At 54.1% G+C, this 57,671-nt stretch carries 49 protein-coding genes (2 of these 49 running past the window's edge); 20 read left to right on the top strand and 29 right to left on the bottom strand.

Annotation, left to right across the window (positions count from 1 at the left end; all coding sequences use genetic code 11):
* From ACSHSR_RS00770 to ACSHSR_RS00735, 8 genes are all read right to left on the bottom strand, one after another.
* A protein-coding gene (locus ACSHSR_RS00770) for a formate dehydrogenase subunit gamma (protein WP_044733398.1) crosses the window boundary here: on the bottom strand, positions 1–709 show its 5' portion. 296 nt of this gene lie to the left of the window's left edge; only the first 709 of its 1,005 coding nucleotides appear in the window; its start codon is at positions 707–709; its stop codon lies off the left edge, out of view.
* Between the two features lie 45 nt (positions 710–754).
* The gene (fdh3B, locus tag ACSHSR_RS00765; protein ID WP_025010613.1) at positions 755–1,351 is read right to left on the bottom strand and encodes a formate dehydrogenase FDH3 subunit beta; all 597 of its coding nucleotides are present in this window, start codon (positions 1,349–1,351) and stop codon (positions 755–757) included.
* 27 nt (positions 1,352–1,378) lie between these two features.
* A complete protein-coding gene (locus tag ACSHSR_RS00760; protein WP_479631500.1) occupies positions 1,379–4,228 on the bottom strand; it encodes a molybdopterin-dependent oxidoreductase in 2,850 nt (949 codons plus the stop codon).
* A gap of 18 nt (positions 4,229–4,246) precedes the next feature.
* Positions 4,247–4,444 carry a twin-arginine translocation signal domain-containing protein gene (locus ACSHSR_RS00755; RefSeq protein ID WP_025010612.1) on the bottom strand — a complete coding sequence of 66 codons (198 nt, stop codon included), beginning with the start codon at positions 4,442–4,444 and terminating at the stop codon, positions 4,247–4,249.
* 75 nt (positions 4,445–4,519) lie between these two features.
* Complete coding sequence (locus tag ACSHSR_RS00750) at positions 4,520–5,176, bottom strand: TorD/DmsD family molecular chaperone (RefSeq protein ID WP_025889566.1); 657 nt, start codon at positions 5,174–5,176, stop codon at positions 4,520–4,522.
* A gap of 10 nt (positions 5,177–5,186) precedes the next feature.
* Positions 5,187–6,851, bottom strand: a complete 1,665-nt coding sequence (locus tag ACSHSR_RS00745; protein ID WP_093981851.1) for a 4Fe-4S binding protein — start codon at positions 6,849–6,851, stop codon at positions 5,187–5,189.
* A gap of 150 nt (positions 6,852–7,001) precedes the next feature.
* Positions 7,002–7,616, bottom strand: a complete 615-nt coding sequence (locus ACSHSR_RS00740) for a DUF3306 domain-containing protein (protein ID WP_025010610.1) — start codon at positions 7,614–7,616, stop codon at positions 7,002–7,004.
* Positions 7,616–8,074: a DUF3305 domain-containing protein gene (locus tag ACSHSR_RS00735; protein WP_025010609.1), complete on the bottom strand. Its 459-nt coding sequence runs from the start codon at positions 8,072–8,074 to the stop codon at positions 7,616–7,618. Before ACSHSR_RS00735 ends, ACSHSR_RS00740 begins: the two co-directional genes overlap by 1 nt.
* A gap of 278 nt (positions 8,075–8,352) precedes the next feature.
* Here ACSHSR_RS00735 and ACSHSR_RS00730 point away from each other — a divergent pair, with 278 nt between their 5' ends.
* Both ACSHSR_RS00730 and ACSHSR_RS00725 read left to right on the top strand, forming a co-directional pair.
* Positions 8,353–9,183: a formate dehydrogenase accessory sulfurtransferase FdhD gene (locus tag ACSHSR_RS00730; protein WP_037474977.1), complete on the top strand. Its 831-nt coding sequence runs from the start codon at positions 8,353–8,355 to the stop codon at positions 9,181–9,183.
* A 24-nt stretch (positions 9,184–9,207) separates the two neighbouring features.
* Positions 9,208–10,113 (top strand): helix-turn-helix transcriptional regulator, encoded by a 906-nt coding sequence (locus tag ACSHSR_RS00725; protein ID WP_025010607.1) that lies wholly within the window; start codon positions 9,208–9,210, stop codon positions 10,111–10,113.
* A gap of 42 nt (positions 10,114–10,155) precedes the next feature.
* On the opposite strand, the gene rlmF is transcribed toward ACSHSR_RS00725, so the two are convergent.
* Together rlmF and ACSHSR_RS00715 are read right to left on the bottom strand one after the other, a co-directional pair.
* Entirely contained in the window at positions 10,156–11,235 is a 1,080-nt protein-coding gene (rlmF, locus tag ACSHSR_RS00720) for a 23S rRNA (adenine(1618)-N(6))-methyltransferase RlmF (RefSeq protein WP_418069972.1), read from the bottom strand.
* Positions 11,228–11,635, bottom strand: a complete 408-nt coding sequence (locus tag ACSHSR_RS00715) for a flagellar basal body-associated protein FliL (RefSeq protein ID WP_025010605.1) — start codon at positions 11,633–11,635, stop codon at positions 11,228–11,230. Before ACSHSR_RS00715 ends, rlmF begins: the two co-directional genes overlap by 8 nt.
* Positions 11,636–11,740: 105 nt before the next feature.
* On the opposite strand from ACSHSR_RS00715, the gene ACSHSR_RS00710 reads away from it, so the two are divergent.
* Positions 11,741–12,319, top strand: coding sequence for a chorismate--pyruvate lyase family protein (locus ACSHSR_RS00710; protein WP_144165301.1), 579 nt, complete (start codon positions 11,741–11,743; stop codon positions 12,317–12,319).
* Positions 12,320–12,381: 62 nt separating this feature from the next.
* Here ACSHSR_RS00710 and ACSHSR_RS00705 read toward each other — a convergent pair whose 3' ends face one another.
* From ACSHSR_RS00705 to ACSHSR_RS00690, 4 genes are all read right to left on the bottom strand, one after another.
* Positions 12,382–15,201: an immune inhibitor A domain-containing protein gene (locus tag ACSHSR_RS00705; RefSeq protein WP_479631177.1), complete on the bottom strand. Its 2,820-nt coding sequence runs from the start codon at positions 15,199–15,201 to the stop codon at positions 12,382–12,384.
* Positions 15,198–15,485 (bottom strand): hypothetical protein, encoded by a 288-nt coding sequence (locus ACSHSR_RS00700; protein WP_096142432.1) that lies wholly within the window; start codon positions 15,483–15,485, stop codon positions 15,198–15,200. The genes ACSHSR_RS00705 and ACSHSR_RS00700 overlap by 4 nt, the downstream gene beginning before the upstream one ends.
* Positions 15,486–15,584: 99 nt before the next feature.
* Positions 15,585–17,714, bottom strand: coding sequence for an MGH1-like glycoside hydrolase domain-containing protein (locus tag ACSHSR_RS00695; protein ID WP_479631176.1), 2,130 nt, complete (start codon positions 17,712–17,714; stop codon positions 15,585–15,587).
* 32 nt (positions 17,715–17,746) lie between these two features.
* Positions 17,747–18,334, bottom strand: coding sequence for a YhgN family NAAT transporter (locus tag ACSHSR_RS00690; protein ID WP_028780556.1), 588 nt, complete (start codon positions 18,332–18,334; stop codon positions 17,747–17,749).
* Positions 18,335–18,520: 186 nt separating this feature from the next.
* On the opposite strand from ACSHSR_RS00690, the gene ACSHSR_RS00685 reads away from it, so the two are divergent.
* Complete coding sequence (locus ACSHSR_RS00685) at positions 18,521–20,155, top strand: ZIP family metal transporter (RefSeq protein WP_208124045.1); 1,635 nt, start codon at positions 18,521–18,523, stop codon at positions 20,153–20,155.
* Positions 20,156–20,233: 78 nt separating this feature from the next.
* Entirely contained in the window at positions 20,234–21,013 is a 780-nt protein-coding gene (locus tag ACSHSR_RS00680; RefSeq protein WP_107353014.1) for an NRDE family protein, read from the top strand.
* Here the strand turns inward: ACSHSR_RS00680 and ACSHSR_RS00675 are convergent.
* The gene (locus tag ACSHSR_RS00675) at positions 20,976–21,545 is read right to left on the bottom strand and encodes a Tll0287-like domain-containing protein (protein WP_479631175.1); all 570 of its coding nucleotides are present in this window, start codon (positions 21,543–21,545) and stop codon (positions 20,976–20,978) included. The genes ACSHSR_RS00680 and ACSHSR_RS00675 overlap by 38 nt on opposite strands.
* Before the next feature lie 62 nt (positions 21,546–21,607).
* Positions 21,608–22,021, bottom strand: a complete 414-nt coding sequence (locus ACSHSR_RS00670; protein WP_479631174.1) for a YybH family protein — start codon at positions 22,019–22,021, stop codon at positions 21,608–21,610.
* 443 nt (positions 22,022–22,464) lie between these two features.
* On the opposite strand from ACSHSR_RS00670, the gene ACSHSR_RS00665 reads away from it, so the two are divergent.
* On the top strand, positions 22,465–23,022 hold the full coding sequence (locus tag ACSHSR_RS00665) for a lysophospholipid acyltransferase family protein (protein ID WP_479631173.1): 558 nt from the start codon (positions 22,465–22,467) through the stop codon (positions 23,020–23,022).
* A gap of 64 nt (positions 23,023–23,086) precedes the next feature.
* Positions 23,087–23,707 carry a LysE family translocator gene (locus ACSHSR_RS00660; RefSeq protein WP_109248578.1) on the top strand — a complete coding sequence of 207 codons (621 nt, stop codon included), beginning with the start codon at positions 23,087–23,089 and terminating at the stop codon, positions 23,705–23,707.
* A gap of 30 nt (positions 23,708–23,737) precedes the next feature.
* Here the strand turns inward: ACSHSR_RS00660 and ACSHSR_RS00655 are convergent, their stop codons facing one another.
* Both ACSHSR_RS00655 and ACSHSR_RS00650 read right to left on the bottom strand, forming a co-directional pair.
* Entirely contained in the window at positions 23,738–25,018 is a 1,281-nt protein-coding gene (locus ACSHSR_RS00655) for a mechanosensitive ion channel family protein (RefSeq protein ID WP_025889546.1), read from the bottom strand.
* A 129-nt stretch (positions 25,019–25,147) separates the two neighbouring features.
* Entirely contained in the window at positions 25,148–25,582 is a 435-nt protein-coding gene (locus tag ACSHSR_RS00650; protein WP_054745069.1) for a hypothetical protein, read from the bottom strand.
* 511 nt (positions 25,583–26,093) lie between these two features.
* Here ACSHSR_RS00650 and ACSHSR_RS00645 point away from each other — a divergent pair.
* The gene (locus ACSHSR_RS00645) at positions 26,094–26,777 is read left to right on the top strand and encodes a DUF3157 family protein (RefSeq protein WP_208189672.1); all 684 of its coding nucleotides are present in this window, start codon (positions 26,094–26,096) and stop codon (positions 26,775–26,777) included.
* 124 nt (positions 26,778–26,901) lie between these two features.
* On the opposite strand, the gene hutH is transcribed toward ACSHSR_RS00645, so the two are convergent.
* The 3 genes from hutH to hutC are packed head-to-tail and all read right to left on the bottom strand — an operon-like array spanning position 26,902 to position 30,883.
* Positions 26,902–28,443 carry a histidine ammonia-lyase gene (gene hutH / locus ACSHSR_RS00640; RefSeq protein WP_208189669.1) on the bottom strand — a complete coding sequence of 514 codons (1,542 nt, stop codon included), beginning with the start codon at positions 28,441–28,443 and terminating at the stop codon, positions 26,902–26,904.
* The gene (gene hutU, locus ACSHSR_RS00635) at positions 28,443–30,113 is read right to left on the bottom strand and encodes a urocanate hydratase (protein WP_190534135.1); all 1,671 of its coding nucleotides are present in this window, start codon (positions 30,111–30,113) and stop codon (positions 28,443–28,445) included. The genes hutH and hutU overlap by 1 nt, the downstream gene beginning before the upstream one ends.
* A gap of 47 nt (positions 30,114–30,160) precedes the next feature.
* Complete coding sequence (gene hutC / locus ACSHSR_RS00630; protein ID WP_025889536.1) at positions 30,161–30,883, bottom strand: histidine utilization repressor; 723 nt, start codon at positions 30,881–30,883, stop codon at positions 30,161–30,163.
* 146 nt (positions 30,884–31,029) lie between these two features.
* Between hutC and hutI the strand changes: the two genes are divergently transcribed.
* A complete protein-coding gene (gene hutI / locus ACSHSR_RS00625) occupies positions 31,030–32,256 on the top strand; it encodes an imidazolonepropionase (protein WP_167716682.1) in 1,227 nt (408 codons plus the stop codon).
* A gap of 382 nt (positions 32,257–32,638) precedes the next feature.
* Complete coding sequence (locus ACSHSR_RS00620; protein ID WP_208144231.1) at positions 32,639–36,244, top strand: YobI family P-loop NTPase; 3,606 nt, start codon at positions 32,639–32,641, stop codon at positions 36,242–36,244.
* Between the two features lie 1,147 nt (positions 36,245–37,391).
* On the opposite strand, the gene ACSHSR_RS00615 is transcribed toward ACSHSR_RS00620, so the two are convergent.
* Positions 37,392–38,405 carry an IS110 family RNA-guided transposase gene (locus ACSHSR_RS00615; RefSeq protein WP_107006003.1) on the bottom strand — a complete coding sequence of 338 codons (1,014 nt, stop codon included), beginning with the start codon at positions 38,403–38,405 and terminating at the stop codon, positions 37,392–37,394.
* Positions 38,406–39,158: 753 nt separating this feature from the next.
* A complete protein-coding gene (locus ACSHSR_RS00610) occupies positions 39,159–41,345 on the bottom strand; it encodes an OsmC domain/YcaO domain-containing protein (RefSeq protein WP_479631172.1) in 2,187 nt (728 codons plus the stop codon).
* Positions 41,346–41,734: 389 nt separating this feature from the next.
* Here ACSHSR_RS00610 and hmpA point away from each other — a divergent pair, with 389 nt between their 5' ends.
* The gene (gene hmpA / locus ACSHSR_RS00605) at positions 41,735–42,925 is read left to right on the top strand and encodes an NO-inducible flavohemoprotein (RefSeq protein ID WP_479631171.1); all 1,191 of its coding nucleotides are present in this window, start codon (positions 41,735–41,737) and stop codon (positions 42,923–42,925) included.
* Positions 42,926–42,946: 21 nt separating this feature from the next.
* Here hmpA and ACSHSR_RS00600 read toward each other — a convergent pair whose 3' ends face one another.
* From ACSHSR_RS00600 to ACSHSR_RS00590, 3 genes are all read right to left on the bottom strand, one after another.
* Positions 42,947–43,858: a cation diffusion facilitator family transporter gene (locus ACSHSR_RS00600; RefSeq protein ID WP_025010789.1), complete on the bottom strand. Its 912-nt coding sequence runs from the start codon at positions 43,856–43,858 to the stop codon at positions 42,947–42,949.
* Positions 43,859–43,899: 41 nt separating this feature from the next.
* On the bottom strand, positions 43,900–44,304 hold the full coding sequence (locus ACSHSR_RS00595; RefSeq protein WP_139190658.1) for a hypothetical protein: 405 nt from the start codon (positions 44,302–44,304) through the stop codon (positions 43,900–43,902).
* A 140-nt stretch (positions 44,305–44,444) separates the two neighbouring features.
* Positions 44,445–45,308, bottom strand: a complete 864-nt coding sequence (locus ACSHSR_RS00590) for a DJ-1/PfpI family protein (RefSeq protein ID WP_479631170.1) — start codon at positions 45,306–45,308, stop codon at positions 44,445–44,447.
* Between the two features lie 222 nt (positions 45,309–45,530).
* Between ACSHSR_RS00590 and ACSHSR_RS00585 the strand changes: the two genes are divergently transcribed.
* On the top strand, positions 45,531–46,502 hold the full coding sequence (locus ACSHSR_RS00585; protein WP_071237278.1) for a GlxA family transcriptional regulator: 972 nt from the start codon (positions 45,531–45,533) through the stop codon (positions 46,500–46,502).
* Between the two features lie 108 nt (positions 46,503–46,610).
* Here ACSHSR_RS00585 and ACSHSR_RS00580 read toward each other — a convergent pair whose 3' ends face one another.
* The gene (locus ACSHSR_RS00580) at positions 46,611–48,209 is read right to left on the bottom strand and encodes an AbgT family transporter (RefSeq protein ID WP_479631169.1); all 1,599 of its coding nucleotides are present in this window, start codon (positions 48,207–48,209) and stop codon (positions 46,611–46,613) included.
* Positions 48,210–48,838: 629 nt separating this feature from the next.
* Between ACSHSR_RS00580 and ACSHSR_RS00575 the strand changes: the two genes are divergently transcribed.
* From ACSHSR_RS00575 to ACSHSR_RS00560, 4 genes are read left to right on the top strand one after another with little or no spacing between them, the layout of a single operon-like run.
* A complete protein-coding gene (locus tag ACSHSR_RS00575) occupies positions 48,839–49,408 on the top strand; it encodes a LemA family protein (RefSeq protein ID WP_096142416.1) in 570 nt (189 codons plus the stop codon).
* Between the two features lie 21 nt (positions 49,409–49,429).
* The gene (locus ACSHSR_RS00570; RefSeq protein ID WP_208193841.1) at positions 49,430–50,464 is read left to right on the top strand and encodes a DUF3137 domain-containing protein; all 1,035 of its coding nucleotides are present in this window, start codon (positions 49,430–49,432) and stop codon (positions 50,462–50,464) included.
* Positions 50,461–51,309 (top strand): lytic transglycosylase domain-containing protein, encoded by an 849-nt coding sequence (locus ACSHSR_RS00565; RefSeq protein ID WP_479631168.1) that lies wholly within the window; start codon positions 50,461–50,463, stop codon positions 51,307–51,309. Before ACSHSR_RS00570 ends, ACSHSR_RS00565 begins: the two co-directional genes overlap by 4 nt.
* Before the next feature lie 25 nt (positions 51,310–51,334).
* Positions 51,335–51,766 (top strand): hypothetical protein, encoded by a 432-nt coding sequence (locus tag ACSHSR_RS00560; protein ID WP_479631167.1) that lies wholly within the window; start codon positions 51,335–51,337, stop codon positions 51,764–51,766.
* Positions 51,767–51,941: 175 nt separating this feature from the next.
* Here the strand turns inward: ACSHSR_RS00560 and ACSHSR_RS00555 are convergent, their stop codons facing one another.
* Positions 51,942–52,799, bottom strand: a complete 858-nt coding sequence (locus tag ACSHSR_RS00555) for a 23S rRNA (adenine(2030)-N(6))-methyltransferase RlmJ (RefSeq protein WP_100143232.1) — start codon at positions 52,797–52,799, stop codon at positions 51,942–51,944.
* Between the two features lie 131 nt (positions 52,800–52,930).
* On the opposite strand from ACSHSR_RS00555, the gene ACSHSR_RS00550 reads away from it, so the two are divergent.
* From ACSHSR_RS00550 to ACSHSR_RS00535, 4 genes are all read left to right on the top strand, one after another.
* Complete coding sequence (locus tag ACSHSR_RS00550; RefSeq protein ID WP_093981630.1) at positions 52,931–53,689, top strand: class I SAM-dependent methyltransferase; 759 nt, start codon at positions 52,931–52,933, stop codon at positions 53,687–53,689.
* 147 nt (positions 53,690–53,836) lie between these two features.
* Complete coding sequence (locus ACSHSR_RS00545; protein WP_479631166.1) at positions 53,837–55,609, top strand: ankyrin repeat domain-containing protein; 1,773 nt, start codon at positions 53,837–53,839, stop codon at positions 55,607–55,609.
* Between the two features lie 211 nt (positions 55,610–55,820).
* Complete coding sequence (locus tag ACSHSR_RS00540; protein ID WP_240905009.1) at positions 55,821–56,348, top strand: DUF2937 family protein; 528 nt, start codon at positions 55,821–55,823, stop codon at positions 56,346–56,348.
* 81 nt (positions 56,349–56,429) lie between these two features.
* A complete protein-coding gene (locus tag ACSHSR_RS00535; RefSeq protein ID WP_479631165.1) occupies positions 56,430–56,903 on the top strand; it encodes a redoxin family protein in 474 nt (157 codons plus the stop codon).
* Positions 56,904–56,910: 7 nt separating this feature from the next.
* On the opposite strand, the gene ACSHSR_RS00530 is transcribed toward ACSHSR_RS00535, so the two are convergent.
* Positions 56,911–57,671 carry the final stretch of a methyl-accepting chemotaxis protein gene (locus ACSHSR_RS00530; protein WP_479631164.1) on the bottom strand. The gene runs 1,165 nt beyond the window's last position, so the window shows 761 of its 1,926 coding nt (coding positions 1,166–1,926); the start codon falls outside the window, past its right edge; its stop codon occupies positions 56,911–56,913.

Below are 57,671 nucleotides of genomic sequence, written 5' to 3'. Positions count from 1 at the left end.
ACCACATCTTCTCACCGGCGTTGGCAAAACCCGAATCCGGGTGCTTACCCTTGAAGGGGCCGAAGTTGATGTAGCCACCCACCAGCATGAACCACTTGAGGTCATAGCTCTTGAACAGCTGATCCGGCATCCATTTCACCACCAGTACCGCCCAGGAGGCGATGAACAGTGGCCCGACCCAATCGTGGATCGTCTTGGAGCCATAGATCAGTGCCGCCCAAATATCGCCACTGACATAGGGTTGCAGCACATGCTTGCCCAACATGATATTGAGCCCGGTGAAGATCAGGATAAGACAGCTGATTGCCACTACCCAGTGGATGATCAGGTCCGCCTTACTCCAACGGAACACCAACTTGCCGGAAAAACCGTGGTGCAGCTTGGATGGTCCATTCACCAGGTAAAAGAGCACGAACGCCCCAAACACGCCGACTACGGCAATCGCCATAATGGGTGTTAGGTACTGATTGCGCAGCTCCTTGCCCTGATTACCGGCCACGTTGATCAGCACGCCGGTTTCAACCCCCTTGGCAGTGGTATAGCCGGATTCACCGGATTTTACCGCGCGCCAAAGATCGGCCTCACTGGTTTGCGCCTGCGCCTGTTGCTGGCTCGACTGTTCATCGGCGGCCATGGCTGTGGAAGCAAACCCCAGCCCGGCAACCAATACCAGCAGAGCGAACAGACTGCGCAGTGATTTGATTAACATAGTCACTCCTCGTCAGGGTGGGCCTTAGCCCACCCCCGCTCTGTCTCAGTTGATCTCACCGGTCTTGGGATTGTAGCCCCAAATCACATTGGGGTTACCCCTGGCGGCCATCCGCTCACGATAGATGTTGGATACCACTTCCGCGTCACCGGCCAGCAGTGCCTTGGTGGAGCAAAGCTCGGCACACATAGGCAACTTACCTTCGGCGATACGGTTGGCACCGTACTTCTTACGCTCGGCTTCAGAGAAGTTTTCCTCTGGACCACCGGCACAGAAAGTACACTTATCCATCTTGCCGCGACTACCGAAGGCGGTCTTTTTCGGGAATTGAGGCGCCCCGAAAGGACAGGCATAGAAGCAGTAGCCACAACCGATACAGGTATCTTTGTTGTGCAGCACTATGCCATCGTCAGTGCGGTAGAAGCAGTCTGCAGGACAAACGGCCATACAAGGCGCGTCGGTACAATGCATACAGGCAACTGAAATGGACGCTTCACCGGGCTGACCATCATTGATGGTCACCACGCGGCGACGCTGGATACCCCACTCGAGCGCGGAGTCGTTTTCGTTTTTACAGGCTGTGACGCAACCGTTACACTCGATGCAGCGCTTGGTGTCACATAAGAATTTCATGACTGCCATAATGGCTTATCTCCTCATCAAGTACGGTTAGGCTTTGGTGATCTGGCACAGGCTGGATTTGGTTTCCTGCATCTGTGTCACCACATCATAGCCGTAAGTCAGAACCGTGTTGGCCGATTCACCCTGAACGTAAGGTACAGTACCTTCCGGATAGTTCTTCACCAGGCTCTCGCCTTCGAAGATACCGGCGAAGTGGTACGGCATGAAACATTCACCGTTGATCACCCTTGGCGTTACCATGGCCTTGACCTTGATCTTGGCGCCTTCTGGGCTGTGTACCCAAACATCGTCGCCATCGCGTAGACCGCGGTCGGCTGCATCGCCTGGGCTGATCTCAATAAACATCTCCTGCTGCAACTCGGCCAGCCAGGGGTTGGAACGGGTTTCTTCACCGCCGCCTTCATATTCCACCAGACGACCAGAGGTCAGTGCCAGCGGGAAGTCTTTGGCGAAGTCTTTGTCCTGAATTGACTTGTACAGGGTCGGCAGACGCGCCACCATACGGTCTTCGTAGGTGGGGTACTTGGCGACCAGGTCACGACGAGGCGTGTACAGAGGTTCACGGTGCAACGGAATGTCGTCCGGGAAGTTCCATACGATACAACGAGCCTTGGCGTTACCATAAGGGATACAGCCGTGAGCTATGGCCACACGCTGAATACCACCGGAAATATCGGTTTTCCAGTTTTTGCCTTCGGCGTGTTTCTTCTCTTCTTCGGTCAGGTCATCCCACCAACCCAGCTGCTTAAGCATCTTGTCGGTAAACTCAGGGTAACCATCCTGAATCTCACTGCCTTTGGAGAAGGAACCTTCGGCAAGTATGTTGTTGCCATTGTGCTCAACACCGTAACGGGCACGGAAGTTACCACCGCCGTAGCGGACTTCACGGTCGGTACGATAGAGGATTTGGGTACCTGGATGTTTCATCTCAGGCGTGCCCCAACATGGCCATGGCAGACCATAAGTTTCACCCTTGGCTGGGCCGCCGGGTGCTTCGAGGGTATCGAAGTCGAAGGTACCCCAGTTTTCCTGGTGCATCTTCAGACGCTCAGGGCTCTGACCTGTGTAACCTATGGTCCACATACCGCGGTTAAACTCGCGGGTGACATCTTCAACCAGCGGCTCTTCACCGTTGACCTTGATGTGCTTACAGAACTCTTTCTCAACGCCCCATTTCTTGGCCAGCTTGTACATGATCACATGGTCAGGCAACGATTCGAACAGAGGGTCGATGACCTGAGAACGCCACTGCAGTGAACGGTTGGAAGCTGACACAGAACCATAGGTTTCGAACTGAGTCGCTGCCGGCAGCAGGTAAACGCCATCTTTACGCTGGTGCATAACACCGGCCATGGTTGGGAATGGGTCAACGACTACCACAGTGTCCATCTTGTTCAGTGCTTCACGCACTTCGCGGCCACGGGTTTCTGTGTTGACAGACTGACCCCAGAAGAAGGCCAGACGGATATTGTCTTTCTGGGCAATCTTATTCTTGTCTTCCAGCACACCGTCGTGCCAGCGGGAACAAGGGATACCGGCTGAAGTCTGTGGCTTCTGGCCCAGATACTCGCCCTGGTCGAAACGGCTGCTGACCCAGGCAGGATCCAGATCCCACACATTGCTCCAGTGCGCCCAGGCGCCGGAAGTCAGACCATAGTAACCAGGCAGGTTATCGAACAGCAGGCCAAAGTCAGTGGCACCCTGTACGTTGTCGTGACCACGGAAGATGTTGGTACCACCACCGGAAACACCCATGTTGCCCAGAGCCAACTGCAGGATACAGTAAGCACGGGTATTGGCGTTACCCACGTGGTGCTGAGTACCCCCCATACACCAAACGATAGTACCGGGCTTGTGCTCGGCCATCATCTTGGCGACGCGACGCATCTGAGCCTCACCAACACCGGCGACATGCTCAACCTCGGCAGGGTTGTACTTCTTCACCTCTTCGCGGATACGTTCCATACCGTACACACGCTTATCGATAAAGCTCTGATCTTCCCAGCCATTTTCGAAGATATGCCACAGCAAACCATAGATGAAAGGAATGTCGGTACCGGGACGGATATGCACGTACTCGTCAGACTTGGCTGCAGTACGGGTGAAACGTGGATCAACCACTATGACTTTGGCACCGCGCTCTTTACCTACCAGAATGTGTTGCATCGCCACAGGGTGAGCTTCACTGGGGTTGGAGCCGATAAACAGCATGCACTTGGCATTGTGCATATCGTTGAAGGAGTTGGTTTGCGCACCATAGCCCCAGGTGTTGGCCACACCGGCTACAGTGGTAGAGTGACAAATACGCGCCGAGTGGTCGACGTTGTTGGTGCCCCACATGGCTGCGAGTTTGCGGTACAGGTAAGACTGCTCGTTGGAGAACTTGGCACTACCCATGAAGTACACAGAGTCAGGGCCAGATTCTTCGCGGATCTTCAGCATCTTGTCGCCGACTTCATTGATAGCCTGCTCCCAGCTGAGACGCTTCCACTTACCGCCTTCGAGTTTCATTGGATACTTGAGACGTTTCTCACCATGGCCGTGCTCACGCAGTGACGCGCCCTTGGCACAGTGACCACCACGGTTGAATGGATGGTCCACGGCAGGCTCCTGCCCGGTCCAAACACCGTTTTGCACTTCGGCGTAGATACCACAACCTACTGAGCAGTGAGAGCAGATAGTACGCTTCACTTCAGTGGGTGCATCGTGAGGAACATCTTTGGCTTCGGCTTTACGCATCATTCCTGCGCCCAGCATAGATGCTGCGGCAATCCCACCGGTAGCCAAACCGGCAGACTTAAGGAACTGACGACGATTCAGACCCAGAGCGGGCTTTTCAGCCACCGCGACCTGGTCTGTTTTGCGGGTTAATCGCATCACACACTCTCCTTATCGTTATTTGTTACGCAGTGAGGCGTAATAATTGCGCACATGGTCAGTCTCACGGTAGCCCTCACCCTTTGGCACTTCTGGTGCTTCAGGCTTGGCCGCCAAGGCTTGACCACTGACAGTCGCAACCGCGCCTGCCGCACTGCCGATCGCCAATGCCTTGAGCAGTTGACGACGACCCATGTCGGAAGCTTGCTTCTTCATAGTGTCTCCTCGTGTTGAAGGTAGACGGGGGAAACTCCCCCGCATGCTTTAGCCCGTGTTGCCACGGGCAAATTCTCAGGCCAACTCGCTGGCCTTGGGCTGGATCTGTACCGCCGGGGTTTCCACCACGGGCGTGCTCAGCACCAGCTGTTCAAACTCATTGATTTCGGTTTCAAAGAAGGCCCGGCCGAGTTGTGCCACCACGGCGTAAAACGCGGCGGAGGGACAACGGGACAAGGTATCGAAGAAACGTATGATCCAGCTGCCGATATGGCGGCGGTAGAAGGCCAGTTGCTGATGGGCCGGAGCTTCCAGCAGCAATACGCTCATCACCTCGCACAGGGCGGCAACATGATCTTCCGGCTCCTTGACGTTTTCTTCGCGCTCGAAGCCCAGCTGCATCAGGTCCTGACGCAGCAAAGCCAAGGGCTTGTCCATCAGCGAACCTGTCATAAACCAGCTGCCATAGGGCAGGATTTCCCCCGAGCCCACGCCGAGGAAGATGTTGAAATACTCATCTTCCAACTGGTTACTGTCGAACTGGACGGCAGCCAACTTGAGCGCCAACCAGGCCTTGGTCATATCACTGTCGTCATTGGCGTCGACTTCGAGGTCGCCAAGAAAACTCAGCAATTCCGGGCTGGGGTGGCGCCTCAGCAGCGCCGCCAGCAGCTGATAGATATCTGCTCTAAGCTGATCGTTTTCTGATACTTCTCTTACTGTTTCGGTCATAGCGGATCTCTTATCTCAGTTGCTTTTCCGGATCCTGGAGTATGTCTTCAAACATATCCTTAACCCGGCAATCACCACACATCTTCAAACGCTCAATGTTGGCGCTGAAGGCGCTGTGGCTTCCGACCATATCCAGCATCCGGTGCACCATAGACTGGGTCGCGAACGGCGCTCCACAACGAATACATTCGAACGGAGCTTCTTCTTTCAGGATCCGGCGCTGCTGCCGTGCAGCCTTATCCAGATTGACCTGAGGAGTCAGGCTGATCACCTTCTCCGGACAGGCGGCCTCACACAGACCACACTGCACACAATCCTGCTCGACAAAATACAGTGCCGGAGTGTCGCCCCCGTCGGTCAGCGCCTGGGTAGGACAGGTCGCGACACAAGACATACACAAGGTGCACTTGTCGGCATTGATATTCACCAAGCCATAAGGAACATTGCCCATGGCCAGTTGGGTATCAACATTGGCTGCCTGCTCATTGAGGTGATCGATAGCAGCATACAGCTGGGTGCGCTTGTTACCCTCAGTGAGCGCCGCAGGCACTATCACAGGCCAGTCCAGACTTACATCCAGTATAGGCCAGAGATTGGCAAGCTCGGCTTCGTCGATAACCCGAATCCTTTGTGGCTGCCCCATCTCATCCAAAATGGCATTGGCCAATCCCAGTTCACCCTTGAGCATCTGAGTCAGAGTCGGTGCTGTGGCACTGGTGTTGAGGATCAACACCTGGCGCGCACCCCAGGCCAAAGAAGCCATCCAGTGATCCATGCTGGCAACCGTGACTTCTTCCAGCGCGACCGGCAGAACCTCGCCCGGCAACTCGTCGCTGATCAGGGCGCCGCCCTGTCCCATGTCATGGAACAGCACCACAGGCGCGGTTTGGGCTTGCTCGCGGAAGCGGGAAATCAACTTGTTCAGGTATGAATGCAGTGCCTGAGGGGTTGGCTGGTCATAGGCAATGGCCCCGGTTGGACAGGCATTGGTACAGCTGCCGGCGCCGTGGCACAGATAGGGGTCTATCTCAATCTGCTTGGCCACGCTCTTGATAGCATCGGCCGGACAGAAGTTGAGGCAGCGGTTACAACCATTATTGCCGTTGCGATTATGGGCACAGAGATCGGCGTTGACCTTGACATAGCGCGGCTTGTCAAACTGGCCGATCATCTGGGGCAACTCTTGCAAGGCTTCGGCCAGTTTTTGCGGGTCCTGACCCACATAAAAATAGCCGGGTGGCAGCATTTCCAGCTGAATTTGCGGCTCGCGGCTCAGGTCAAGGATCAGATCAAAATGCGGCTTGCGTAGCGCAACCACACTGAGCTCGGCGGCGCCATTGTCATGTTCGACACTCACCTGGAATTGACCGAGGAAGCCTTTGATACCAATCAGCTTGTTGTAGTAGCTCTCGACATCTTCGGCGGCAGCCATTACGGCTTCGAGATGGGCCTCTTCCTGGCTGGTGATCGGCTCGTTGGCCAAGATCACTCTACCGGCCATGGCAGACAGTTTGTCTGCCGCCAGCCGAGCCAGATCCTCGGGGCCTATTACCAGGACATTCCCCTCTGTGGTGTAACTTACGGTCGGCGGGATCAGGTTTTGCAGAATCTGAGTCTGCTGGCTGACCTCACGACGCACCTGCCGCAGCGCTTGCTGGGCGGGATTATTGCTCACACTATTGTTCACTTTGCGTTCCTGAACAGTTTATGGCGGTGGCCGTATTCTTTATCTTGCTGCTTTTATTATTGATTTACAGCTTGCTATAGCCTGAACACAGCAATTCACATACCAAAATTATGGGCATTAAAGGCTGTTAAACTGACGTCAAACAACCGGCTTATGAGTTTCGGCCACTGCATCTGTGGCATTTTGGGCCTCTGCAGTCACATCCCCGTCCAAATTGTCCGTTGGCGACTGTGGCGCAGATTGTTCGGCCAACTGTGGCGTGTCGGCCTCGGCATCCCCTAGGGAAGCATCGGTTTCGGCCAGGGCTTCCTCAGCCTCTTCCGGCTCCTCTTTTTCCAGTACGTGACGGAAAACTTTCTTGGCCAATTCAGCCGAAGCTTCAGCGGTTAGCTTGGGTTGATTGCTGTAATCGAGTGCGTACTCGAGTAAGCCGTCGATTTCATTGAAGTGAGGTTGTTTCCAAAGGGTACGCAGTGCGGCGGTCTTGACTGCCGGGTCGACATTCTTGGCCATAAAGCTGGCGAAACTACCGCCAACCTCGATACCGCTGGGGTCGGGCAAGTCTTCGGCAGTCAACAGTTTTTCTTCCTGCAACTCAGTCTCTGGCTGAGTTTCGAGCACAGCCTGAGTTTCCGGCTCTGCCTCTGCAACAACTTCCGCTTCTTGCAGCGGTTCATCGATAGGGGTTTCACCGTCCAGAACTTGCTGCTTACGCAGTGCCCAGCGGCTGAGGAATCCACTCTTTTCGGCCATCAATGCCTCCGAATGTTGTCTTCGGCCAATTCCTTGCGGCGGTTAACATGTTTACGTCTGTGGGCGGTGATTTCCACTTCACCGTGGCGGGTAATGAAGGCTTCAATCCAGCAGGCAATCGCCTCCGGCATCGGCATGTTCAGTACCGGGGTATCCCCTTCGAGACAACCAGCTGCGACATTTTGGTCGGCGGAGATGGCGGCTGGGATCCAGTTGCCCTCGACATCTTCGTCGCAAACTATGTAAAGCATGGGATTGTCCATATCCAGATTAAGGCGGTAACTGGCACGCTCATCACGAAACAACTCCAGCAGGACCAGCTTGGCTCCCGGAGGCGCCTCATGGGTGGCGGGCACGATTTGGTCCAGCTCCCAGCTGATGGATGTCCAACGACCGACCTGTTTCTCCACTTTTTTCAGTGAAACGTACATGGGCCATACGCTTTCGGAATGTTGCATACTGACTCTCCCTCCCGATGGGATTATTTTCGGGCATAAGTAAGATCCCCAAGACTCTGCAATTTTAGTGCCAGTTGCCATTTGAGAAATAAGTTTGAACTTGATCATCTATTTAAGGCTAAAAATAGGACATTTTGTCCAATATGCAATCTGGTTTGGGACATTCATGACCTGAGTGCCGCCGGCGCTTGCTGCGGATCACGCATTTTGCAGCCTGAATCCTGTGACGGTATAAATATTGCTATGCTGTGGCCCATGCTCTCTGTGAAGGTTCGATAATGACCAGTGCCAAACCCCAATTGATCAAGACCAATACCCAGGTGCCTTTGACCATTGCCGTGACTGCGGTCGATGAAAATGGCCAACTGCAGGAGAAGTATGTCGCCTGTGAAAGACCGCTGACTGTCTACCTCAACTGGCGACCGATAGTCACCCTGATGACCTTGGGTGCAAGAGCCGAGGCCCTGGCACTGGGTTACCTGAAGAATCAAGGCTTTATCAATGATGTATCGCAACTGGAATCTGTGATTGTCGACTGGGACGTGGCTTCCGCTGCCGTGATCACCCGTGAGCAGACTGAGGATCTGGACGCCAAGCTGGCCGACAAGACAGTCACTACAGGCTGTGGCCAGGGCACTGTCTTCGGCGGCTTTATGGAAGGATTGGACGACATAGTCCTGCCGCAACCGAAACTGAAGCAGAGCATGCTCTACTCCCTGTTGAAAAACATCAGTGAATACAACCAAACCTACAAGAATGCCGGCGCAGTTCACGGCTGTGGTCTGTGTGAAGCGGATAAGATAAAGTCCTTTGTCGAAGATGTTGGCCGCCACAATGCGGTGGATACCCTGGCTGGTGAGATGTGGCTGGAGCAGGACAGAGGCGACAACAAGATTTTCTACACCACGGGGCGGCTCACTTCCGAGATGGTTATCAAGGTTGCCAAGATGGGGATCCCTGTGCTCTTGTCCCGCAGCGGTGTCACCCAAATGGGCCTGGAACTGGCACAAAAGCTGGGGATCACCATGGTCGCCCGCGCCAAGGGACGCCATTTCCTGGTGTACAATGGTGCCGACAATATCGAGTTTGATGCCAGCAATCCACGCTGATACCCAAGATACCAAGGAGATGTGATGACGGAGCCCAGCGAACTTGTCTATATGAGCGCCAAGCAGGTGGCCGAGTATCTGGACCTCAACGAAAAGAAGGTCTATGCCATGGCCAACGAGCGTATGCTGCCGGCGACCAAAATCACAGGTAAATGGCTGTTTCCAAAAATATTAATCGACCGTTGGATCATGGACTCCTGCCACAGTGGCATGTTAACCGACCGACTGTTGATCACCGGCAGTGATGACCCCTTGCTGTCGATGCAGGTGGCCAGGTTGATGGCCCAGGTAGGCAGTCGAGAACTGATCAGCTACAGTGCCACAGGTTCCCGCCTGGGGCTGGAGCTCTTGTCCAAGGGCTACGCCGATGTCTGTACCTTGCATTGGGGCAGTTTAGAGGAGCGCAATATCCGTCATACGGCGTTGCTGAAGGGGTATCCCAACCACCAGCAATGGATCATGGTTCACGGCTATAACCGCCAGCAGGGGCTAATTGTGCGGCCGGATATGCACCACAGATGTCAGGAAGAAAGCAAGGTACTGCAACTCTCTTGGCGTTGGGTTACCCGCCAAGGCGGCGCCGGCAGCCAGCAACATCTGGAACATTGGCTGTTGAAACAGGGCGCCAAGCTTGAGCAGCTCAACTCAGTACTCACCGCCTTCAGTGAGCGGGAGTTGGCCGGTTATATTGCCCGAGGCGATGCCGATATAGGTTTCGGCTGTCAGGCTGTCGCCATGGAAAGCGGCCTGAGCTTTGTGCCCTTGGTGACTGAGTCTTTCGACTTTGTCATGCCACAGGGGATCTACTTCCGCCGCCAGTTGCAGCAACTGTTCAAGATGCTCGGCGGCAGCCACACCCGGCAGATGGCCGCCCTGCTCGGCGGCTATGACCTCACTGACTGTGGTCAGTTGCTTTGGAGTCCGGAGTAACTCGGATTTTCAATCCACTTTGAGGCCTGCCAGCGGCGGGCCTCAAGCCTTGAACTTCCACCATTGGCGTCTGGCGGCGGCATCAAAGAAACTCCAGGCCAACACCCGGGTCTGCTTATTGCCCTGCTGCATCTCCAGTATCTTGACTTCTTTGGTGCCAAGTTGCTTTAACGCCTGCTGACAGGGTTTGAGGTGGTCACCCTTGGACACCAGCGAAGAAAACCACAGCACTTGTCCGCCATAGTCGCGGCTTTCGTGAATCATCCGCAGCAGGAACCCCAGCTCACCACCTTCGCACCAAAGCTCGGCCTGGCAACCGCCGAAGTTCAGCTTGTGTTCCTGACGCTGATGTTGCTCACCGCGACTTGCCGCCAAATTGCGCTGTTTGCGTTCACTGCCGCTAAGGGCATCGGCAGCCGAGCCATGAAACGGCGGGTTACAGAGGCTGAAATCAAAACACTCCCCGGTCTGCAAAAGACCATGAAATATCTGTTCCGGTTCGGGCTGTAGCCGCAGTTCAATGGCGCTGGCCAGCTTGGAATTGTGCTGTAAAACGCCGGCGACATTATCCAGCGCCACGGGGTTGATATCGGCCCCGACAAACTGCCAGCCATAGACACTTGAGCCAAGCAAGGGGTAGACGCCGTTGGCTCCAGTGCCTATATCCAGGCCGCGAATACGCCGGCCTTGGGGGATTTTACCGCCTTCGGCCAGCAGGTCGGCGATATGATGCAAATAGTCCACCCGCCCGGGGATGGGCGGACACAGATAACCCTCGGGCAACTGCCAATCCTGGATATGATAATGGTGCTGCAACAAGGCGGCATTGAGGGCCAAGACAGCTTGCGGCTCGGCAAAAGGAATAGAAACCTGGCCATAGTCTGTGGTGATAAGGTGAGGCGCAAGCGCAGGATAACTGGCGGCCAGGGCGGTAAAATCATAGCCCTGGCGGTGCAGGTTGCGCGGATGGAGGCCCTTGTCCTTGGCTTTTCCGCCCGTTTTAACCGAGGTTTTGCCGACCGTTGTCTCTTGGGTCTTTTTCTTTACTCTTGCCCTAACCTTTATCTCGGCCCTGGCCTTGCCTTTCGAGGCGTTGAGCCGATGCTTTTTTACCTCAGTCATACAGGTATTTGGTAAACAGCAGATTCACCACCAGCGCCCGACCGGTTTCCTGCTCCAGCAAACGATTGACTGTGTCGTAACACTCACGGCGGATCTCTTCTCTGCCGGTAAGCGACTTGACCCTGTCCTCGGGTTGGTTACCGAGAATCTCCACTATCGCGGCCCGCAGCAGGGGATCATGGTGTTGCAAGGCCACCAGGTCCTGGGGGTCTTTCACCATCAGCTCAACACTGATGCGCACAAACCCCAACTTCTTCCGATTGGAGATATAGTTGGTCACTATTTCAGGCTCGAAGCCATAGTAAGCATAAGTATCTTCGGCGGGCTTTTCATCGGCCGCCATCACAGGCTGCAACATGCCTGCCAGCATAAAAAACAACAGTGTCAAAACGCGTTTCATATTGAGTATCAAGCTCCCGTGACTTGTGCCGACGCCCCTTGCGATCTATCTGCCTGTGGGCAAGCGTGATAGACTCCCGGGTTGTAATATTGTACCGGGTATCCGATGAGTGTGACCAGTTTAAGCTTTCCTTATGGTGAATCAATTCAGTGGTTTTCGCCAGAGCAATCACAGCAACTTCCCGCAGCGCCATTGCACGATTGGCTGCTGGCGACCGGCAGTCTCACCAAGAGACTCAAGAGTTGCTGCAACCACTTTGAGGTCAAACTGCTCGGCGAAGCCATGCTGCCCTCATCCACTCGGGAGTGGCAGGGTAAGGAACATAAAGCCATCTGGATCAGGGAAGTATTGCTCTGCCTAGACGGTACTCCCTGGGTCTTTGGCCGCACCCTGATCCCGGCAAAGCTGCTGGAGCAACAGCAGAGACTGGGCAAGTTGGGCACCCGCCCACTGGGAGAGTTGTTGTTCGGCGATATCGGCTTTGAACCCGGCGCCATAGAAGTCGCCAGTTTCGACAGCCAATCCAGAATTGCCTCCCTCGCCGATTCACTGTCACAACCCACCACTGAGACAATATGGGGCAGAAGACGTTATTTTCACTTCCAGGAGCAACAGCTGATTGTCGGTGAAATTTTCCTGCCGGCGGCGGTTGCCGCCATTAACCAAGGCCCACTAGCCCCCTAATCAAACAAAGCCTTTGCTGAACTCCCCAAAACATAAGGGACGCCAAGGCGTCCCTTATTCTGTCAACGCCTGCGCCGCCAGGCGATCAGTGCCAGCCCCAATAGGCTCAGGCCACCGAGACTGCCACCACCACCGCCGGAACTGCTTTGTGTAGTATTGGGCACAACCGGGTTGGAGACCACCAAGGTGCGACTATTACTGCTCTGATTATTCTGTGAGTCAGTCACAACCAAGCGCACACTGTAGCTGCCCGCCGCACTGTAGGTATGCGAGGGAGAAGCAACTGTGCTGCTCTGGCCATCACCAAAGTCCCACTGATAACTGAGTTCTCCGCTGCCACCGCGGCTGAGGTTATTGAACTGCACGGTTAAACCTGTACCACTGATATCGAACAGCGCCGACAGAGGAATGCTGACAGTCAGTTGCAAGCTGGTCACGGTCTGCCGGTTATTGGCGTCTGTCACCGTCAGTGTGACTGTGTAGGTGCCGGACTCACTGTAGCTGTATTGAGGCGTCGCCAGGGTACTGCCAACGCCGCCGACACCAAAGTCCCACTGATAAGTATAAGGTGCAGTACCGCCACTGAGATTGGCGCTGAAACTGACATCGCCACCTTCCTGCTGGGCCGAAATGCTGGCGCTGAGTTCTGTGCCGTTGCTGTCGCCGCGTTTACTCACCAACACCTGCGCCTGGCTGCTGTCTTGCTCCTGGGTCAGCAGCTGCACCATAAGACCCAGCTTGGGCAGCACCAGGCCAGCCTGTGGCTTGAGTGGTGCACTATAGTCATCGCTGTCATCAAACAGACTATTGTTACCAAGATGGGTATCACCGAAGAAAGCCGACTGTGGATAGAGACTGAAGCTGGCATCACGGACCTGCACCTCAGAGTCCCGGTTACCTATCAGGTTTTGATCCGCATCTACCACCCCAATGAGGCCGTATCCAGGATGCTCAGCCACCTTGTTGTCGCTGTAGGCCAAGTTTTCATACCAAACCAAGAGCCCCGGCTCATAGCTATCCTGCTGCAGTCCGGCATCAACGCCCTGGTAGTTGCGCAGTTGCAGCAGATAACGCCGCGGCGCGCCCGGGCGAGTATCGTCGGTGCGAACAAAACCGGAAAGCACCACAGTCTCCAGAGCCGTCTCGGCATCATCGCTGTAGACGAGATTGCCGTCACTCTCGAGACGTATATCATCGACAGCAAATCCATAGCCACCGACCGCCTCATCGGTACGATACACCAGGCTTATCTGCTTGCTCATACCGGCATAAGCGCTGAGATCAAAGCTTATCTCCTGCCAGCCCTGTTCCCCCTCACCACCGGGCAAGGCCGCCGAGTCACCACTGATAATATTGGCGGCATTGTTGATGCTGTTGCTGCTCTTGGTATGGCTTCCCGCCAATGGCACCCCATCCACCAGCAGCTGCACATAGTCGTAGTCCTGCTCTATCTGCCAATGGGCCTTCATCTTCAGCGCCAAACTGGTACTCATGGGTAGTTGCAACTCGAACGACAATGCATTGTTGAGCTGATCGCCCTGATTCGAATAGTACTGGTATTGCCCCTGATAGGCAGGGGTGAAGGCGATGGAATCGGACGGCAGCTTGATGGCCAACTGGTTTACGCCACTGCTATTGGCATGCTCCAGCGTCACTTGAGTACCGTTGCTATCCAGCGCCTGATAATCCAGGGATTGTTCGTTGACCCAGCGGCCCTTGTATCTGTCCTGCAGGAATGAGCGGGCATAGGGGCTGAAGCCACTTGGCTGCGAGCCTCTCGGAGAACCTGCCCAGCTGCCACCGGACATCAGAGACCAGAGGCCCACAGGCGAACCGTCGCTGGCTTCGGTACTGGTGTCATACTCATCCGGTAAACCGAGGTCGTGACCAAACTCATGGGTACAGACACCGGTTCCGGCATCCAGCGGCTGAATGGTGTAACCGAACAGACGCATATTGCTGCCCGGGATAGCCTGGCCATATTGACCTGGTGCCGAGGGAACAAAGAATCTGTGTGACCAGATGGCATCATCACCGAGCACGCCACCACCGGCCTCTTCACCTATGCTGGAATGGAAGATCATCACATGATCCAAAATCCCATCGGGTTCATCCAGGTTGCCGTCACCGTCGATATCATAAGGATCTTCAATATCATACTGCGCCAGCTCATCGGCGCTCATGGTAGCAACTGCAGCCGCGACCGCCTCTTCCACCAATTCGGTGGCGGCCTTGTCGTCATTGTTGTTATTCGGGTCGTTGGCACCATAGTAGGCGGCATTCTGGCTGGCTCTGAACCAACCTTTCACATCACCGTTGAAGAAAAAGCTCTGGCCGGAAACCGCTTGATAGTACTGATAGGCTGAGGGCAGTGTTTGCCCCTGGGGCCCAGGGAAACCTGCATCGGAAAACAACAGACCACGGTAATGGGCTACCGGGTAGTTGGTGTAATACATCTCGGTATCGCCTGGACTCAGGCGATTGGCGTTATAGGGCAAGTCGGGAAAATCCACCAGCACGGCCAACACCTTGACCCGCTTGGTTACATCGGTATCGGCCACCCGCGACTGTGCCCGCATTAACTTGCTTTGACGCAGACTATTACTTCGTGCCTGTTGCAACAGTTGCTGTTCTCTGGCCTTGAGCACTTGTGCGGCCTTGCTGCCTGCACCAGTAGATTTGGCCGTATAAGCCGCCAGCGCCTGCTGCCGTTCCTCTTCAGAGGCCTCGGCATCGAGTTCACCACGTTTCACCAGCCAATAGAGGATCTGCTCTTTATTGATCACTCCGGGATCCGCCGGAGCCGTAGCGGCTAAAACATTCGTTGCCCCAAATAGGCAAGATGCCCCCAAGGCCAGGGCCAGTAACGACTTCAAACTCATGACTTGGGCTCCTTAATACACTTTTCAAACTTCTGATTGCGCTGCTGAATATACTCAGAGACCTTGGCTTCGGCCTCTTGCTCACTCATTTGCGGAGTGATGATGTTGCGCTCTATCAGACTGGCTTTAATTTTAGCCCGATTTACTACAGGTGCCCCACTGCCACAGGGCAACAAAGGTTTAACCTCTCGGTTTCCTTCCTGAACGACATCGGTTCCCGTGCCGTCCCCGGCCTGACAGGCACCCAGAAACAAACAGATAGCAAGAGTTGATGGCAGTCGCACCGGTCGCACCTTATCGTTAACAGAGATAGTACAGAAGATTAACAGCAGCACATGAGATTGCACAGCAGAAAGTCGCGACCAATTCGCCTCATTCAGGGATTATTCAGCCTCAGACAACAAACCTTCGCTATAAAGCAACAACAAGACCGAAGCTGACCAGCTGAAGTTGGTGCAATGCAGTCCTTCACCACTGAGCGGATGGTAATTTTCCCGTATCGGCAGATCCCGGCTATCGGCGGCAGTGGCCGCCAGCAAACGCCGCGACATTGCACTTGCCTGTTGCCGGTAACCGTAATGCTGCAACCCCTTGATGGCAAAGAAGGCCTGATCCAGCCATACCGGCCCGCGCCAGTATCTGTCGGGGGCAAACTCTGGGCTGTCGCGGCTCACGGTCGGAAACGGCACCTGGGTGCCGAAGCTTTCTGGCCTAAGTTGCCGCTTTACCAGCGCTTCGGCCTGCTCAGGCGAAGCGACACTGGCCCACAGCGGGATCCAACCTTCAGTGCCCTTATTGTCGCTGAGCAATCGCCGCTTGCCCTCGGCATCGAAGCGTACATCATAGAAGAAACCGCTGGCAGGGTCGTAAAACGTCTGCCGAATCGCTTGTCCCAGTCGCTGGACCTGTTGCCGCAGTTGCATTGCTTCGGCTTCCCGCCCCAGCAGACTGGCCATTTGCGCCAGATACTGCTTATCGGCATAGAGAAATGCATTGAGATCGACACTCTCCTGATTGAGTGAGTAGCCGAGCAAACGCCCCTTGGCGTCGCGATTTTCCAGTACTTTCAAGCTTTTATCTGCATCGAATCTGGGTGCATTGTCCATCCCGGACTCCCAGGCTGCCGCCTGAATGATGGCATCACGATTAAGCGCCCCGGGCTCACCGTGCAGCGGATGCAGATTGGCACCATATTCCGCCAGGCCATTGCCGTCATGATCCCGGTTGCGATACCACCAGGCATGCAGGGCCATCAGTCTTGGGTAAAGCTCGGCGACAAATGCCTTGTCACCGTCCTGAAGGTAGATCTCCCATACGGCCCAGGCCGCCAGCGGCGGTTTGCCATTCCGCTCATTCCAGTTGCCGCCGTCACCGCCGCGGGCCGCATCTTGGTTATAAAACACTGCATCCGGCATGCTGCCGGCATCCTGGGGCCTGACGGGATCCTGCTCATCAAATTGATAGTCAAACATCGCCCGCACATTGGACTTGGCAAGCCAGGGCTCGACTCGCGCCAAGGCCACCGCCTGTTTCCAGCTATCCCAGGCCCAGAGACCATTGAACCATTGGTAGGTGACCGAAGGCGTTACCCCGTGGTGACGCAGGGCCCCGGCCGGGCTGCGCCAGTTATGTGTCAGGGTGCTGATGGCCCGGGCCGCCATGCGCTTTTGCCCCAAGTCGCCATCGGCTAACTTGGCCAGACGCCAACCCCAGCGACTATGGTTGCGCTCGGCGCTCTGCAACAACTTAGGCCACTGCAGCGGCTTTGCCTCAGCTGCGGTGTGAAAATATTGTTGGGCACTGAGAAAACTGCGCCGCTCAGAGGGAGCCAGGTTCAGCACTTCAGAACTGGCTCGGTACCCCCGAGCCCCCCGTTCTTCCAGGAAGGTGGGTTCACGGAAGCTTATGCGGAATTTGGCATCATCGAGCAGCAGCGACCAGGTTTTTCTCAGTGGCCGAAACTGCCACTCCAGTTGATTGGTCGCAAATTGTCTGCCGGCAATCCAGGGCTTGCCTACTGCCTTGTCGAAGGGCTCTCCCTGCCACTGCAACTGCCACTGACCGACTTGGGAGCCGGTATTTTCCAGCACAGTCTCAATCAGTGAGCTGCGCTCATCGGCAAAATAGAGCCTGGTGCTGAGGCTGAGATCTTGCCAGCGATATTCCTGATACAGGCCATCCGGGCGACTGAACAGGCGTCTCTCTGCTTCGGCAAAATTCTTAGCCTGCCCTGTGCTCAACTCCAATACGCTGAGGTGCTGCAAGCTGGGCGCCAGATGTAGGCTGTATTCCTGGGCGATGATCAAGGGGCCGGTGAAGCTGCCATAAAATGCAGGATCATCCGGCAGATGGTATCCATGCCAGGCGCCCATATCCATGTAGACAGCGGGGATCTTCAGATTCCCGGCGACATCCCGCTCCTGTGCTTGTTGCGGCGTGCCTTGATAGGGCAAGAGATTGTCATAATCTCCGGCGGCCAGACTCAAAGCACAGATCAGGGCACAACTAAGCACTTCTACCTCGACTCAACAAAACGGTTAACAACTCAGGGATTCAAATATCGGGAGACGCCATCGAGGAACATCTGCACCGAAATCATCACCAGCACCATACCCATCAAGCGCTCGACCGCCGTGAGCCCCTTGTCACCCAACACCCGGGTAAATAGCTTATAGAACATAAGGATAACCACACTGGCGCCCCAAGCCGCTACCAGGGCTATGGTCCAGTCCGTCATACGGCTGCTATCCGTATGGGCCAGCAGTATCAGCGCCGCCAGAATCGAAGGGCCCGCCATCAAGGGAATCGCCATCGGCACAATGAAAGGCTCTTCACCGGCGGCCAGGCCCACCACCCCTCCGGGTTGGGGGAAGATCATCCTGATGGCTATCAGAAACAGGATAATGCCACCGGCAATACTGACCGATTCTGACTTGAGGTTGAGGAAACTCAGGATGGCTTCACCGGCGTAAAGAAACAACAGCATGATCAACAAGGCAAAAATTAGCTCTCTGATCAGCACTCGGCGGCGTTTCTTGGGCTCTATATGACGCAATATAGAAGCAAAGATAGGCAAGTTGCCCAAGGGATCCATAATGAGAAACAGCATTACGGCAGCCGACAGAGTATCCATAAATATCCATTCACCAACAAAACAACATAGAGTCGACTATTGTATAACTTTTTGGTCACCGGCAGTGGACTTTTATCCTTGGTCTCGGGTGGAAAATCCTTCAAGGTAAATTCCAGGTAACGGCACTGCTCATTTGCGCAGCTGCTGGTATACTATGGCGTTCTCTAAACTTCAGCCGTGAAATTCATGCTCTATCTCGTCGCCAGTTGTATCGCCCTGCTCCTGGGTCCACTGTTTTATCGCTACTTCTCTTCAGGAAGCGGTTTGCAGAAGGGTCTGGACGGCTTTATTTTTGTTTCCCTCGGCGGCCTGGTACTGATCCATATCCTGCCGGAACTGCTGGAACACGGCGGCATACTGGCGATCATCTTCGTAATCCTCGGCCTTTGGGGCCCGAGTGCCAGCGAGAAGTTGTTTCATCGCTATTCAGAGATCACCCATAACCTAACCCTCACGCTGGGGATCGGCGGCTTGTTGCTGCACACCATCACAGATGGTGGCGCCATGGTGCTGGCACAACAGGAAGGCAACTCCAGCCTGTTGGCGCTTGGGGTAATCATGCACAGGCTGCCTGTGGGCCTGGCGATTTGGTGGTTACTCAAACCCCAGGTCGGCACCCGTTGGGCCAGCCTGGTTTTGTTGGCCATGATGGCGCTGACTTCTGTGGGCTACTTCGCCGGTGAGCAGCTGCTCAGCCATCTGAGCCTGGATAATACCGTTTACCTGCAAGCCTTTGTCACAGGTTCTATTTTGCATGTGGTGCTGCATCAGCCCCATGGCCATGGGCAGCAAACCCCAAGCAGCAAATATGAATACCATGCCGGCATAGGCAGCCTGCTGGGGATAGGCCTGCTGGCATTGCTGCTGATGATGGATTCCGGCGGCCACCAACACGCTCATCATGACCACAGCACAGATCAACTGCTGCACTGGCTGTTGTTACTGGCCCCGGTATTGCTGGCGGCCTACGCCCTGGCCAGCATACGTTTTGCCGCGGGGCTGTCACCTACTCAAGCCTCACTACCGGGGCGCTGGCTGCAACGCCTCGCCGGCCCCGAAGCCTTGTTGCTGACCTTGATACTGCTGGGCTGGCAATTTGCCCTGCTGCAAGCACTCGCTCTTGTCGCGTTGGGACTGTTTTTGAGCCGTGCCCACGTCGAATTGACCGATCCCCACGCCAAGGTGCCGCAGTCGCCCTGGCATTTCGGTTTTACCCATCTGGTGGATAGAAGCGCGCCCTGGATCTTGCTCAGTCTGATCCTCGCCAATCTGATAGGCCATCCGTCAGTGCCGCTGTCGCATCCGGTGGCGCAAGTGCTGGTGCTGGCCTTGCTGTTTCTGCCGCTGCGTTTCTGTAATCTGGGCGCCGCCGTGTTGGCTATGTCGCTAACCTACAGTGGCTGGAGCCCCTTGGCAGTAGCCTTGACCCTGATAGCCGCACCTGTGCTTAACCTGTCACAACTCAAGTTGATGAGCTGGAGCCAACGGCTCGGTATGTTACTGCTGCTACTCATTTTGCTTAGCGGCATTGCCTGGTGGCAACCACAGTGGCGTGAACTGGGCGATCTGCCGAAAGAGATAAGCTACCCGGCGCTGACGCTGCTGTGTCTGCTCTACTCCAGCAGCTTGCTGCGTCAGGGGCCACGCAAGTTTTTGCGGGGAATGTGGCTGGCCAAAGGCCACAGCCATGATCATGGCTCGGGACAACACAATGACTCAGGCCACAACCATGGTTCACATAGCCACGGTTCGAGCAGCCATGACTCACACAGCCATGCTCACCATAATGGCCATGAGCATCAAGACAAAGGCTCTCACTGATTTAACCCTGTCAATTGGCGCCTTTGTTGGCTAACTTGTGGGATAAGCCCGCATTTAGACCAGGCATAAGGACAGCCCATGTGCATTCTGTTTCTGGCGCTGGATCAGCATCCGGATTATCCGCTGATCCTCTGCGCCAACCGCGATGAGTTTCATCACAGGCCCACGGCCCCGGCACACTTTTGGCCACCACAGCAGCAACTGCTGGCGGGTAAGGATCTGCAGGCAGGGGGTACCTGGCTTGGCTGCAATCGCCTGGGAACGGTGGCCGGCCTCACCAATATCCGTCAGCCGATCACTCAGCCGGATGGTATGCGCAGCCGCGGGGAGTTGGTACTCAAGGCGCTCGATAGCCAAACGCCAATAGAGCCGCAATGGCTCAGCGAGCACAGCGACAACTATAATCCTTTCAATCTGGTTTTCGGCCAGGGCAAGCACTTTTGGTGTTATCACAGCCCGGATAAGTCATTGCGCCGCTTGAACAGGGGCTTTCACGCCATCAGCAATGGTGCCTTGGATGATATCTGGCCCAAGATGGCCCGCGGCGAGCAGGCGTTGGAGCGATTGATAAGCCAATCGGCCAAGCCGGATATAGATAAGCTGCTGGCAATAATGCGTGATGAGACCCCGGCGCCGGACACCAGCCTGCCAACCACAGGTGTCAGCCTGGAATGGGAGCGGCGTCTGTCGTCCATCTATATTCGCCACCCGGAATACGGCACCCGGGCCACCAGCCTGATATTCCTCTCCCGCGAGGGTCAGCTGAACTTTTACGAAGCCAGGTATGATGGCAAGGGGCGGCAATTGGGGTTGGAGCAGTTCAGTTTTGCGCTGACAAACGCGGAGCCACTATGCTGATAGCGCCGCGGATCTGCCCCGGCTGATAACCTCTGGCGCTGTCATTCGGGTAGTACTCATCCAATGCGGTTTTGACCTCGGGCGCCAATTGGCTACCGTGGCAGGTGAGGCAAAGCGGCGCTACGCCCTGGGCCTTCATAAAACGCAGCTGTGACTCTGTCTGGGCAACCTGGCTCAGAGTCTGCGGGTCTTCACCGGCTGCGGCCCGCTGATCGAATGATAACAATACCTGTCGCTGCCAAGCCTCCGGCTCGGCCGCCGGATTACGGGGTTTCAGACTGACACGTTTCACCTGCCAACCACTCTCGGCCGAGAGCTGGCGGGCAATTTCCGGCGCCTTATGGGAACAAACCTCGATGGCTGCCACCGGGCCACCTTCGGCCAGAGCTTGCTGCAGTTGCGGCTTGAGTGTTTGGGCAAAGCGCTTGGCCAGCGCCGCCGCCTCGGTTTTGAATTCTGCCGTTGCCGGCTCGGCTATGGCTTGATTCACCAAGGCGAAGGCCAGCAAGGCGATAAGTGTAGGTTTCAACATAGGGCACTCCATTAGATTTTTTTAATGGATAGATATTAGATAAATCTAATTCCCTATGCAAGTCATGATGAGTGATCGTGAGTGATTACCCAGTGGTCGTCTTTCTTCTCCAGCAACAGGGTAAAGACCCCGGATGGACTATCCTTTTGCCTTAGCAGTACCCAACGACCGGCCACCAAGGCGGAATAGTTACTCAACATCTGCACATCCTTGAGCTGGCCCATAGTCGCGCGATCCGGATAGCTGCGCTGATAGGCAGCCAGCATCTTGTCCCAGCCATATCTGAACTCGCCTTTGGAGACAAATCTCAGCTTGGGATCGTGCCAGTAGCCCAACATATAGGCATTGATGTCGCCTTGATTCCAGGCTTGTTGCTGACGATTAAGCAACTCGGTAATTTCATCTGTCGGTACCGCTTTGGCCGGGGCGATCGCAAGTAGCAGTACAGACAGGAGCCCAAAGATTAATTTTTTCATACTCCCTCCTTTGCACCTCCCTGAACAAGACCCGGAAACTGTGTCGCCACAGTCACTGGGCTTCTATGTATGATACTAACCTATCTGTTTGGGAAGTGCTTCTTGCAAAGGACCAGGGCCATTTGCTGCGAACCATGCCTTGCATCCCGTCCTGTAAGCCGACGCAGAGCACATATGAGATTCGTTCGCATCTTACCTTGTACGATAGGGAAAGATCTGGGTAAATCATCGTCTTGGTATGATGTGGACGGCCAGGCTGTGTTCAGGAAGAAGAACCCAGGCTTGCACAAACAGGATAATGCTGAAATCATGTTTTCCCTCGGCCACTGCTTAAGTGAAGGTTTATGTTAAGTCAATGAAAGTCTTCGCCAAGCACAGGACTGACGTCTCCCTAACCACTTTTGGACTATACCTTTAATCAACCCAAGGTTTGGCATCTCTCTATGTTTAAAAAAATCTGCCAATGGCTGCTTTCTCTGTTCGGCTGGCAAATTCACGGACAACTGCCCGACTCCCCGCAATATCTGGTGATAGTGGCCCCCCACACCAGTAACTGGGATTTTATTCTCGGTGTGCTCGCCCGTGGGGCTCTGACGGCCAAGATCCACTTTCTCGGCAAGCATCAACTCTTCATTCCTCCCTGGGGTTGGTTTTTCAGAGCCATAGGCGGCAGCCCGGTAGACAGACGCAAAAACAATAATCTGGTCGATGCGGTCAGCGAGTTGTATCGTCAGGATCCCAACTTCAAGCTGGCGCTGGCACCGGAAGGCACCCGCAGCCCGGTGAAACGTTGGAAGACAGGCTTCTACCATATCGCCTCCAAGGCAGGGGTACCGATTGTGGCCGTGGGGCTGGACTTCAGCCAGAAGGCGGTAGTGATAAATCAGCCTTTGATACCGAGTGCGGACATGCAGCAAGACATGGATCAGCTTATCGCCTTCTACCGCGGTATTCGCGGCCGCTTCCCCAAGGCGATTCCGGACTATTCAGCGGACAAGTGAGTCTTGTCCGGCAGGCGTCACGGGACTATAGTGACGCTTACCCGGAAACTTTGTATACAAAATTATGGATCACCAGACCTTCCTGCTGTACCTGTTTGCGATCTTACTGATAGCCATCTCCCCCGGCCCGATCGCCATGTTATCTATCTCTCACGGGATCCATTTTGGTAAACGCCGCAGTCTGGCCACGGCCTTGGGGAGTGTCACGGCGGCCTTGCTGTTGATGCTGGCTTCCATCGCCGGACTGAGCGCCCTGCTGCATGCCAGCGAATACGGCTTTACCCTGCTCAAATGGTGCGGTGCCGCTTACCTTATGTATCTGGGGATTAAGCTGCTGCTCACCAAGCCCCATGCGGCCGAGCAAAGTGTCGGCCCCAAGGGACATGGCCATCCTTTCAGTTTGTTTCGACAGGCGTTTCTGGTGGGGATCAGCAATCCCAAGGACCTGCTGTTTTTCGCCGCCCTGTTTCCACAGTTTATCGATGTAAGCGCACCCCAGGGACCTCAGTTGGCAGTATTGGCTTCCACCTGGGCCTTGGTAGACTTCAGCTTTGTGATGATTTACGCCTCTATGGCCAGTGTGCTGGCCTCATGGCTTAAGCGCAGCCAACGGCTGCATTGGTTGGATCGTGTCAGTGGCGGGGTGTTTGTCACCCTCGCCACTGTATTGGCCGTTAAAGATTAAGGAAGGGCTTTAGGGAAGGTGTAAATAAGCCTACGTGGGTTTATTTGCACCGGCTCCATTATCTTTTAAGCTGCGAATATCATTGCCGGTTGGGCCCTGGAAGGCACGCAGATCGAATTGTGGCAAGATGGCAAAGATATGATCGAAGATATCTGACTGAATATCTTCATAATATGCCCAGCGGGTATCATTGGTGAAGATATATAACTCGATCGGCAGACCTTCGGTGGTGGGTGCCAACTGCCGCACCATCAGGGTCATCTCCTTATGCACCTTGTCGTGGTGCTTGAGATACTCCAGCAGGTAGGCTCTGAAGGTTCCCACATTGGTCAGCCTGCGGCCATTGACCGGCATTTCGATATCCGACACCTTGGCATTACATTCAGTGATCTCATGGATCTTCTTCGGCAGATACTCTTTCAACAGGTTAATCTTCTCCAGCTTCTTCCTGTCCTCTTCGGTCAGAAAACGTATGCTGTTGATATCTATGTTGACCGAGCGCTTGATTCGGCGGCCGCCGGACTCAGACATACCACGCCAGTTACGGAAGGCGTCTGATACCAGCGCATAGGCCGGGATCATTGTGATGGTCTTGTCCCAGTTGCGAACCTTGACCGTTGTCAGCGACACCTCTTCCACCGCGCCATCGGCGCCGTATTTATCCATCTGGATCCAGTCGCCGGTGCTGACCATGCGGTTAGCCGCCAGCTGAATACCGGCAACAAACCCCAGAATGGTGTCCTTGAACACCAACATCACCAAACCTGTGGCGACACCCAAGCCGCTGAGGAAGTAGACAGGAGACTGGTTGGCGAGCACAGAGATGGAAATAATGATGGCAACGAAGAACAGGAACAGCTTTATCAACTGCACAAAGCTCTTCACCGGTAGACGACGGCTAATCAGCTTAACATCCGCCACCTCGTTTACCGCATCCAATGCCGAATAGGCAGCGCGGATCAGCAAGACGACCAGCCAGACACTCAGCAGCCTGTCGACCAGACTGGCCAGCAGTTTATGGTCTGTCAGTGCTATGGGGATCAGCAGGTTGAGCACGAGGGCCGGCACCAGCATGGCCAGCTTTTCCAACACTCTGTGGCGCATAAAGATGTCGTCCCAGGTGACCTTGGAACGTTGAATCACCAGGTTCATCGCCCGCACCACACCGCGACGAACAATGAAATAAGCCAGTCCCGCCAACAACAGGCAGGCAAGCACCATGAGCGAAGTGGACAAACCGTCGGCTGGCTGGCTATCGATACCCAGCTGCGATAACCAGTGTGACAGTTCGAATCTCAAGTCTTTGTCCAAGTTATCCAAAATTAACCTCTCAGAGAAAAATCACTCATCCCGACTCAAACCTGAGTCAGGTTGCAGAGTAACATACAGGTGTTAACTTTGGCTGAACAGTCGATCCCGTCCGCACAGGAAAACGTGCGCTCAATCACCTTTTAAGGCGAGCACCACTTCGGCACCCAATGGCTGCTGGAAGTGCTCCAGGTGATCTATGGGAAGCCCGGAAATCAATAACTCTCTGTGATTGTGCCAGTCGAGCTTCAACTCATCGTGGCGACCAGATACCACCAGCAAACTCGGAAAATGCTCACCCGACTCAAGATCAGTCAAGTCCAGATGGCTCTGCCAATGTCCGTGCCCGTGCAGGCTGCAGTTGGAAAAACTGATGTCGGCCTGCCAATCTTTATCCGGCGACCAACTACTCAGCAGTATCGATTCCTGACAGTGCTCGCTATGGTCAGGTAGCGTGCCCACCCAACCTGCCACATGGAATAGACTCCATGAGGCCAGCAACAGGTAAAAGCATCCCCCGCCAAATTGCAGAGCCTTCGACAACCAGGCCTTGGTATTCGACGGCATACCCTCTCCAAACTATCAAATAGACTAAGAGCGGGATCATATAGGGGGGTATGCTGTAAGTAAACGCTGACCAAAGAGTTACAAACTTGGCGATTGTTTCATTGAATGGTTTAATTCGCCACAAAGCCGGGTGGATGTGTCATAGGACTCTCTACCGCAGCCAAAGCATAAAAGATCATAATGCCCTTACCCTTCAGGCATACCCAGAGCCAAAGTCGCCGACAAGAAAATTCTGACACCCTTTGCAGTCAAGGCTGACACATTAGCGGGCAACAACCTCACCTTATTGCAAAGGACTGGGTCATTTACTGCGAACCACGCCTGGTATCCAACCCGGTAAGCCAACGCAGAGCACGCATGGCGCTTGTTCGCACCTTCCCCAAGCACAGGCACTCGAACATACAACCCCGGCTTGCTGTATGCCAAGCAACCAAGTTTGTGTTTTTCGTCATTGCCAGCCCAGGTTAGCCCGGTTATTGTTGACGCAGGATTCAGCCAAGCGAATTTTTTCATGTCGAAACAAAATCTTTTCAAACCCAGCTTTGCCGTCAGCGCCCTGGCACTGATACTGAGCTCAAGCTTTGCCATCGCCGAGCCGGCTCAGGTGGCCGAAGTCACTCTTGAAAACGGCGCTAGAGTCATACTCAAAGATGACTTCACCTGGGAGTATGTGCTCACGGAGGCGGTGATCAGCGCCGCCGAACCCGAAACGACCACTGAAGAAGTGGTTGCCGAGATGCCGAATACGGCCGCCCATACCACAGCCGCCACAGCGGCAGCAGTGGAAATGGCCACCAAGCCAGAGCCAAGCAAAGCCGCAGTCGTCGAGCAACTGACCCAGAGCGCCATGACCACTCCCGGACTGCTCGGCAAGACAGCCAGAGAAGGGATCAGCGTTTCATTGCAGCAGGTGCAGTGGCAAGGCGACAAACTGGGCCTGACCTTCGAGCTTGACAGCAACAGCAGTGAAGATATGGTCGAAGTCCTGATCAGTGCCAGCTTCTATAACGATCAGGGGCGCAAGATGAAAGAAGAGGAGCTGCAGGTCTGGCGTGCCATCAAACGTATGCCGGAAACCTATCTGCGCAAGGGCCAGCAGCGGCAATCCTCGGTGATCTGGGTTGAAGGAGTAGATAAAAACCAGTGGCAAAAGCAGCTGCTGAATCTGAAGATCACAGAATTGGATACCTGGTAACGCCGAATACATTGTCTTTTTTCAATAAACAAAGAGCGCCAAATGGCGCTCTTTGTGTTTCATATACTGACTCTTTTACCGTCAGATGCCAAAGGGCCTGCTGGCCCTTTCGGCGCTTCCCGGCTCAGAGGCTGCTTGGCAGTAGCTCCTTTGGCAGATAGGCGTTATAGCACCCACTCGCCAGCAGCTCGGTGGCCTTGGCGATATCCGGACCGAAGTACCTGTCCTTGTCATAGAAGGCAACCCGCTCGCGCAGTTCAGCCTTGGCCTTGGCTACCGCCGGGCTTGGCTGCAGCGGCGAGCGGAAATCCAGCCCTTGGGCCGCGGCCAGCAGTTCCACTGCCAGCACTCCGCGGGTGTTTTCCGCCATATCCCTGAGCCTGCGGGCGGCAAAGGTCGCCATGGAAACATGATCTTCCTGGTTGGCCGAGGTCGGCAAGCTGTCGACAGAGGCCGGATGAGCAAAGGTCTTGTTTTCACTGGCCAGTGCCGCGGCTGTCACCTGGGCAATCATAAAGCCCGAGTTAACCCCACCGTTTTCCACCAAGAATGGCGGCAGCTTGGAAAGATTGGAATCGATCAGCAGCGCAATGCGGCGCTCGCTGATGGCCCCCAACTCAGCAATCGCCAGCGCCAGATTATCCGCCGCCATGGCCACAGGTTCGGCATGGAAGTTACCGCCTGAGATGATCTCGCCGGTATCTTCAAACACCAGCGGGTTATCTGTCACGCCGTTGGCTTCAATTTCCAGCACTTCAGCCGCCTGACGGATCTGCGTCAGGCAAGCGCCCATCACCTGTGGCTGACAGCGCAGGGAGTAAGGGTCCTGCACCTTTTCACAATTGGCGTGTGACTCGGCAATCTCAGAGCCGCTCCCCAGCAGATGACGGAATACTGCCGCCGAGTCTATCTGGCCCTTTTGGCCGCGCACCGCATGAATTCTCGGGTCGAACGGACTGCGACTGCCCATGGCCGCCTCGACACTCATGGCGCCGACCACAGAGCCAGCGGCAAACAGATCCTCGGCGTGGAACAAACCTTCCAGCGCCAGCGCCGTCGATGCCTGGGTGCCGTTGAGCAGGGCCAGGCCCTCTTTGGCAGCCAATTCAATCGGTTTCAGACCGGCGATACTCAAGCCCTCGATGGCGGGCATGATGCGCCCCTGATAACGCACTTCGCCCTCGCCTATGATCGGCAGACACATGTGCGACAGCGGCGCCAAGTCGCCCGAGGCGCCCACTGAGCCCTTCTCGGGTACGCAAGGGTAGACACCGGCATTGACCAGGGCGATCAGGAAGTTGATCACCTCGAGACGGATCCCGGAAAAACCGCGGGACAGTGAGTTGATCTTCAACACCATCATCAGCCGCACGGTTTCATCCCGCATCAATTGGCCGGTACCGGCGGCGTGGGACAACACGATAGAGCGCTGCAGCAGTTCCAGATCCACCGGGGCAATCTTGGTGTTGGCCAACAGGCCAAAGCCGGTGTTGATGCCGTAAACCGTGCGGCCCTCATCCAAGACTTTTTGCACCACGGCGGCGCTGCTGTTGATGACCGCCAGCGATTCCGGGTGCAATTGCAGCTGGGTTGGCGCGCGGCTGATGCTGCGCAGTTCAGACAGTGTCAGGCTTCCCGGTGTCAGAGTGATTTGAGTGGTCATCATCAGTCCTCCAACATAGGCAGATCCAGGCCCTGCTCTTTGGCACAGCGCTTGGCAATCTCATAGCCGGCATCGGCATGACGCATCACGCCCGTGGCCGGATCGTTCCACAATACCCGGGATACCCGCTTGGCGGCGGCATCGCTGCCGTCACAGAGGATCACTACCCCGGAGTGCTGACTGAAGCCCATGCCGACACCCCCACCATGGTGCAGCGACACCCAGGTGGCGCCACCGGCAGTATTGAGCAGCGCATTGAGCAGCGGCCAGTCGGAGACTGCATCCGAGCCGTCGAGCATGGATTCGGTTTCCCGGTTGGGACTGGCCACAGAGCCGGAATCCAGATGATCCCTGCCGATGACCACAGGCGCCGACAGCTCGCCGTTTTTCACCATTTCGTTGAAGGCCAGCGCCAGCCGGGCGCGGTCTTTGAGGCCAACCCAGCAGATACGGGCCGGCAGCCCCTGGAAGGCGATACGTTCACGGGCCATATCCAGCCAGTTGTGCAGGTGTGGGTCGTCCGGGATCAGCTCTTTCACCTTCTGATCTGTCTTGTAGATATCCTCAGGGTCACCACTGAGCGCCGCCCAGCGGAACGGGCCAATGCCTTCACAGAACAGCGGCCTGATATAGGCGGGAACAAAACCGGGGAAATCGAAGGCGTTAGCCACTCCTTCGTCAAACGCCATCTGGCGGATGTTATTGCCATAGTCCAGGGTCGCGGCGCCACGGCTTTGCAGCGCAAGCATGGCCTGAACCTGCACCGCCATGGAAGCTTTGGCGGCCTTGACCACAGCGGCCTCGTCTTTGAGGCGCATCTCCTTGGCCTGCTCCAGCGCCCAGCCCTGAGGCAGATAGCCATTCAGCGGATCGTGCGCCGAAGTTTGGTCTGTCACTACATCCGGAGTAATGCCGCGCTCAACCAGCTCACTGAAGATATCGGCGGCATTGCCCAGCAAACCGACGGAAACCGGCTTGCCCTCGGCCTTGGCGGCTTCCAGCATCGCCAGTGCCTCGTCCAGGCTGTAGGCCTTCTTGTCCAGATAACGGGTACGCAGACGAAAATCGATACGGGTCTCGTCCACTTCACAGGTCAGCACAGAGAAACCGGCCATGGTACCGGCCAGAGGCTGGGCACCGCCCATGCCGCCCAGGCCACCAGTCAGGATCCAGCGGCCCTTGGCTTCACCATCGAAATGCTGCTTGGCCACGGCCACAAAGGTTTCGTAGGTACCCTGGACTATGCCTTGGGTGCCTATGTAGATCCAGGAGCCAGCGGTCATCTGGCCGTACATAGCCAACCCTTGCTTGTCCAACTCGTTGAAGTGTTCCCAGTTGGCCCAATGGGGTACCAAGTTGGAGTTGGCGATCAGCACCCTGGGGGCATCGCTGTGGGTCTTGAATACTCCCACCGGCTTGCCGGATTGCACCAGCAAGGTTTCATCCTCTTCCAGACGCTTGAGCACCTCGACGATTTTATCGAAACACTGCCAATCGCGGGCGGCGCGGCCTATGCCGCCGTAAACCACCAGATCCTCGGGGCGCTCGGCCACATCCGGATGCAGGTTGTTCATCAGCATTCTGAGCGGCGCCTCGGTCTGCCAGCTCTTGCAGTTCAGAGTGGTGCCGGTCGGCGCAATGATTTTGCGCGCCGGATCATGTCTCTTATCCATAAACTTCCATTCCTCTGTTGCTTGTCTTGTGGTTTATTTTGTTGTTTTTATTTAGCTTTATGTTCGCCTCTGAAGGTCAAATGCCCTCCGAGACGGAAGCGGCTGCCGGGATGGATCAGCCGGGCAAAACTCACCACCCCCTGGCGTGACCAGGTGCGGCGCAGTATCTGTAAACAGGGCTCGCTGGCGGGAATCGCCAAGCGGGCGCGTATCTGTTCATTGGCGACTATCGCCTCTATCGTGTGGCGTGCCTCGGTCAAAGGCGCCACCTGCGACAGATATTCATGAGGGGTCTGCAAATTGAAATCCTGCTGCAGATAGTCGGGGATTAACTGGGGATTCACGAAACGCTCTTCGAGCTGTAGCGGCAACCCCTCTTCACAGTGCACCAGCACCGAGTAAAACACCCGGCTGCCGGTCTCCAACCCCAAGGCGATGGCGATAGGCGCCAGGGCCTCTATGGCTGTCAGCTCCAACACCTGCACGCTGTAACCATGGCCGCGGGCCTTGATCTCATCGGCGATATTACGGATAGACAACATGGATGACTGCGACTTGAACTCGGCCACAAAGGTACCCAGCCCCTGACTGCGCTCCAGCACGCCGTTGTCCACCAGCTCGGTCAAGGCCCTTCTGGCCGTCATCCGGCTGCACTCAAACAGCTCCGCCAGTTGGTTTTCGGAAGGCACCCTGGAGTGCTCCACCCATTCGCCTGACTCAATGCGGTCTGAGATGTACTGTTTAATGCGGGCGAACTTGGCTGTGCTCATCGAATCGACTCTGTGTTGGTTTCAATCTGCTGAAAAACTCGGCTATAATCCTAGCTTGTATATACAAGTAAATACAAGTTAGCTCACAAAATCACGGCGGTTGCCGCCACCGCGGCCGGCTTTAAGGCAAACAACAAGGAGCAAGCATGTCCTGGGATCAGGTTTGGATAGATATCAATATTGCCACTATGGACCCTTCTGTATCAGAGGCTTATGGTGCCATCACCGACGCAGCCCTGGCAGTAAAAGATGGTAAAATAGCCTGGATTGGCAAGCGCAGCGAACTGCCTGCCTTCGACGTGCTGGCAACTCCGGTTTACAAGGGCAAAGGCGGCTGGCTGACGCCCGGGTTGATAGATGCCCATACCCATCTGGTGTTTGCCGGTAACCGCGCCAACGAGTTCGAGCTGCGTCTCAAGGGCGCCAGCTATGAAGAAATCGCCCGTGCCGGTGGCGGCATTATCAGCACGGTCAAGGCCTGCCGAGAGGCCAGCGAGGCCGAACTGTTCGACGAGGCTCGTCGCCGTCTCAACGCCCTGGCCAAGGAAGGGGTTACTACGGTGGAGATAAAGTCGGGCTACGGGCTGGAAACCGCCACCGAACTCAAGTTGCTCAGGGTCGCCCGCGAGCTGGGTAAACACCACCATGTGGATGTGGTCACCACCTTCCTGGGCGCCCACGCCTTCCCTCCAGAATATCAAGGCCGGGAGCAGGAATATGTGCAACTGGTGATCGAGGAGATGCTGCCTCAGGTATTGGCGGAAGATCTCGCCGATGCCGTCGATGTGTTTTGTGAAAATATCGCCTTCGACCTGCAACAGACAAAAGCCATTCTCAGCGCCGCCAAGGCCAAAGGGCTGGATATCAAGTTGCACGCCGAGCAGCTCTCCAACATGGGCGGCTCAATACTGGCCGCCCGTCTGGGGGCCAAGTCTGTGGATCATATCGAGTATCTGGATGAAGCCGGGGTCAAGGCCCTGGCCGAGAGCGGCACCTGCGCCACCTTGTTGCCCGGCGCCTTTTACTTCTTGCGGGAAACCCAGATGCCACCGATAGCCTTGTTGCGCCAATATCAGGTGCCCATGGTGCTGGCCAGCGACTTCAACCCAGGGACTTCCCCCATCTGCTCAACCCTGTTGATGCTCAACCTGGGCTGCACCCTGTTCCGCCTGACGCCGGAAGAAGCCTTGGCCGGTGTCACCCGCAACGCCGCCCGCGCTCTGGGTCGCGAACAGCGCATAGGCATGCTGCGCCAGGGAATGGATGCCGACTTCTGCCTGTGGCGGATCTCAACCCCAGCGGAACTCGCCTACAGCTACGGCGTGAATCCATTGGTGGATGTCATCAAGGGGGGCAAACTTATCCATCAATAAGTTTGCCAAGTGATTGGATGGTAGGTCACCGACCTGCTGTCGCTTGTGCGCAAGCTTCCCAGCGCCAGGGAATAGCTGCACAGCTTTGACTCATCAGTTTTAACTGGATTAGCATGGATCCAATCTGTCAGTTTCGTTTCCTTGACGTGACCATATCTGACAGATTGGCCGAGATTGGTTTTGCCCCAAAACGTGTTTCGAGCAATAAAAATGTCAACGAATACATTTGTTCGTTGGCCTACTCTTGGTAATAACAGGGAGTGTTTCTAAAACAAGATACTAATCATTGGTTACAGTGTTTAACTATTGACCAGAATGGAGGAATACTACAAAGTATCTATAGAATTCAGTCGCTTTTAGGTCAAGCTAATTCAAGCATCGTATGATAAAAATAATCACTCCCTTTAGACACCTACTTTCAAGTTGGCTCAGTTATGTTATTTCATGGCTTGAAAGTTTTGATCATTCAGATAAAGAACAATCTAAATTCGTAGACCTCGCACCAACTGATGAAGCCGACAAAACTGGCGTGTACTCCGAAGCGATTCTATATGCAACGAACAATGCGAAAGTATCCAATATTGCTCTAACTGGCCCCTATGGGTCAGGAAAAAGCAGTATCATCCAATCCTTCTTGAAGAAATATCGGCGACCTGCGCTTCAAATATCTCTTGCTTCCTTCGCTCCCGAGGCTGATTCAGGAAGTCCTGTGAACCGTCAAGAGATTGAGAGAAGCATCCTGCAGCAAATATTGTACGGTGCTGATGCAAACAAACTTCCCCTGTCGCGCTTCAAAAGAATTCAGTCGCCTGGCTTATGGGCTTTTCTTAAATCTCTTTACATAATGCTTGGAATACTCGCGATTTGGTACGTACTCAGTCAGCGAGAAGATATCATCAGCGGTAAATATTTTGTTCCTTTCGATCTCAGTCATTGGTTTCATCTGGGGATATTTCTGCTTGCGGCAACATTCCTTTGGGTGACACTGCACCACTTTTATGTGGCGAGTTTCGGTCTGTCACTAAAAAGCATCTCGTTGAAAGACGTTGAGATAAAGCCTGCATCTGATGATCAGGCGTCCATATTGAATCGCCACTTAGACGAAATAATCTACTTCTTCCAGTCAACCAAGTACGAGCTTGTAATCATTGAGGATTTAGACCGATTTAACAATGCGGACATTTTTATCACACTGCGCGAAATTAATAGGCTCGTGAATGAGAACGCAGGAGTGAAACGCGCTATCAAGTTCCTTTACGCTCTGCGTGACGACATGTTTCTCAATACCGACCGAACCAAGTTTTTTGAATTCATCATACCCGTCATACCTATCATTAACACATCGAATTCTATCGACATGGTGTTAGATCAGGGAAGAAGACTTGAGCTCGACGGGCGCCTTGAACGGCAGTTTCTAAGAGAGGTCTCACGATATTTAAATGACCTGAGGTTGATTCGAAACATCTTTAATGAATACGCCATTTATGTGGCTAATTTGGAAACACATGGAGAGAATCTGCTTGATGTAAACAAGCTTCTTGCGATTCTGATCTATAAAAACGTTTATCCAAGTGACTTTGAACAACTGCACCGCGGCGCGGGTAACCTTTGCAAATTATTGAACTTAAAAGATGGGCTTATTGGGGCTGCTGAAAAGGCGTATAAGACTGAGATCTCAGAACTTGAAGAACAGCTTGAAATCGCAGAGCGGCAAACTCCCTCGGACCTGAAAGAGTTGCGGCAAATCTATGCTATGGCTGTGATAGAGAAACTTCCAGCGAATACTCTCAATGTTAGTCATGATAGGAATAGTTGGGTCTCTATTCCTCAACTTGCCAGTCACAGCGCATTCGATGAACTGTTTGAGACTGCACGTCTGTTCTACCAAAACAACTATGGTCATTTACAGGATCTCGATATTTTAAAATTACAACGCGAGGTTGATCCTCAGCAATCTTACCAGCAACGCAAGGAAATAATCGAAAGTAAGGCGGCCGAGAATAAGAACAAAAGCTTGCGTAGAGTAAGTGAGCTAAGATCAAAAATTGCAACCCTACGTACCACCAAGATCCACGAGTTGTTGCGTATGAATACCAATAGTCTACTGGATCATTTTGAAACCTTCGGGGAAAATGGGGATCTTGCCCGTTTTCTGCTTCTAGAGGGTCATATTGACGATACATACTATCAATACACCTCACTCTTTCACTCGGGCCGTTTATCGCCGAATGACAACAAGTTTTTGATCAAAATACGAGCATTTGCCACTCCAGAGCCTAGTTTTCCGCTGGATAATCCACTAGAAGTTATTGCCGCTATGCGAAGTGAAGACTTCAGGCAAAGCTATGTGTTGAACATCACGCTTGTTGATACTCTCTTGAGTGAGCGGAATAGATACAATGAACAAATAAAGAAGCTTTTTCTGTACCTCTCTACGAAGTTTGAGAGCTGCGAGGTTTTTTTAGATGCCTATTACAACAGCGGCAGCGATGTAGCCGGACTTATCTCAGGACTAGCCAATGCATGGGATGGTTACATCCCTGCTGTTATAGCAAGCCCCAACAACATCTCCCATATCACTCAATTGGTCGCATACCTGCCTGAAAAATCGCTAAAAATGCTCTCAAAGGATTTTGACGAGCTGCCAGAATTTGTTTCTGTTCATCTTCCAGAGATACTGGTGAATTTATCAGAGTTAGCACCGAAGCGCCTTACATGTCTCGATTTTAAAGTGAAAGATCTAAATTCCATCAAAGAACACTCTGAAATTGTACGTACGATGTTCGAGAAAGGGCTTTATGAACTCACTATGTCAAATCTGGAATACATCTGGCAAGTGATTTTGGGAGAGAACGATCTTGAGCCACTACGAACGATGAACTTCACTGCTATACGTTCGACAAATAATACAATCTTGATGAAGCGGATCGAGCTCGATTTCGACTACTACTTTACAAATATACTTTTGGAGCTCTCAGAAAATACTAGCGAGGATGCTTCAGCTATCCTAAGAGTGATTCAATGCGATACTTTTGAACAAGATGATATTCAGGTGTTTCTTGAACGGCAAACAACCCTACTTCCAACTCTAGAGGCTGTGCCTGAGAGGTTACACTCAATGTTGTTTCAATTAAGTACAATCGAACCAACTTGGGCGAACTGTCTTTCTTTCATTGACAGTAAAACGTTCGAAGCAAATAGCCTAGTCGGATATCTTGATCGAGCAGATGTTCGTAAAATTATCTTGGAACAACCCATGCCTAGTGATTCGGCTTCACTAAAGCTGCACCAGTTCCTCGTAAATTCGGGTTCTCTGTCTGATGCAGCCTACAAAGAATATGCTCGCGCTCTGCCGAATTCGTTTAAGAACCCACCAAGTGAACTCGAGCCCAACAAGCTTCGTATCCTTATCAGTGAGGGAAAAATCACCTTCACTAAGGAGAGTCTCGATAAGCTCTCTGACCACAGTGATTTACAGGTTCTGTTCGTCGCGGCCAACATCGATATGTATCTTATGGCCCCAGACAACTATTCACTTGATGATGACTTCCTTGAGGAGCTTCTTCGAACACAAATTGATATTTTAGACAAGCTTAGGATCGTTGAGTTAATGGATCTAGAATCACTAGAGAATCTTCCCAAACGTTCAGCACTCATAGGCCCAATTATCGATAAAGCCGAAGGTAAGATATCAAACGTTAATGGGAGTATCATACGACCCCTGATAAGGTATTCTTCACCCATAGCTACACAAATTTCACTGTTTAACAAATACCACTCTCTTTTGACAGATAGCGAAGTACGTAGTGTTTTATTCAATCTACCCAAACCATTTTCCGAAATAAAAACTGGGTACAGCACACCTAGGTTGCATAACACTCCGGAAAATAATGATTTAGTCCGGTGGCTCGATTCAAGAAACATTATTTCGTCATGGAAAGAGGGGATTTTCGCTGAAGAACTAAAAATTAATCTCTACAGGCATTGAGAGGTGTACATCGTATAGTGAAGTGGTGGCGATTTCAGAGCTCGTAACTCGGCGATGCCCCATTCCGTGTTTCGGCTTGTTAGCTCAGTCTAAAATTCCCACACCTGTTGCCATACAAGTCGTTCAAGCTGACATAGCCACGCGACACAACTTAACTCCAGTGTTATCTCCATAGAAATTTTAATCCGAAACTCAAAAAGTAGGGTTGGGAATCTAACACACTTTTGTCCAGAAGTGAGCTGCATGGGCGTCGAGTGCAGGTGTACGATCAGTCAGATAGTGTTGAGTCAGTACATTTAAGCCTTAAAGAGTGGCACTGACTTCCCCCTAGGTGTCGCTAATAGGCTTTGGCCGAGCTTCCGGCCATGATGTAGTCCATCACCTGCGGTGCACTCTCGCACAGGCGATCCTGTGACACGCTGTAAACCCATCCTTGGGCGCTCGACGAAAACGTCCCTGTTTTCGACGGTCACTGTCCCGCCTGTGCCTGGAATTAGGCGTATATCTGCAGCTGAATACGACACTTTGGGATGAGGAATTGCACCTATTCCCCCTCGGTGTCGCCGAAAGCCGTTGGCGCAAATAACGTGGCTGAGGCATGGATGCCGAAGCAGCGACAGTCGAATCAGGGATGAGCGTCTGAAGCGGTAGTTATTTGCGCCATTAGGCCGAGGGGCTTTCGACACCGTGTGGGGCGGCAAGGGAGATCCAAGAGGGGATTGCTGTTGATCCCTTCTTGGTCGGGTGTGGGGCGAAGCTCCACGACTTTAGGCCGCTGGCACAGCGGCTATCATAGCTTCGCTTCTAGCTAAAAGTTCCTAAGTTAGTACTGGCCTAGCTTCCGGCCACGGTGTAGCCCATCACCTGCGGTGGGCTCTCGCACAGGCGATCCTGTGACACGCTGCGAGTACATATATGTACACCTCGATCATATCAACGCTTTTATGGGTAACAGAAGTAATACTGCGTACGTATATCCGACCTGTTTATGAGGACCTTTATCCTCTGGCCTTAATGAGAACCGCGCCCTTGTTGCATATCATCCCTCCGGAATCAAAGTTCCTTGTACTTGAGCTGCTTTACAAAGGCCGGTATTACCTGTTACTTCATTAGCTACTTTTGCATTTTAGGAAGTGACTATCTCCTATCAGTTTGGCCGATACTCTGTACGATAAAACAGCATCGCCCAAATGATCCTTGCAAGTTTATTGGCTACAGCTACGACGGCTTTGTGTTTTCCTCGGCGCTCGATAAGCTTTAACGCCCACTGTGAAATGCGATCATTACTTTTGTCCGCATACCTAATGACTGACCAAGCACCTTGAATGAGTAATCGCCTCAAGTGACTATTCCCCCGCTTAGTGATACTGCCAAGTTTTTGTTTCCCGCCGCTGGAAAACTCCTTGGGAACCAAGCCGAGGTTTGCCGCGAAATGACGGCCATTTTTATAGCCAGAACCATCACCAGCAAATGAAACTACAGCGGTAGCAATCATTTCAGCAACACCACGTATACCTGTTAGGCGTTTAGCATCAGGGTGATTTTTAGCTTGTGCTTGAACTTCTTTTTCTGTGGTTTTAATTGCAGCATCAATGGTTCTAAGCTCATCAAGTAACTCTCGAATATAGCGACGCGCGGTCACTGTTAAGCCATTATTTTCAGTTGCCAAGATTTCTGGCAACTCAGTGATAAAAGGAGTTTTACCTTGGCGAAAAACAATGCCGTACTCGTTAAGTAGCCCACGTATTTGATTGCTCAATGCTGTGCGTTCCCGTATCCGGCGTTCACGAATTCGATGCACTAAAATTAGATCAACTTGCTCCAAGGTTCGTGGCTTTACAAAGACAATATTTGGCCGCTGAGCCGCCTCACAGATGGCAAATGCATCATTGCGATCGTTTTTGTTGCCTTTGACGAACGGCTTTACATGTTGTGGTGGGATCAGCTTCACTTCGTAGCCAAGCTTGAGCAACTCTCTTCCCCAATAGTTAGAGCCGCTACAGGCTTCCATGGCAATCACAGCATCAGGATAGTGCCGTAGCGTTGCTAATAATTGAGACCGTTTTACCGCACGATTAAAGACAGATTTCCCCGCCTGATTAACACCACAGACCTGAAAGATATTTTTTGCGAGATCAATTCCAATTAGTGTAACGTTCATGTCAGGACACCTTTTGTTGTTTGAATGTGCAAATTCAATATGGCGCTAATGACGCCTTCTTAACAAGAGGTGTCCATCCCATCATCCTTGTAAGCTCTGCCTCGCCATCCCTGGCTCGGAAGGTCACAGTTCCGCCTGTGCCTGGAATTAGGCGTATATCTGCAGCTGAATACGACACTTTGGGATGAGGAATTGCACCTATTCCCCCTCGGTGTCGCCGAAAGCCGTTGGCGCAAATAACGTGGCTGAGGCATGGATGCCGAAGCAGCGACAGTCGAATCAGGGATGAGCGTCTGAAGCGGTAGTTATTTGCGCCATTAGGCCGAGGGGCTTTCGACACCGTGTGGGGCGGCAAGGGAGATCCAAGAGGGGATTGCTGTTGATCCCTTCTTGGTCGGGTGTGGGGCGAAGCTCCACGACTTTAGGCCGCTGGCACAGCGGCTATCATAGCTTCGCTTCTAAATAGCTAAGTTAGTACTGGCCTAGCTTCCGGCCACGGTGTAGCCCATCACCTGCGGTGGGCTCTCGCACAGGCGATCCTGTGACACGCTGCGAGTACGTCCTTGTAAGCTCTGCCTCGCCATCCCTGGCTCGGAAGGTCACAGTTCCGCCTGTGCCTGGAATTAGGTGTATATCTGCAGCTGAATACGACACTTTGGGATGAGGAATTGCACCGACTCCCCCTCGGGGTCGCCGAAAGCCGTTGTTGCAAATAAGGATTATCAAGGGGCACACACGCCCCTTGAACTTAAACTACTTCTTGGTGGCCAGCTTAGCCCTTGCAGCATGCAGCTTCTTGTAGCTTTCGATCAGCCGCTGGTGTTTTTCCAGGCCTTCGAGCTGCATATTGGTTGGGGTCAGGCCGTAGAAGCGCACTGTGCCATTGACCGAACCAATGGCGGCATCCAGGGTTTCCTGGCCGAACATGCGTCCTAAGTTGTACCGGTAGTCGTCCAGCTCGAGTTCATCGTCCAGGCTGATCTCCAACACCGCCTGCAAGCATTGATAGAAGAGGCCGCGAGCGACGGTATTGTTGTTATACTGCAGGAAGGTTTCGGTCAGCTCCAGCGCTTCTTCCAGTTCACCTATGGCCAGACAGATCAGCAATCTGAGTTCGAGTATAGTCAGTTGGCCCCAGACGGTGTTTTCATCAAACTCTATGCCTATCAGGGTGATGATATCCGTGTAGATATCCAATTGGCTGTCTTCGAGGCGCTCGGACAGGCTTTGCAGTTGGCTGTCGCTGAGGCGATGCAGGTTAAGAATATCTTCTCTGTAGTCCAGCGCCTTGTTGGTGTTGTCCCAAATCAGATCCGATACCGGATACACCTCGGAGAAGTCTGGCACCAGGATCCGGCAGGCATTGCCTATCTCGGTAAACTCGGCGATGTAGACCTCTTTGCCCATCTCTTCAAGAATCCCGAACAGGCTCTGGCTCTCTTCGGCGTTGCTGCCGGAGAAGTCCCATTCGACAAACTCATAGTCCGGCTTGCTACTGAAGAAGCGCCAGGAGATCACCCCGCTGGAGTCGATAAAGTGTTCAACAAAGTTCTCCGGCTCCTGCACCGCCATGCTGTTGAAAGTAGGCTTTTGCACATCGTTTAGGCCCTCGAAACTGCGGCCCTGCAGCAGTTCGGTGAGGCTGCGCTCCAGCGCCACCTCAAAACTGGGGTGGGCGCCGAAGGAGGCAAATACACCGCCGGTGCGGGGGTTCATCAGGGTCACACACATGACGGGGAACTGGCCACCGAGGGAGGCATCCTTGATCACCAGCGGAAAGCCCTGAGCCTCCAGCGCCTCTATGCCGGCCACTACCGAAGGATACTTGGCCAGCACGGCTTTCGGCACCTCAGGCAGAACGATTTCCTCTTCTATGATGCGGCGCTTCACCGCCCGCTCGAAAATCTCGGACAGACACTGCACCTTGGCCTCATCCAGGTTGTTACCTGCGCTCATGCCGTTGCTGAGATACAGGTTTTCAATCAGGTTGGAGGGGAAATACACAGTCTCGCCATCGGACTGACGCACATAAGGAATGGCGCAGATGCCGCGCTCGACATTGCCCGAGTTGGTGTCGATAAGGTTGGAGCCGCAGAGCTCACCATCCGGGTTGTAGATTTCCAGGCAATAGTCATCGAGGATCCCGGCCGGCAGCTCATCGTTGGGGCCGGGCTGGAACCACTTCTCATTGGGATAGTGAACAAATTCGGCGTTGGCGATCTCGGGGCCGAAATACTGGTCGTTGTAGAAGAAGTTGCAGCTGAGACGCTCGATAAACTCGCCCAGAGCCGAGCAGAGCGCGCTCTCTTTGGTTGCGCCCTTGCCGTTGGTAAAACACTTGGGCGAAGCGGCGTCACGGATATGCAGCGACCAAACGTTGGGCACCAGGTTACGCCAGGAGGAGATCTCTATCTTCATCCCCAGTTCGGCCAAGGTGTTGGTCATGTTGGCTATGGTCTGCTCCAGCGGCAGATCCTTACCCAGAATAAAGGTGCTGTGGCTATCATCCGGCTTAAGCATCAGCATCGCCTGGGCGTCCTGATCCAGGTTATCCACGGTTTCCAACTGGAACTCGGGGCCGGTCTGAACCACTTTCTTCACCGTGCAGCGGTCGATGGAACGCAGTATGCCTTCACGGTCTTTGTCAGAGATGGTGTCCGGCAGTTCCACCTGAATCTTGAAGATCTGGTTATAACGGTTTTCCGGGTCGACTATGTTGTTTTGCGACAGGCGAATGCCTTCGGTAGGAATATCGCGGGCGACACAGTACACCTTCACAAAATAGGCCGCGCACAGCGCTGATGAAGCCAGAAAGTAGTCGAACGGGCTCGGTGCCGAGCCATCGCCCTTGTAGCGGATTGGCTGGTCGGCAATGACACTGAAGTCATCAAACTTGGCTTCGAGTCTGAGGTTGTCGAGAAAATTTACTTTGATTTCCATTGGATAGTTCCGAGTTCCGGCGGGGTTTCCCGCTCTCCCGATGACACTCGCCGCAGCGGTAAAACCGGCGACCGGCTGTGATCTGGGTCAAATTGAGCAAAATTGGGGGAATTATCCGCTTTTTAGCGGCAAAAGTCATTGTTGGCCAAGACTGTTGGCCACTGAAGCCAACTTGGCACCGGCAGCAGAAAAGCGAACCAAAGAAGCGAACAAGCCAGAATCAGGATCCAGATACGATAAAACATAGACACATATCACGCACACAAGTGTTTTTGCGAACCATACTGAATGCCTGACAGATCCAGTCAGGATTCTTATTGATCCAAATCAAATGCATGTTTATTTTATCGCGGAACATATAACTTAAATGAATCTTTGAGGTTGTCTTTATGTTGGATCAACACACTATCCAAGTGGTCAAGAGTACTATTCCCCTGCTGGTTGCCGCCGGCCCAGCGCTGACCAAACACTTCTATCAGCGCATGTTCCACCACAATCCTGAATTGAAAGATGTGTTCAACCTGGCTCATCAGCATAAGGGCGATCAGCCTGTAGCCTTGTTCAATGCCGTCGCCGCCTATGCCCAACATATCGACAATCTGGCCGTTCTCGGTGAAGCCGTGGAAAGAATTGCCCAGAAACACACAGGCTTTCTGATCAAACCCGAGCAATACGCCATAGTCGGCAAGCATCTGCTAGCCACTCTGGAAGAACTCGGTGGCGATGCCGTCACGCCAGAGGTACTGGGCGCCTGGGAGAAGGCTTATGGGGTGTTGGCCAATATCTTTATTGGCCGCGAAGCACAGATTTATGCCGATGCCGCAGGCAAACAAGGAGGTTGGAGCGGCACCCGCACCTTTGTTGTCAGCAACAAACGCCGCGAGTCTGCCGCCATTACCTCCTTCGAACTCACGCCCAAGGATGGCGGCCCTGTGGCCGATTTTAAGCCGGGGCAATACCTGAACCTCAAACTCAGCCATCCGGCGCTGGCCCATACCGAGATCCGCCAATACTCATTGTCGGATGCCCCCAACGGCCGCAACTATCGCATCAGCATTAAACGTGAAAACGAAGGATTGGTTTCCAACCTGCTGCATAATGAATTCGATATTGGCAGCGAGCTTGAGCTGATCCCGCCGGCGGGGGATTTTTTCCTGAATACTGAGCCTGACACCCGGGTTGTACTGCTATCTGCCGGAGTTGGCCTGACGCCTATGCTGAGCATGTTAAACAGCCGCCTGCAGCAAGACTGCGCCGAGACACTATGGCTGCATGCCTGTGAAAATGGCGCCCAGCACGCTTTTGCCGAAGATATACGCCGCAAACAGGCCGAGCAGACAAATCTCAAGGCGCTGACCTGGTATCGCCAGCCGCTTGAGACTGATATTCAGGGACAGGATTATGACCTGAATGGCACCATGGTGCTGGAACCGATAGCGGCCATGCTGCCATCCGAGGGCCAATTCTACTGCTGTGGCCCCATAGGCTTTATGCAGAGCATCAAGGCGCAGTTGCTGGCCCTGGGTATTGGGGAAACGCAGATCCACTATGAAGTGTTCGGCCCCCATCAAGGGCTCTGATGCAGCCACACGGGCGCCGCTTCAGGCGCCCTGTTGCAGTAAGCCTTCTTCTTCGGGCTGCTCTTCCAGCGGCTCCACATGGATAAACACCGCCGCATGGGGGATGGCAGCCATCAAGGCCTGCTCGATACGGTCACAAATGGCATGGGAATGGCCAACACTCATCTCCTTGGGCAAGGTCAGGTGGAAGTCGATATGACGCCGTCTGCCCGCCTGACGGCCACGCAAGTCGTGAAAGCCGCCTTCATTGGGACAGTGGTGCGCGATTATCTCGGCGGCCTGGTTAAGCTCCTCTTCGCTGATGCTGTGATCCAGCAGCGGCTTGAAGGCCTGATCCAACATGCTTATCGCTTCTTTGAGAATAAACAGTGCCACCCCTATGGCCACTATGGGATCCAGCAGCGCCAGATTATGGCCAAAATAACCACCCACCCAGATGAGCAGCAGCCCCACGGCTACCCCGAGCGAGGTGAGCACATCGGCCTTAAGGTGCAGGGCATCGGCCTCAAGCGCCACCGATTGCTCTTCCCTGGCCACCCGGTAGAGATAGGCACTGACGCCTGTGTTAACCAGCGCCGACAACAGCATCACCAATACCCCCCAGCCCAGGCCTTCCACCTCTGAGGGGCTGAGCAACTTGCCGACAGCCTCGAAAATAATCCAGCCGGCCGCCGCCAAAATCAACAGCGCCTCAATAACCCCGGAAACATTCTCTATCTTGTCGTGGCCGTAGGGATGATCCCAGTCAGGCGGCACATCGGCGCGGCGCACGGCAAACAGGGCGATCAAGGCCGCCACCAAATCCATGGCGGAGTGAATCGCTTCTGAAATGATACTGACCGAGCCACTGACAATACCCGCCGCCACCTTCATGATGATCAGCGAAATATTGGAGCAGACCGAGACCATGGCGGCTCTGGCTTTTCTGGACATCTATTGTTCTCCCTTAATACGGCTTGGGACTTGGACTATCGTCAGTCAAGGGTGATTACCTGGGCTCGTGCGCCCTCGCCCCGGTCAATCAACAGCAAAATCAGGCCAAACAAAACTTGTGTCGGCAATAGCAACACTAGCCAACTGCTCCACAGCAGGCTGTCGTCGACCCGAATAACAAACTTGAGTTGCAACGCCAGCAAAGCAAGCAGCCAGAGCGCAAAACAACGAAAACGGCAAAAGAAGCTGCCAAGGCCCATGAGCCACAGCAACCAAATAGGCTCCGGCCACCCACCGGCCCCCTCTGGAGTCAATTGCCCGGGCAGTTCGGCGCCGCTGAAATAGAGTTTACCGACCACGGCCGTGTCGCCTATCTCGGCGGCCAGGGTAAAACTCGTGGCCAACCAAGCCATTAGCAGCAACAAACGTGCAGATGAAAAACGCATGCGGGCCCAACCAACAAACCAAAGGGCCCGATAGTGTATGACAATAGAAAAAGTTCAACAATAGCTTATAGTTAGAACAAAAACGGAACCATTTTCGTCCTCATTTACAACGCCTTGAAGCTAAACCTTAAAGGCCTGTCTCAGGGATGCTTGATCCCCAAATTGCTTGCCAGGGCCTGCAGTTGGCTGCGGGAGTTGGAGGCAACCGCTTGCAGATAATCCATATAACCACCGCGCACCGCTTCCAACAAGGCAGGAGAAGCAAGCTTGGGCGAACCACTGTTAAAAGGGGGGTGGGGATCATATTCAAGCACCAGCTGTTTGCCGCGGGCTGTCTGCTCATCTGTCAGCAGCGACAACAGCAGCAAGCCAAAATCGATCCCTGAAGTGACCCCGGCGCCTGTGACTCGATTGCGGTCGTGAACCACTCTATCGACTACAGGCTCGGCGCCAAAGTAGCGCAAGTCCTGCAACACGCCCCAATGAGAGGTGGCCTTATACCCCTTGAGCAAACCGGCGGCCCCGAGAATAAATGAGCCGGTACAGACGCTGGTGACCCAGTCGGCCTTGGCGCCGACCCGAGCCACCCAGTCAATCATTTCGGTGCGCTCCAGCTGTTTGTATGGATTACTGGTTCCCGGAACGCAGAGAATGTTTGTCTGCTCAATCTCGGCAAAGGTTGCGGTTGGCATTAACCCCAAACGCTTATTGGCGCGGCTCTCAGCATAGACCACTTCCTTGTCGTACCAGACAAAGTCCACATCAAACTGTTCACCGGCGAGCACTTCAGCCGGCCCTATGAGATCCAGGGCCGTCATGCCCTCATACAATACAAAGGCGATATGTGGCTTGCCGCTCGTGCTGGCTTTGGTGCCGGCGGGTAAAGAGTTTGCTGCCAGCCGTTGGCCTGAGGCGCCCGCGGCCAACGCTTGAGGTGCCACACCGCCCAGAGAGGCTGCGGCCAGCGTTCCCAGGCAGGATAAGGTAAAGTCTCGACGGTTCATAAACGCTCCTTTGAGTCAGAAAGTCCCGTTGAGATTAGTAACCTATTGCAGGCTGCAACAGCCGGTTACCGGCCAATTGCCGCAAGAGTCTGGCCAACTTGGGCAGGCTGTGATCCAGGCGGTCACTTTGGCCACAAGCCGCTGTACAGGGTTTTGAGCTTGAACTAGATTGCCTTGCACACATACGCTATTGGGCCGCCGGAATGGCGCCGGGCAGGAAACATGTCTTCAGCTCTTTCTCAACCTCAGCACAGGATTGCGATTCTGGTACTGAGAGATTTTGTCGCCTTCGATCTCGCCATTCCTTACCAGATGTTTCCTCTGGTTTCCCTGAGCGGCGGCCACAAACCTTACCAGGTAAGCTTTTGCGGCCCGGAGCAATCCATCTGCAGTGGCGCATTGAGCATCTCGGATATCGCCCCGCTTGAGCTGCTGAGTCAAGTGGATACTGTGATAATCCCCGGCATCCGCAATCCCCTGGCATTCAACGAGCCCGAAGTCCTTCAGGCGCTGCAACAAGCCGCGAGGGCCAGAGTACGACTGGCATCTATCTGCACCGGCGCCTGCGTATTGGCCGCTGCAGGCCTGTTGGATAACCTCAGGGCAACTACCCACTGGCAACTGACGCCCGAACTGGCCAAGCGTTATCCCAATATAGAGGTGGAAGAGGACATGCTGTTTGTCGACAACGGCCAGCTATTGACCTCGGCGGGATTGGCCGCGGGCCAGGATCTGTGTCTGCATATGATAGCCAGTGACTTTGGCGCCCAGGCCGCCGAGACCACGGCCGACTTCTTTGTGATGCCGCTCGAGCGTCAGGGTTGTCAGTCGCAAAGAATTCATCGCCAATGGCTGCCGCAGCAGCAACAGCTGGCCAATTTGCAACTCTGGTTGATGGACAATCTGCACCTGCATTTGACCTTGGCACAACTGGCAGAAAGAGCCTGTTTAAGCCAGCGTAGCCTGAACCGTAAGTTCCGGGAGCAAACCGGACTGGCGCCTATGGCGTGGCTGGGACAGGCGCGGATCCGCCGGGCGCAATCCTTGCTCGAGTCGAGCCATATGTCGGTGGAACTGATTGCCTCCAGCTGCGGTTTTGCCAGTGCCGCCGGTCTGCGAGACGCCTTCAAACGCGCCCTGGGGGTGAGCCCCAGCAACTGGCGCAAGACTTACTCTGGCTTTAGCCGTCCTTAAGCCGCGGCGCCTAATTGCCGAATAAAGCCAAAAGATTAAAAAAGGGGCTAGCGTATATCACCTAAGCCCCTTCCCACAACATCCTCAGTCATTCACTGTTACAGACCATCAGCCCGCCGGTGAATAGTAGGTAGCCGCACCTGGGCCAACCGGCAGCCCCAGGCCGAATACCCAGAGGAAGAAGAACAGGGTCCAACCGACGAAAAACACCAGCGTGTATGGCAACATGGTGGCCACAAGAGTACCTATCCCCAGGTCCTTCTTGTAGCGCGCGGCGACCGCCAGGATCAGGCCAAAGTAACTCATCATGGGCGTGATCAGGTTAGTCACTGAGTCACCTATTCGATAGGCCGCCTGAATGGTTTCCGGCGCATAACCCACCAACATCAACATGGGCACAAATATCGGCGCCGTCACTGCCCACTGGGCCGAGGCACTGCCGAGCATCAAGTTAATGAAGCCACACATCATGATAAACAGCAGGAAGACTATCGGCCCGGTCAGCCCCAGGGCGCTGAGAGCATCGGCGCCGGTCACCGCCAACACGGCGCCCAGATTGGTCCACTTGAAGAAGGCCACAAACTGCGAGGCGAAAAACACTAATACGATATACATGCCCATGGTGCTCATGCTGTGGGACATGGCGTTGATCACATCGGTATCTTTTTTCATGGTGCCCACCACCTTGCCGTATACCAGCCCGGGAATGGCAAAGCAGATAAAGATAAACACCACGATTCCCTTGAGAAACGGCGAGCCGGCCACTTCCCCCGTCTCGGGGTGACGCAGTGGGCCCCACTCGGGTACCACGGTCAAGGCCAAGACTGCGCCGAGCAGCAGCGCCGCCAAACCAGCCATTTTCAGCCCCTTTTTCTCCAGTTCGGTGACGGTTTCCATCCGCTGATCTTCCAGATCGACACTGGCTTCAGAGACATCATAGCGACCGAGCTTGGGTTCAACGATTTTCTCTGTCACCAAGGCGCCGAGGAAAGAGATCACAAAGGTGGAGACAAACATGAAGTACCAGTTGACCTCGGGGCCCACAGTGTAGTCAGGGTCTATCATCTGCGCCGCCGCTTCGGTGATCCCGGATAACAGGGGATCCACGGTTCCCAGCAGGAGGTTGGCACTGTAGCCACCGGATACCCCGGCAAAGGCCGCCGCCAACCCCGCCAAGGGATGCCTGCCAAGAGAATGGAAGATCATCGCCGCCATGGGGATCAGCACTACATAACCCAGCTCGGCGGCGGTATTGGAGACGATTCCGGCAAAGACAATAGTCAGGGTAACCAGGCGCTTGGAGGCTCCCATCACCAGCGCCCGCATGCCGGCGGACAAGAGTCCTGAGCGTTCGGCAATCCCTACCCCGAGCAAGGCCACCAATACAGTGCCCAGCGGCATAAAACCGGTAAAGTTGGTCACCAGGTTGGAGACTATCATCCGCAGCCCTTCGGCATTCATTAGACTGACCACATGGATCAGGCCATCGGCGCTGCGGCCACTGGCGCCTTCGGGACGAGGGTCCACCACTGTGACTTCAAAATAACCGGCAATGCCGGAGATCAGGATGACGGCTGCGCAAAACAACGCAAATAGTGTGATGGGATGTGGCAAAAGGTTGCCAAGGCGCTCCACCACATTGAGGAAGCGGATAAACCAGCCACTCTTGGCGGTTTCGAGCGGTTGCTGAGAATGATTGGACTGCATCTGATTTCCCTGTCTGCCGGCTCGGCTGCCGGTTCTATTTTCATGGCCGTAACATCTACGACAAGCGGCCGGCCATTTTGCCGTAACACTTTTAACTGAAACTTAACCTGGAAGAATGGCGGGAAATTAGAGGCAAAAAAAAGGACCCAGGGCGGGTCCATAAAGGCAAATTCGCTGAACTAATTCGCTTTGCCCCAACGTTGTGTCATTACAATTTACAATACGCTGTCTGAACCTTGCCTGAACATAATAAAAGCTGTTTGTAAATAGTATGATTCCATTTCTTCGCTTTGACGCACGGTAAACAGTTTTCCCATGGCCTATAGCGGCTTCCGACAGACTTGAGTCAAAAACTGCTGTTTTTTTACCACTCAAAAATAGATAAATATTTCAAATGAATCATTTAGATAATGTTTCCATGTACTAAAAACGTACAGTCCAAACCTTTGATTTATAGGATTTTGCTTAAATCTATCTTTAAAGCCATATAAGTGATGGTTTTCATTGACTTGGCAAGACTCGCCGTCAAGGGGCCAGCATAGGTTCAAAATCACAACAAAGATGCATTTGCGGCCATTTTATGGTTAGCTGGCGCAGTTCAGAAAAAACTGCATGGAACTTTAGCAAATATGGATGGATTTTTGTTGATACTGGCGATCGCCGTGATACTGATTTATCTCTGGTATGTCAGCCTGATAAAAAAACGCAACACGGCCCGTGAAGCCCTCTCAGGCATAGATGTCCAGCTCAAGAAAAGGGCCAATCTGCTGCCCAATATTCTCACCATAGCCAAGCGCTTCATGGACCATGAAAAACAGCTGCTGACCGAGATCACCGAATTACGCACTCAACTGACCCAAAGCTACAATCCGGCCGACAAAGATGCAGTAAAACAACATCTGGATTTGGCCAACCAGCTCAACAGCCGTGTCGGCCAGTTGATGGTGTCGGTAGAAAACTACCCTGAACTCAAGTCAGACAACACCATGTTGCAGGCGATGCAAACCTATAACGAAGTGGAGGCCCATATTTCTGCGGCGCGGCGTTTCTACAACTCGGCGGTCACTGAACTCAACAATGCGGTGGAAATTTTCCCGGGTTCAATCATAGCCTCCATGGCCAAGGTGCAGGCTCTGCCCTTCTATGAGGCGGATGAAAGCGCCAAAAGTCCGGTCAATGCCGGCGACTATTTGAACTGAGACAGAGTAAAAGATTGACCCGTGAATATTATCACCTTCCTGATGGGGGCCAAGATTTCCCCGGTACGCCCGGGAAAAGGCTTACAGGCCCCCAGCGAAGACCTGCCCAAGCTGCAGCAATACTATCGCCAGCATATACAGCCCAAGGCCAGTAAGTATGAAAGACTGAGGATCAAGAGCCTCAAGCAGTGCCGAACCCGGGTAGCCCTGTTTGTACTGACACTTGTGGTGACTCTGCTGCTGGTTTGGCACTATTGGTACGACCTTATGTACTACAGTTCCCTTGGCCCAGAAGCTTCGTTTGCCCTCGCCCTTACCCCGGTTTTGCTGATGTTTTTCTGGTGTAAGAAACCCATCAAGGCGTTTCAAACACAGGTTAAAAAAGATCTGTTCCCGCTGATCTTCCGCTATTTCGGCGACGACTTTACCTTTAGTCCCAACGATGGTTTGCCACTGCGACCATTTCGTGATGCCGGCATTTTGCCCAAGCACGACATAGCACATTCCAGTGATTTTATTACCGGTAGCTATAAGCAGGTCGAACTGGGGATCAGTGAATTAGTGCTGAAGTCAGAATATCGGGATAGCAAGAATAAGAAGCGTACCAGCGAGGTATTCAAGGGACTGGCCATGACCTTTACCGTACCACAAAACTTCGGCTGCCATGCGGTATTGATCCGCGACCGCGGCCTGCTGGGGAAACTCTCCTCCAGCTATTCGGGGCTGAAGCAGATGAAGCTGGAAGATCCTGTGTTCGAAAAAGAGTTCGATGTCTTCGCCGACAGTCAGATCAATGGCCGGGTGTTGATGAACCCCTTGTTTATGGAGCGTTTGCTGGATTTGAGCAAGAAGTTCGGCCGGGATCTGCGCTGCGCCTTCCACGGCAGGCAGCTGTTGATCCTGTTTCCCAGTAACAAGGATAGATTCGAGACCGCCTCCATTTTTGAGGGAGCCACCTTCGAAAAGGAGTTCAGCCAGATCCACAGTGAAATGCAGCAACTCTTTGCTATCATTGACATATTGAAACTGGAAACACGGGCGGGTTATCAGGCGTGAAGCACACTTCCGGCCAAGGACTCATCTCTTTGCTACTCTGGCTGCTGAGCTCGGCGCTGCCCTTTGCTGCGCTTGCCGGCACCGAGATACCTATGCCTTCGGAAAAGGCCGCCATGGGTGAAGAGCCCTCAGCTATGGATAAAGAGCCTTCAGCCGTAGGAAAAAAGCCTTCAGCTATAAGTAAAGAGCCTTCAGTCATGGGTGAAAAAAATTCAGCTGTGACTAAAGAACCTTCGGCCAAACCCCGTATAGTGGCGCGTTACTCGGAACACGGCATCAGTGACAACAGTCTACCGAAGCGTAAAGTCTATCAATACCGCCAGGCCAACGGCGTGATGGCATTCAGCGACAAGCCCCCAGGCAGCCAGGAATATCAGATCATTCTCTATGATTGCTTCGCCTGCCGACCGGACTCCAAGGTGAACTGGCAGGCAATCCCTCTGTTTGACAGTGACTATGCCGCCGAAATCGCCCTCGCCGCCCAAACTTACAATCTGGATCCTGCGCTTATTAGGGCGGTGATCCACGCCGAGTCGGCCTTCAACGCCAAGGCCCTGTCCCGTACCGGCGCCATGGGGCTGATGCAGTTGATGCCGGATACCGCCAAAGAGCTTGGTGTCAGCAACGCCTTTGTGGTATCACAGAATATCGACGCCGGTAGCCGCTATCTGGCGCAGATGCTGGCCCGTTTCGATGGCGATATGACCCGGGCGCTGGCGGCCTACAATGCCGGCCCTACCACAGTGAGCCAATATCGTGGCGTGCCGCCCTACCCGGAAACCCGCGCCTATGTGAAACGGGTGAAGATTTTGCTGGAACGCTACCGCAATTTGAGCCGTGCCTGAGAGGCGCAACAACAAGGAAGTGAAGATGTTTAACCTCAAGTCCCTAGGCCTTTGTGCCTGTCTGCTGATGCCCTTTTCCACCGTAATAGCCTGTGATGACAGCCAACTTGGGCCGGTTCCCGCAACCGCCGAAGCGATAGCGGCAGTAAAGCAAGTCATGCAAAGCCACAAGGGCGAGCTAGATAACAGCATGAACGACGAGGAGATGCTTGATAAGGGCAGCCAACTGACCCGCACCATCTTCTGTGAGGCGGGCTACAGTCTCAAGGCCACTTGGGCCGCCTGGGCTCAGGATCAGTGGAACGAGCAGCCGACTTACGATGGTCCTAACGGCATGGCGCTGCGCAATATGATGAGTATCAGCGCCTATATGATAGAGACCAATCCACAGCAGGCGCTGGCGCTAGGGCTCATAGATGAGGCGACGTTGGCCGAGCTGAAAGCACTATCGGAATAACTCACCACAGTCGCTTGTCACCACGCTTGTCACCACAGTCGCTATCACACCGTCGCTTAGGCGCCGTAAAGGCCACTGTTAACAGGCCGGGCAATTAGTACGCAGCTTGGTATCCGACTTAGTATCCAATTAATACCCGGTGACCCGGCCAACAGTTTTTATGATGGAACCAAGCTTACTCGCCCACTTCCCAGGTGACAGTGACGCTGCCGCCACCCTGATTGAGCCTGGGGTGAAGCCATTCCAGCAGCTCTTCGGCTTGGGTATCCAACTGCCAGGGCGGGTTGATGACCCACAGACCCGCCGCCGTCATACCGAATTCATCCGAGTCAGGCTTGATACTCTGCTCTATCCGTAACTGGCGCCGAATGCCGCTGTCTTTCAGCTTCGTCAGCATGGCTTCAGTCTGGGCTCGGTTAACGACCGGATACCAGAGCAGATACACTCCGGTGGCAAACTTGCGATGGGCCTTGATCAGGGTATCGGCCACATCCTGATAGTCACTCTTGAGCTCATAGCTGGGATCCACCAGCACCAGTGCCCGACGCTCCAGTGGCGGCACGGCGGCCAACAGGCCCTGCAGACCGTCGCCGTGAACCAGCTTCACCTGACGGGCACCTTCAAAATACTCCTGCAGCAATTCGACATCGGTATTATGCAGCTCGTGCAGCAGCATTCTGTCCTGCTCTCTAAGGTGCATATCCACTATCGCCGGAGATCCGGGATACCAGGCCAGCTCATCTGTGGCTTGCTCCTCGTTGCCTTCGTTGAAATGGCGCACCGCCTCCAGATAGGCTGTCATCGCCTGCGGCACACTCGTTTCCTGCCAGAGCTTGCCTATACCTTCCAGATATTCCCCTGTCTTTTGGGCAAAATCATCTTCCAGCGCATAGCCACCGGCACCGGCATGGGTATCGATATAAACCAAAGGTTTATCTTTCTTCTGCAACAAGCTCAGCGCCTGCAACAAGATGGAATGTTTGAGCACATCGGCATAGTTGCCGGCATGAAAACCGTGACGGTAGCTGAGCATGGGTTCCCCAATGACTGACGGGTAAATGACCGCGGCATTATAGCGGCTCTGCCTGCGAGTTGCAGCCGAACGTATTCAGTCAGGTTGGCATTTGGCATAATGGCGCCAATTCAGCCAAGGACTCAAACACAGTGAAGCAACCAAGCCATAGCATTTATTTTGATACCCGGGAGCCGCGTCTGTGCGCCATTGCCGAGCGCTGGGGCCTGAAGCATTCAGAAGACTCTGTGTTTGCCTTGGGGTTTGAGCAGGAGATGCTGACCCTGTTCAAGCGTGACGAACCCAAGCTTGGCGGTATCTGTGTCGATTTTGTCGGCGGCGCCGTGGCCCACAGACGTAAGTTCGGCGGCGGCCGCGGCCAGGCCATAGCCAAGGCGGTCGGTCTCAAGCAAGGCGCCTGCCCCTCAGTGGTAGATGCCACGGCCGGTCTTGGCCGTGACGCCTTTGTACTGGCAAGCCTTGGCTGCCAAATGACTCTGATTGAACGCAATCCCTTGGTGGCGGCGCTGCTGGAAGACGGTCTCAGCCGCGGTTATCAGGACAGCGAAATCGGCCCCTGGATGCAGCAAAGAATGACGCTGCTGCACGACTCAAGTCTGGAGGCACTGAGCCAGATAAGTCCGCAACCGGATGTGGTCTATCTGGATCCCATGTATCCTCACAGAGACAAGTCGGCACTGGTAAAAAAAGAGATGCGGGTATTTCAGACCCTGGTCGGTGCCGATACCGATGCCGACGGCTTGCTGGCCCCGGCGCTGGCACTGGCGAGCAAGCGGGTAGTGGTCAAACGGCCGGACTACGCCGAAGACCTGGCCGGGGTTAAACCCAGCACTGTTATCGCCACCAAGAAAAACCGCTTCGATGTCTATGTCAAAGCAGCGATGAACTGAGTCGACAAGGAGCATAGAGCAGCGCCATTTTGTGGCTCGCCGCATATTTTGCTCCGCACTTTTGGGCAAGACTTATCGGATCCGCCCCATAAACAGAGTTCAGGAAATATCACAATGCAGTTAAGGATGATGTTTGTATGTGTTTTGATGGGAATCTTTCTCTTTGGCAAACCCGCTATGGCCGCAACCGCTAAGCCCGACACAGCAGCCCCAACTGCGGCGCATAAGCTGAACAGTTTGGATGAGGAGGGTCTGTCGCCACTGATGCGAGCTGTATTGGATGGCCAACTGGACTCGGTAAAGCAGCTGATAGCTCAGGGCGCTGACATCAACCTTGAGAACCCTGCCGGCTGGAATGCGCTGTTGATGTCACCCACTCCTGAGATGGCAAAGCTGCTGATTGAACAAGGCGCCGATATTCACGCCAGCAGTCAAAATGGTTTCAACTCTCTGCTGGTTGCCGCCAAGTTGGGGGATCTGGCCCTGATCTCTTTTCTGCTTGAGAAAAATATCGATATTAACGCCTCAAACCAATATGGCTGGACGGCTCTGATGGTGGCCGTCGAGTTTGGCCATCAGCAGGCGATCTCTTTGCTGCTGGAGAACGGCGCCAATCTCAAACAAAAGAATAACGGCGGCTGGGGGTTACCGGAGATAGCGGCCCACAATAATCATCTGGATATCTTCAAGTCATTATTGAATAAAACCGGCCAGGTGCTCTCCAAGGAATATGCCGAAGAGATTTCCATCATTGCGCTCAAAAACGGTGCCACAGAGATTTTGGATTACCTGGTAAAACAGCAAAGAGTCACCCTTGGCAACAAGGAGCTGATGCTCAAGACGGCCGTATCGGCCGGCAGCCTGGCTTCGGTTAAGTACCTGGTATCCAAGGGCGCCGACATCAATGCCCTACTGGTAATAAATGCCGAGCGCAGCAGTACACCGCTGATGATATCTGCGAATCGGGGCGACCTGGATATAGTGAAGTATCTATTGGATAAGGGGGCGAAACTCGAGACCCAGGACACAGACGGAGTGACCGCTCTCGCTTACTCCGTGCGTGATGACAACCTAGAGGTTGTGCGCTATTTGGTGGCCAAGGGCGCCAATTTAAATGTCAAGGGAAGCTATAAAGAAACCCTGATGCATCAACTCGTGGGCACAGATGATGCCAAAGTCTTTAATTATCTGGTGGAGAGTGGTGCCGACATTAATCAAACCAACGACTCTGGCAACAGCCCCTTGTATTACGCAGCTTGGTTTGGCCAGCTGGATTATGTCACTACTCTGGTTCGCCACGGCGCCAATATCACCAAACAAGATATTGAGAGAGCCGTTATGAGTAGCCAACTGGAAATAACCAGACAATTACTCGACAACGCGCCGCCAGGCCTTCTCACGGCTGAAACCTTGGTTGAGTTATTGTACTCGGCTGCGGGGAAAGAGAGCGTAGAGATGGTCAAACTCCTGGTTGAAAGAGGCGCCGACATTAACGGGCATTCTGGGAGTCGCCAGGAAACCGCTTTAATGGCGGCATCAATGTACCGACACCTGGACACGGTCAAATACCTTATCGGCATCAATGTCGATGTGAATGCCAGAGATAGTGACGGCCGCTCGGCGTTGATGTACGCCGCCAATCCGATTCAAGGAGCCGGTGAAAAAAGCAATCTTGAGGTGGTAAAGGCCTTGGTTGAGTCAAAGGCTGACTTGACCCTGGTCAGCCACTCGGGGGAAACCATGCTGGAGCAGATGGTGAGAACCAGTGATATCCAGGACTTTAACTATGTTTTGAGCAAGCTCGGCGCTGACATACTTCCGCAGGGCCATAAGGCACTTAAGCGTGCTATCAGCTACCAAAAGCAGGAATTTATTGATTCCCTGTCCCAATATGGGATCAAGCCTCCGGCGGAACAATAACCCGCATCATTACGCTTGAGGAGGCTCTGCTATGCCAAGCCTATGTTCAGCGGCAGGCACTTGTCAAAACCGCCCGCTTGAGTCAGCATCCATTTTGGTTGCAGCCCTGTGTGCTATGGGCGACACAGATAGAGCGGCAACAAAGCCAGAACCGGTCAGTTAAGATACAGGGCGGCTGCGGCAATCTGGTTTGGCCGGAACTCAGGGAGGCATGATGCTTAGAACCATACGCGACTATCTCAGACTGCTGCTGTTCTTTGTGGGGGTGCTGGCGGGGATTCAGCTCCCCGGCTTTGTCGATCAATATGGCAAGAGCCTGCAGGCCCACCTGAGCGAGATCCAAACCCAATTGGCCGGGTTTCAGCGCGATGCCGACCGTTTCTTCGGTGGCGATCTGGATAAGCTTATCGCCCACTATGTGACCAACAAAGATCCGGTATTTACCTCCGGCGGCGACAAGCTCAACGCCATGGTAGAACGCCGCTCCGAGTTGCAGCAGGCCTTGGCCGACTTCCGCGAGAGTCTCTACAGCCCCTACCTGCAACTAGCCTTTGCGCCACAGGCGGATATCCGCCGCGAAGTCTGGGACAACTACAGCCACAATATTCTGCTCAAGGGCGATGCCATTGCCATTGGCCTACTCAGTGGCTTGCTGCTCGCAGCCTCGGCCGAGTTGCTGCTCAGCTTATGCTGGCTGGCGTTGCGGACGCTGTTTCGGCGCCGGCCGGCCGCCGCCTGATTGCCCCTGTAGAATGTCTGTGTTTGTCCATTCCATTAACGGCTATGATGGTTTGTAATTCCAACTGAAAGGACAAATACCATGATTGCACAAGGTCAAGCTCTGCCGGATGCCACTCTGAGCCAACTCGGTAAAGAGGGCATGATCAACCACAAGGTTAAGGAACTGTTTGCCGGCAAGAAGGCCGTGCTGTTTGCTGTTCCCGGTGCCTTTACCCCCACCTGCTCCGAGGCTCACCTGCCGGGTTATGTGGTGCTGGCCGATGAACTCAAGGCCAAGGGCGTCGATATCATTGCCTGTGTGTCGGTCAACGATGCCTTTGTGATGAAAGCCTGGGGTGAAGCCCAAAACGCCGGTGAGATCATGATGTTGGCCGATGGTGATGGTGCCTTCACCAAGGCGCTGGGGCTGGAAATGGACACTGGCGCCTTCGGAGGCTTACGCTCGCAGCGCTATGCCATAGTGATAGACGATGGCGTGGTTTCTTTGTTGAATGTGGAAGCGCCCAAGACTTTCGAAGTCAGCAAGGCCGAAACCATACTGGCGAGCCTCTAATAGCGACTCAGGCGGCTTTAATGCCGAGATTCTGTTCTATCTCGGCGACACCTGCAGCCACCTGAGAGGCGATTGCCTGCCCCTGCTCTGAGGCGGTGATCGCCTGGCTGCGCAGCTGTTCCATGGCGCTGGAGAAGGATTGCAGATGCGCCAGCTGTGACTGGGCATACTCAGTACCCTGCTGAGTCCCACTCGCCATGGCAAAAGCCTGCTGTCTCACCTCCTGCGCCAGTTGTTTCAGACCCTCGGCTCTCTGTCTCTGCCTGTCGGTCGCCTCGGCTATGCCATCCATACTCTGCCCCAGACTCTTGTTGGCATTGGTGAGCCGATTGAGAATAGCACCTATCTCATCGAGCGAGCTCTGGGTGCGACTGGAAAGGCTGCGCACCTCATCGGCCACCACGGCAAAGCCTCGACCCTGCTCACCGGCACGGGCGGCCTCTATGGCGGCATTGAGCGCCAACAGATTGGTCTGCCCGGCGATATTGCCTATCACGTCGATAATTCCCGCCACAGCCGCCACTGAATCATCCAGACTGGCGAGCGCTTGATGACACTCGGCAACGGCGGTGCGGGTTGAATCTGTAGCTTCCAGCATCTGCTGCGCTTCAAGTTCACTCTGGTGCATCTGCTCGGCGGTATTGCCGGCACGGGAGGCCAGCGCAGCTGAGCTATCACTCACCAGTCCGGCCAATTCACTGAGCTCCAGCGTTTGCTGCCGAGCCTGATCCACCACTTGTTGGGTCTCACGGGTACTGCCGGCCATTT

Source organism: Shewanella sp. VK101, from assembly GCF_056497865.1.
This window is presented reverse-complemented; position numbering and strand designations above follow the sequence as displayed.

Bases quoted from the DNA above. Each gene is read 5' to 3' on its own strand.
- ACSHSR_RS00760 (WP_479631500.1), bottom strand. From the start codon at position 4,228: ATGCGATTAACCCGCAAAACAGACCAGGTCGCGGTGGCTGAAAAGCCC.
- hmpA (WP_479631171.1), top strand. From the start codon at position 41,735: ATGTTGGATCAACACACTATCCAAGTGGTCAAGAGTACTATTCCCCTG.
- ACSHSR_RS00555 (WP_100143232.1), bottom strand. From the start codon at position 52,799: ATGCTCAGCTACCGTCACGGTTTTCATGCCGGCAACTATGCCGATGTG.
- ACSHSR_RS00685 (WP_208124045.1), top strand. From the start codon at position 18,521: ATGCTCTATCTCGTCGCCAGTTGTATCGCCCTGCTCCTGGGTCCACTG.
- ACSHSR_RS00735 (WP_025010609.1), bottom strand. From the start codon at position 8,074: ATGCAACATTCCGAAAGCGTATGGCCCATGTACGTTTCACTGAAAAAA.
- ACSHSR_RS00675 (WP_479631175.1), bottom strand. From the start codon at position 21,545: ATGTTGAAACCTACACTTATCGCCTTGCTGGCCTTCGCCTTGGTGAAT.
- ACSHSR_RS00725 (WP_025010607.1), top strand. From the start codon at position 9,208: ATGACGGAGCCCAGCGAACTTGTCTATATGAGCGCCAAGCAGGTGGCC.
- ACSHSR_RS00650 (WP_054745069.1), bottom strand. From the start codon at position 25,582: ATGCCGTCGAATACCAAGGCCTGGTTGTCGAAGGCTCTGCAATTTGGC.
- ACSHSR_RS00580 (WP_479631169.1), bottom strand. From the start codon at position 48,209: ATGCAGTCCAATCATTCTCAGCAACCGCTCGAAACCGCCAAGAGTGGC.
- ACSHSR_RS00545 (WP_479631166.1), top strand. From the start codon at position 53,837: ATGGGAATCTTTCTCTTTGGCAAACCCGCTATGGCCGCAACCGCTAAG.
- ACSHSR_RS00705 (WP_479631177.1), bottom strand. From the start codon at position 15,201: ATGAGTTTGAAGTCGTTACTGGCCCTGGCCTTGGGGGCATCTTGCCTA.
- ACSHSR_RS00680 (WP_107353014.1), top strand. From the start codon at position 20,234: ATGTGCATTCTGTTTCTGGCGCTGGATCAGCATCCGGATTATCCGCTG.
- ACSHSR_RS00750 (WP_025889566.1), bottom strand. From the start codon at position 5,176: ATGACCGAAACAGTAAGAGAAGTATCAGAAAACGATCAGCTTAGAGCA.
- ACSHSR_RS00595 (WP_139190658.1), bottom strand. From the start codon at position 44,304: ATGCGTTTTTCATCTGCACGTTTGTTGCTGCTAATGGCTTGGTTGGCC.
- ACSHSR_RS00755 (WP_025010612.1), bottom strand. From the start codon at position 4,444: ATGAAGAAGCAAGCTTCCGACATGGGTCGTCGTCAACTGCTCAAGGCA.
- fdh3B (WP_025010613.1), bottom strand. From the start codon at position 1,351: ATGGCAGTCATGAAATTCTTATGTGACACCAAGCGCTGCATCGAGTGT.
- ACSHSR_RS00645 (WP_208189672.1), top strand. From the start codon at position 26,094: ATGTCGAAACAAAATCTTTTCAAACCCAGCTTTGCCGTCAGCGCCCTG.
- ACSHSR_RS00730 (WP_037474977.1), top strand. From the start codon at position 8,353: ATGACCAGTGCCAAACCCCAATTGATCAAGACCAATACCCAGGTGCCT.
- ACSHSR_RS00715 (WP_025010605.1), bottom strand. From the start codon at position 11,635: ATGAAACGCGTTTTGACACTGTTGTTTTTTATGCTGGCAGGCATGTTG.
- hutH (WP_208189669.1), bottom strand. From the start codon at position 28,443: ATGATGACCACTCAAATCACTCTGACACCGGGAAGCCTGACACTGTCT.
- hutC (WP_025889536.1), bottom strand. From the start codon at position 30,883: ATGAGCACAGCCAAGTTCGCCCGCATTAAACAGTACATCTCAGACCGC.
- ACSHSR_RS00600 (WP_025010789.1), bottom strand. From the start codon at position 43,858: ATGTCCAGAAAAGCCAGAGCCGCCATGGTCTCGGTCTGCTCCAATATT.
- ACSHSR_RS00560 (WP_479631167.1), top strand. From the start codon at position 51,335: ATGTTTAACCTCAAGTCCCTAGGCCTTTGTGCCTGTCTGCTGATGCCC.
- ACSHSR_RS00590 (WP_479631170.1), bottom strand. From the start codon at position 45,308: ATGAACCGTCGAGACTTTACCTTATCCTGCCTGGGAACGCTGGCCGCA.
- ACSHSR_RS00660 (WP_109248578.1), top strand. From the start codon at position 23,087: ATGGATCACCAGACCTTCCTGCTGTACCTGTTTGCGATCTTACTGATA.
- rlmF (WP_418069972.1), bottom strand. From the start codon at position 11,235: ATGACTGAGGTAAAAAAGCATCGGCTCAACGCCTCGAAAGGCAAGGCC.
- ACSHSR_RS00575 (WP_096142416.1), top strand. From the start codon at position 48,839: ATGGATGGATTTTTGTTGATACTGGCGATCGCCGTGATACTGATTTAT.
- ACSHSR_RS00665 (WP_479631173.1), top strand. From the start codon at position 22,465: ATGTTTAAAAAAATCTGCCAATGGCTGCTTTCTCTGTTCGGCTGGCAA.
- ACSHSR_RS00690 (WP_028780556.1), bottom strand. From the start codon at position 18,334: ATGGATACTCTGTCGGCTGCCGTAATGCTGTTTCTCATTATGGATCCC.
- ACSHSR_RS00610 (WP_479631172.1), bottom strand. From the start codon at position 41,345: ATGGAAATCAAAGTAAATTTTCTCGACAACCTCAGACTCGAAGCCAAG.
- ACSHSR_RS00615 (WP_107006003.1), bottom strand. From the start codon at position 38,405: ATGAACGTTACACTAATTGGAATTGATCTCGCAAAAAATATCTTTCAG.
- hutI (WP_167716682.1), top strand. From the start codon at position 31,030: ATGTCCTGGGATCAGGTTTGGATAGATATCAATATTGCCACTATGGAC.
- hutU (WP_190534135.1), bottom strand. From the start codon at position 30,113: ATGGATAAGAGACATGATCCGGCGCGCAAAATCATTGCGCCGACCGGC.
- ACSHSR_RS00535 (WP_479631165.1), top strand. From the start codon at position 56,430: ATGATTGCACAAGGTCAAGCTCTGCCGGATGCCACTCTGAGCCAACTC.
- ACSHSR_RS00540 (WP_240905009.1), top strand. From the start codon at position 55,821: ATGATGCTTAGAACCATACGCGACTATCTCAGACTGCTGCTGTTCTTT.
- ACSHSR_RS00740 (WP_025010610.1), bottom strand. From the start codon at position 7,616: ATGGCCGAAAAGAGTGGATTCCTCAGCCGCTGGGCACTGCGTAAGCAG.
- ACSHSR_RS00670 (WP_479631174.1), bottom strand. From the start codon at position 22,021: ATGAAAAAATTAATCTTTGGGCTCCTGTCTGTACTGCTACTTGCGATC.
- ACSHSR_RS00710 (WP_144165301.1), top strand. From the start codon at position 11,741: ATGAGTGTGACCAGTTTAAGCTTTCCTTATGGTGAATCAATTCAGTGG.
- ACSHSR_RS00585 (WP_071237278.1), top strand. From the start codon at position 45,531: ATGTCTTCAGCTCTTTCTCAACCTCAGCACAGGATTGCGATTCTGGTA.
- ACSHSR_RS00620 (WP_208144231.1), top strand. From the start codon at position 32,639: ATGATAAAAATAATCACTCCCTTTAGACACCTACTTTCAAGTTGGCTC.